The organism is Syntrophomonas curvata (assembly GCF_052976825.1).
The window spans coordinates 3112971-3170641 of the sequence record NZ_CM129641.1 but is presented as its reverse complement, the minus strand read 5'-3'; the positions used below and the strand labels follow the sequence as shown (position 1 = coordinate 3170641).

Annotated in this window: 54 protein-coding genes, 2 tRNA genes and 1 pseudogene (2 of these 57 cut by a window edge); 40 read left to right on the top strand and 17 right to left on the bottom strand. The window is 49.1% G+C overall.

Going from position 1 to position 57671, the window contains the following annotated elements:
* The 6 genes from ACU70B_RS14740 to ACU70B_RS14715 form a co-directional block, all read left to right on the top strand.
* A protein-coding gene (locus ACU70B_RS14740; protein WP_447184269.1) for a phage tail protein crosses the window boundary here: on the top strand, window positions 1-1308 show its 3' portion. 144 nt of this gene lie to the left of the window's left edge; only the last 1308 of its 1452 coding nucleotides appear in the window; its start codon lies off the left edge, out of view; it ends in the stop codon at window positions 1306-1308.
* On the top strand, window positions 1305-2954 hold the full coding sequence (locus tag ACU70B_RS14735) for a phage tail family protein (protein ID WP_447184268.1): 1650 nt from the start codon (window positions 1305-1307) through the stop codon (window positions 2952-2954). The genes ACU70B_RS14740 and ACU70B_RS14735 overlap by 4 nt, the downstream gene beginning before the upstream one ends.
* Window positions 2955-2958: 4 nt before the next feature.
* Window positions 2959-3411 carry a hypothetical protein gene (locus ACU70B_RS14730; protein WP_447184267.1) on the top strand — a complete coding sequence of 151 codons (453 nt, stop codon included), beginning with the start codon at window positions 2959-2961 and terminating at the stop codon, window positions 3409-3411.
* Between the two features lie 11 nt (window positions 3412-3422).
* Window positions 3423-4157 carry a hypothetical protein gene (locus tag ACU70B_RS14725; protein WP_447184266.1) on the top strand — a complete coding sequence of 245 codons (735 nt, stop codon included), beginning with the start codon at window positions 3423-3425 and terminating at the stop codon, window positions 4155-4157.
* Window positions 4157-4588, top strand: coding sequence for a hypothetical protein (locus ACU70B_RS14720; protein ID WP_447184265.1), 432 nt, complete (start codon window positions 4157-4159; stop codon window positions 4586-4588). The genes ACU70B_RS14725 and ACU70B_RS14720 overlap by 1 nt, the downstream gene beginning before the upstream one ends.
* 208 nt (window positions 4589-4796) lie before the next feature.
* Complete coding sequence (locus ACU70B_RS14715) at window positions 4797-5210, top strand: phage holin family protein (protein WP_447184264.1); 414 nt, start codon at window positions 4797-4799, stop codon at window positions 5208-5210.
* Window positions 5211-5334: 124 nt separating this feature from the next.
* Here the strand turns inward: ACU70B_RS14715 and clpB are convergent, their stop codons facing one another.
* Genes clpB through dnaK form a run of 4 tightly spaced genes read right to left on the bottom strand, consistent with a single transcriptional unit; the run spans window position 5335 to window position 11097 of the window.
* The gene (clpB, locus tag ACU70B_RS14710; protein WP_447184263.1) at window positions 5335-7938 is read right to left on the bottom strand and encodes an ATP-dependent chaperone ClpB; all 2604 of its coding nucleotides are present in this window, start codon (window positions 7936-7938) and stop codon (window positions 5335-5337) included.
* A 5-nt stretch (window positions 7939-7943) separates the two neighbouring features.
* Window positions 7944-8225: a chaperone modulator CbpM gene (locus ACU70B_RS14705; RefSeq protein ID WP_447184262.1), complete on the bottom strand. Its 282-nt coding sequence runs from the start codon at window positions 8223-8225 to the stop codon at window positions 7944-7946.
* A complete protein-coding gene (locus ACU70B_RS14700) occupies window positions 8222-9223 on the bottom strand; it encodes a DnaJ C-terminal domain-containing protein (RefSeq protein ID WP_447184261.1) in 1002 nt (333 codons plus the stop codon). The genes ACU70B_RS14705 and ACU70B_RS14700 overlap by 4 nt, the downstream gene beginning before the upstream one ends.
* A 23-nt stretch (window positions 9224-9246) precedes the next feature.
* A complete protein-coding gene (gene dnaK / locus ACU70B_RS14695; RefSeq protein WP_447184260.1) occupies window positions 9247-11097 on the bottom strand; it encodes a molecular chaperone DnaK in 1851 nt (616 codons plus the stop codon).
* Between the two features lie 327 nt (window positions 11098-11424).
* Here dnaK and ACU70B_RS14690 point away from each other — a divergent pair.
* Window positions 11425-11501, top strand: a tRNA-Asp gene (locus ACU70B_RS14690).
* 69 nt (window positions 11502-11570) lie between these two features.
* Here the strand turns inward: ACU70B_RS14690 and ACU70B_RS14685 are convergent.
* Window positions 11571-12797 carry an AIPR family protein gene (locus ACU70B_RS14685; RefSeq protein ID WP_447184259.1) on the bottom strand — a complete coding sequence of 409 codons (1227 nt, stop codon included), beginning with the start codon at window positions 12795-12797 and terminating at the stop codon, window positions 11571-11573.
* Between the two features lie 115 nt (window positions 12798-12912).
* Here ACU70B_RS14685 and ACU70B_RS14680 point away from each other — a divergent pair, with 115 nt between their 5' ends.
* From ACU70B_RS14680 to ACU70B_RS14630, 11 genes are all read left to right on the top strand, one after another.
* Window positions 12913-13230 (top strand): XRE family transcriptional regulator, encoded by a 318-nt coding sequence (locus ACU70B_RS14680; protein WP_447184258.1) that lies wholly within the window; start codon window positions 12913-12915, stop codon window positions 13228-13230.
* A gap of 273 nt (window positions 13231-13503) precedes the next feature.
* Window positions 13504-13578 (top strand) — tRNA-Gly (locus tag ACU70B_RS14675).
* A 242-nt stretch (window positions 13579-13820) separates the two neighbouring features.
* Window positions 13821-14033 carry an acyl-CoA carboxylase biotin carboxyl carrier protein subunit gene (locus tag ACU70B_RS14670; RefSeq protein ID WP_447184257.1) on the top strand — a complete coding sequence of 71 codons (213 nt, stop codon included), beginning with the start codon at window positions 13821-13823 and terminating at the stop codon, window positions 14031-14033.
* Window positions 14034-14264: 231 nt separating this feature from the next.
* Window positions 14265-15146 (top strand): biotin--[acetyl-CoA-carboxylase] ligase, encoded by an 882-nt coding sequence (locus ACU70B_RS14665; RefSeq protein WP_447184256.1) that lies wholly within the window; start codon window positions 14265-14267, stop codon window positions 15144-15146.
* A 311-nt stretch (window positions 15147-15457) separates the two neighbouring features.
* Window positions 15458-15598 (top strand): six-cysteine ranthipeptide SCIFF, encoded by a 141-nt coding sequence (gene scfA, locus ACU70B_RS14660; protein WP_447184255.1) that lies wholly within the window; start codon window positions 15458-15460, stop codon window positions 15596-15598.
* A 70-nt stretch (window positions 15599-15668) separates the two neighbouring features.
* Window positions 15669-17063, top strand: a complete 1395-nt coding sequence (scfB, locus tag ACU70B_RS14655) for a thioether cross-link-forming SCIFF peptide maturase (protein ID WP_447184254.1) — start codon at window positions 15669-15671, stop codon at window positions 17061-17063.
* Between the two features lie 71 nt (window positions 17064-17134).
* Entirely contained in the window at window positions 17135-18478 is a 1344-nt protein-coding gene (locus ACU70B_RS14650; protein WP_447184253.1) for a peptidoglycan DD-metalloendopeptidase family protein, read from the top strand.
* Window positions 18479-18547: 69 nt separating this feature from the next.
* Complete coding sequence (gene trxB, locus ACU70B_RS14645) at window positions 18548-19453, top strand: thioredoxin-disulfide reductase (RefSeq protein ID WP_447184252.1); 906 nt, start codon at window positions 18548-18550, stop codon at window positions 19451-19453.
* Window positions 19454-19524: 71 nt separating this feature from the next.
* Window positions 19525-20367, top strand: a complete 843-nt coding sequence (locus ACU70B_RS14640; RefSeq protein WP_447184251.1) for a gluzincin family metallopeptidase — start codon at window positions 19525-19527, stop codon at window positions 20365-20367.
* An 18-nt stretch (window positions 20368-20385) separates the two neighbouring features.
* Window positions 20386-21639: a UDP-N-acetylglucosamine 1-carboxyvinyltransferase gene (gene murA / locus ACU70B_RS14635; RefSeq protein WP_447184250.1), complete on the top strand. Its 1254-nt coding sequence runs from the start codon at window positions 20386-20388 to the stop codon at window positions 21637-21639.
* Between the two features lie 183 nt (window positions 21640-21822).
* Entirely contained in the window at window positions 21823-22896 is a 1074-nt protein-coding gene (locus ACU70B_RS14630; RefSeq protein ID WP_447184249.1) for a S1C family serine protease, read from the top strand.
* Between the two features lie 99 nt (window positions 22897-22995).
* Here the strand turns inward: ACU70B_RS14630 and ACU70B_RS14625 are convergent, their stop codons facing one another.
* Both ACU70B_RS14625 and ACU70B_RS14620 read right to left on the bottom strand, forming a co-directional pair.
* Entirely contained in the window at window positions 22996-23538 is a 543-nt protein-coding gene (locus tag ACU70B_RS14625; RefSeq protein ID WP_447184248.1) for a hypothetical protein, read from the bottom strand.
* A 279-nt stretch (window positions 23539-23817) separates the two neighbouring features.
* A complete protein-coding gene (locus tag ACU70B_RS14620) occupies window positions 23818-24201 on the bottom strand; it encodes an Ig-like domain-containing domain (protein ID WP_447184247.1) in 384 nt (127 codons plus the stop codon).
* A 226-nt stretch (window positions 24202-24427) separates the two neighbouring features.
* On the opposite strand from ACU70B_RS14620, the gene rlmH reads away from it, so the two are divergent.
* From rlmH to asnS, 4 genes are all read left to right on the top strand, one after another.
* Entirely contained in the window at window positions 24428-24907 is a 480-nt protein-coding gene (rlmH, locus tag ACU70B_RS14615; protein WP_447184246.1) for a 23S rRNA (pseudouridine(1915)-N(3))-methyltransferase RlmH, read from the top strand.
* 393 nt (window positions 24908-25300) lie between these two features.
* Window positions 25301-26131 carry a methyl-accepting chemotaxis protein gene (locus ACU70B_RS14610; RefSeq protein ID WP_447184245.1) on the top strand — a complete coding sequence of 277 codons (831 nt, stop codon included), beginning with the start codon at window positions 25301-25303 and terminating at the stop codon, window positions 26129-26131.
* A gap of 226 nt (window positions 26132-26357) precedes the next feature.
* Complete coding sequence (locus tag ACU70B_RS14605; protein WP_447184244.1) at window positions 26358-26825, top strand: GNAT family N-acetyltransferase; 468 nt, start codon at window positions 26358-26360, stop codon at window positions 26823-26825.
* A 156-nt stretch (window positions 26826-26981) separates the two neighbouring features.
* Complete coding sequence (asnS, locus tag ACU70B_RS14600) at window positions 26982-28376, top strand: asparagine--tRNA ligase (RefSeq protein ID WP_447184243.1); 1395 nt, start codon at window positions 26982-26984, stop codon at window positions 28374-28376.
* Window positions 28377-28435: 59 nt separating this feature from the next.
* Here asnS and ACU70B_RS14595 read toward each other — a convergent pair whose 3' ends face one another.
* The gene (locus tag ACU70B_RS14595; protein WP_447184242.1) at window positions 28436-28717 is read right to left on the bottom strand and encodes a hypothetical protein; all 282 of its coding nucleotides are present in this window, start codon (window positions 28715-28717) and stop codon (window positions 28436-28438) included.
* Window positions 28717-28923: a CDGSH iron-sulfur domain-containing protein gene (locus tag ACU70B_RS14590; RefSeq protein WP_447184241.1), complete on the bottom strand. Its 207-nt coding sequence runs from the start codon at window positions 28921-28923 to the stop codon at window positions 28717-28719. Before ACU70B_RS14590 ends, ACU70B_RS14595 begins: the two co-directional genes overlap by 1 nt.
* Window positions 28924-29193: 270 nt before the next feature.
* Between ACU70B_RS14590 and ACU70B_RS14585 the strand changes: the two genes are divergently transcribed.
* The 12 genes and pseudogenes from ACU70B_RS14585 to ACU70B_RS14525 all read left to right on the top strand — a co-directional run bounded on the left by ACU70B_RS14585 (window position 29194) and on the right by ACU70B_RS14525 (window position 42243).
* The gene (locus tag ACU70B_RS14585; protein ID WP_447184240.1) at window positions 29194-31014 is read left to right on the top strand and encodes a sigma 54-interacting transcriptional regulator; all 1821 of its coding nucleotides are present in this window, start codon (window positions 29194-29196) and stop codon (window positions 31012-31014) included.
* Between the two features lie 296 nt (window positions 31015-31310).
* A complete protein-coding gene (locus ACU70B_RS14580; RefSeq protein WP_447184239.1) occupies window positions 31311-31865 on the top strand; it encodes a 4Fe-4S dicluster domain-containing protein in 555 nt (184 codons plus the stop codon).
* Window positions 31866-31895: 30 nt separating this feature from the next.
* On the top strand, window positions 31896-32849 hold the full coding sequence (locus ACU70B_RS14575) for a CoB--CoM heterodisulfide reductase iron-sulfur subunit B family protein (protein ID WP_447184238.1): 954 nt from the start codon (window positions 31896-31898) through the stop codon (window positions 32847-32849).
* The gene (locus ACU70B_RS14570; protein ID WP_447184237.1) at window positions 32849-33880 is read left to right on the top strand and encodes an FAD-dependent oxidoreductase; all 1032 of its coding nucleotides are present in this window, start codon (window positions 32849-32851) and stop codon (window positions 33878-33880) included. The genes ACU70B_RS14575 and ACU70B_RS14570 overlap by 1 nt, the downstream gene beginning before the upstream one ends.
* Before the next feature lie 8 nt (window positions 33881-33888).
* Window positions 33889-34491, top strand: coding sequence for a 4Fe-4S dicluster domain-containing protein (locus ACU70B_RS14565; RefSeq protein ID WP_447184236.1), 603 nt, complete (start codon window positions 33889-33891; stop codon window positions 34489-34491).
* Window positions 34488-35360 (top strand): CoB--CoM heterodisulfide reductase iron-sulfur subunit B family protein, encoded by an 873-nt coding sequence (locus ACU70B_RS14560; RefSeq protein ID WP_447184235.1) that lies wholly within the window; start codon window positions 34488-34490, stop codon window positions 35358-35360. Before ACU70B_RS14565 ends, ACU70B_RS14560 begins: the two co-directional genes overlap by 4 nt.
* Window positions 35361-35530: 170 nt before the next feature.
* Complete coding sequence (locus tag ACU70B_RS14555; RefSeq protein ID WP_447184234.1) at window positions 35531-36514, top strand: CoA transferase subunit A; 984 nt, start codon at window positions 35531-35533, stop codon at window positions 36512-36514.
* Between the two features lie 4 nt (window positions 36515-36518).
* Window positions 36519-37313 carry a CoA-transferase subunit beta gene (locus ACU70B_RS14550; protein ID WP_447184233.1) on the top strand — a complete coding sequence of 265 codons (795 nt, stop codon included), beginning with the start codon at window positions 36519-36521 and terminating at the stop codon, window positions 37311-37313.
* 160 nt (window positions 37314-37473) lie between these two features.
* Window positions 37474-38772, top strand: coding sequence for an MFS transporter (locus tag ACU70B_RS14545; protein ID WP_447184232.1), 1299 nt, complete (start codon window positions 37474-37476; stop codon window positions 38770-38772).
* A 149-nt stretch (window positions 38773-38921) separates the two neighbouring features.
* Window positions 38922-39743 (top strand): annotated as a pseudogene (locus tag ACU70B_RS15075) (CoA transferase subunit A).
* A 2-nt stretch (window positions 39744-39745) separates the two neighbouring features.
* On the top strand, window positions 39746-40495 hold the full coding sequence (locus tag ACU70B_RS14530) for a CoA-transferase subunit beta (protein WP_447184230.1): 750 nt from the start codon (window positions 39746-39748) through the stop codon (window positions 40493-40495).
* 104 nt (window positions 40496-40599) lie between these two features.
* The gene (locus ACU70B_RS14525; RefSeq protein WP_447184229.1) at window positions 40600-42243 is read left to right on the top strand and encodes an FAD-dependent oxidoreductase; all 1644 of its coding nucleotides are present in this window, start codon (window positions 40600-40602) and stop codon (window positions 42241-42243) included.
* Between the two features lie 84 nt (window positions 42244-42327).
* On the opposite strand, the gene ACU70B_RS14520 is transcribed toward ACU70B_RS14525, so the two are convergent.
* A complete protein-coding gene (locus ACU70B_RS14520; RefSeq protein ID WP_447184228.1) occupies window positions 42328-43026 on the bottom strand; it encodes a M15 family metallopeptidase in 699 nt (232 codons plus the stop codon).
* Window positions 43027-43202: 176 nt separating this feature from the next.
* On the opposite strand from ACU70B_RS14520, the gene ACU70B_RS14515 reads away from it, so the two are divergent.
* Together ACU70B_RS14515 and ACU70B_RS14510 are read left to right on the top strand one after the other, a co-directional pair.
* A complete protein-coding gene (locus ACU70B_RS14515; protein WP_447184227.1) occupies window positions 43203-44666 on the top strand; it encodes an HD-GYP domain-containing protein in 1464 nt (487 codons plus the stop codon).
* 135 nt (window positions 44667-44801) lie between these two features.
* Window positions 44802-46550: a glutamine--tRNA ligase/YqeY domain fusion protein gene (locus ACU70B_RS14510; protein WP_447184226.1), complete on the top strand. Its 1749-nt coding sequence runs from the start codon at window positions 44802-44804 to the stop codon at window positions 46548-46550.
* Window positions 46551-46586: 36 nt separating this feature from the next.
* On the opposite strand, the gene ACU70B_RS14505 is transcribed toward ACU70B_RS14510, so the two are convergent.
* From ACU70B_RS14505 to ACU70B_RS14490, 4 genes are all read right to left on the bottom strand, one after another.
* Window positions 46587-47372, bottom strand: a complete 786-nt coding sequence (locus tag ACU70B_RS14505; protein WP_447184225.1) for an MBL fold metallo-hydrolase — start codon at window positions 47370-47372, stop codon at window positions 46587-46589.
* A 35-nt stretch (window positions 47373-47407) separates the two neighbouring features.
* Window positions 47408-47809, bottom strand: coding sequence for a chemotaxis protein CheX (locus ACU70B_RS14500; protein WP_447184224.1), 402 nt, complete (start codon window positions 47807-47809; stop codon window positions 47408-47410).
* Window positions 47810-47919: 110 nt separating this feature from the next.
* Window positions 47920-50622, bottom strand: a complete 2703-nt coding sequence (locus tag ACU70B_RS14495) for a histidine kinase N-terminal 7TM domain-containing protein (RefSeq protein ID WP_447184223.1) — start codon at window positions 50620-50622, stop codon at window positions 47920-47922.
* A gap of 149 nt (window positions 50623-50771) precedes the next feature.
* Entirely contained in the window at window positions 50772-51749 is a 978-nt protein-coding gene (locus ACU70B_RS14490) for a substrate-binding domain-containing protein (protein WP_447184222.1), read from the bottom strand.
* Window positions 51750-52028: 279 nt separating this feature from the next.
* On the opposite strand from ACU70B_RS14490, the gene modA reads away from it, so the two are divergent.
* From modA to ACU70B_RS14475, 3 genes are read left to right on the top strand one after another with little or no spacing between them, the layout of a single operon-like run.
* The gene (gene modA / locus ACU70B_RS14485) at window positions 52029-52850 is read left to right on the top strand and encodes a molybdate ABC transporter substrate-binding protein (RefSeq protein ID WP_447184221.1); all 822 of its coding nucleotides are present in this window, start codon (window positions 52029-52031) and stop codon (window positions 52848-52850) included.
* A 48-nt stretch (window positions 52851-52898) separates the two neighbouring features.
* On the top strand, window positions 52899-53603 hold the full coding sequence (modB, locus tag ACU70B_RS14480; RefSeq protein ID WP_447184220.1) for a molybdate ABC transporter permease subunit: 705 nt from the start codon (window positions 52899-52901) through the stop codon (window positions 53601-53603).
* Entirely contained in the window at window positions 53596-54675 is a 1080-nt protein-coding gene (locus tag ACU70B_RS14475; protein ID WP_447184219.1) for a sulfate/molybdate ABC transporter ATP-binding protein, read from the top strand. Before modB ends, ACU70B_RS14475 begins: the two co-directional genes overlap by 8 nt.
* 182 nt (window positions 54676-54857) lie before the next feature.
* Here the strand turns inward: ACU70B_RS14475 and ACU70B_RS14470 are convergent, their stop codons facing one another.
* A complete protein-coding gene (locus tag ACU70B_RS14470; protein ID WP_447184218.1) occupies window positions 54858-55724 on the bottom strand; it encodes a YihY/virulence factor BrkB family protein in 867 nt (288 codons plus the stop codon).
* 413 nt (window positions 55725-56137) lie between these two features.
* Between ACU70B_RS14470 and ACU70B_RS14465 the strand changes: the two genes are divergently transcribed.
* On the top strand, window positions 56138-57136 hold the full coding sequence (locus tag ACU70B_RS14465; protein ID WP_447184217.1) for a YhdH/YhfP family quinone oxidoreductase: 999 nt from the start codon (window positions 56138-56140) through the stop codon (window positions 57134-57136).
* 105 nt (window positions 57137-57241) lie between these two features.
* On the opposite strand, the gene ACU70B_RS14460 is transcribed toward ACU70B_RS14465, so the two are convergent.
* Complete coding sequence (locus tag ACU70B_RS14460) at window positions 57242-57550, bottom strand: hypothetical protein (RefSeq protein WP_447184216.1); 309 nt, start codon at window positions 57548-57550, stop codon at window positions 57242-57244.
* A gap of 11 nt (window positions 57551-57561) precedes the next feature.
* Window positions 57562-57671: the end of a TOBE domain-containing protein gene (locus ACU70B_RS14455; RefSeq protein WP_447184215.1), read on the bottom strand. Its footprint extends 178 nt past the window's final position; 110 of the gene's 288 nt are visible here — the last part of the coding sequence; its start codon lies beyond the right edge, outside the window; its stop codon occupies window positions 57562-57564.

The window sequence follows — 57671 nt, the reverse complement described above, 5'->3', positions numbered from 1 at the left end:
GAAATCGAAAAGTCCGTATCTGCGATGGAGGAGGCCTGTACAACTTATACTCAACTAGGGGATAAAATGGCCAAAGCTGTCACTCTGCCGCCTGGTTCTTCAGATGGAGGCTTGAACGACAAAGGGGCGGCTATTGATACAGTACAGGGAAAATTTGCTTCTTTAAGCTCTTCATTAAACGAGACCGGGATAGCCCTTGCCGGGATTGGCGGCCTTTTAGGCGTGTTGGAGCCAATCGGTGAACAGTTCAATATTGAAGGATTAGCTGGTATGGGCAGTACCTTGGTTGGTATGGGGGAAACACTGGCCCTGGTTTCTGAAGGGGTTTCCGGTTTGGGAACGGCTTTCGCCATTCTCAGTGGGCCGGTGGGACTTATTATCGCAGCTTTGGCTGTTTTAGCTTTAGCTATTTATGAGCTGTGGAATAATAATGAGGTTTTCCGAGAAGGCGTACTAACTGCTTGGGCCAGCATCCAAGCTTCTATTCAATCGGCAATCACTAACATTACTGCATTTTGGCAGCAATGGGGCCCTATGATTATAGGAATAATAACCCCGATCTGGGAAGGTATCAAAACGATAATTTCTACTGCTATCCAAGTAATCATGGGCATTATTTCTCTGTTGCTTAATGTAATGACTGGAAACTGGGAAGGCGCCAAAGAAAGTGTTTTGGGTATTGTCCAAGCTCTTCATGATGGAGTTGCTGGTATTGTCCAATCGCTGGTTGATTTCTTGGGAGGCCTGTGGATCTTAATTAGCGAGGCGGCCAGTGCTGCTTGGAACGGTATCAAAGACGCAGCCCTAATTGCTTGGGACAATCTCAAAAAGGATACAACAACCAAGTTAACTGAACTGGAAACCTTTTTAACTGTTACCTGGAATAGAATTATCACCTGGGCAACCACTAAATGGACTGAATTCAAGGATTCTTTCCTGAATATATGGGCAGCGGTTGTAAGCGGAGTTAAAGGCTATGTAAATGGGATCATCGGCATGATAAACAGGCTTATTGACGCCTTTAACAGCATACAGGTGGAAATCCCGGATTGGATACCGGGACCTTTTGCGGGACAGAAGTTTGGCATTAACCTGCCGCATGTTCCGCAACTGGCAGAAGGAGGTATCGTTACCCGGGCCACTCTGGCCTTGATTGGTGAAACCGGTCCTGAAGCCGTTATACCTCTGAATGACATTTTTACGGGGTATGGAGGAAGTGTTACATTCAATATCAGTGGTCCGGATCCTGAAGAAGTAGTGAATCTCATACAGAGGAAACTGCTCAGAGTGGGGGTTAGAGAGTTATGATGGACATTAATTTCACCATAGCAGGCTTTGACCGTACGGGAGATGTCAGCGTTGACTGGTCCATCGAACAGGTATTGACCCATGAAGAAGACGCTTGTTCATTGTTGATCATCTCCGGGGAGAAGCCGGCAGCGGGCGAAGAACTTGTTATCACTTATGGTACGGATAAGCTTTTTGCGGGCATTATTGATACGGTGAAAGAAGATTATAAAACCGGTAAGATTACTTTTTATAAATGTTCAGCCAGGGATTACTCTTATTTGATCGATAAACGGCTGGTGGTGGAAACGTACCAGAACCAGAGTGCAGATAATATTTTTAAAGATATTGCCGCCAAGTATGCATGGGGTTTCTCTGACAGCCATGTGGAACCTGGAGCACCGCAGGTAGAAAGAATATCCTTTAACTATAAGCGGCCGTCGGATTGTTTTAAAGAGCTGTGTGAATACGTAGGCTGGGATTGGTTTGTGGATTACAATAAGGATCTGCATTTTTTCAACCCGGCCAAATTAGCGGAACAAGCTCCGATAGTCGTTGATAATGGGTCGAAAGTTAGAAAAATAAAACACGATATTGATACCGCTACACTTCGTAACAGGGTATATGTCCTTGGCAGTACGATGCTGTCTGATCCGCAGACGGTGCAATGGAAAGCGGATGGCGTGGCCAGAATATGGACTCTGCCCTGGAATCCACATGAAATGAGCCTGACCGTAGGAGAAATCACCAAGACGGTAGGAATTGAAAATGTCCATGAAGAAGCTGACTATGACTACCTTTTGAATTCCAAGGAAAAATACCTGCGCTGTTCCGAACAGACGACGACTCCTGTTGAAGGTACAACCATGAGCCTGATCGCTAAGCAGGACATTGATGTGATAACGATGGTGGAAGACCTGGAATCACAGGCTGCTATAGCGCTGGTACAGGGAGGAGATGGAGTATATGAGCACTCCGTCGCAGATGATTCACTGACTACGATAGAGGCGGCAGAGGCTGCAGGAATGGCGGACCTGCGCCAACATGCCAATCCCCGGGTAAAGGGCAGTTTTGAGACAGAGGTCTCGGGTTGGCAGCCAGGGCAATTGGTTGACATCCGTATTCCTGATAAAAACCTATATGGAACTTATCTGGTGCAAAAGGTAACTATTTCTCCGGTGGCCTCGGATATGTTGTCGTATAAGGTGGAGTACGGCGGGCGACTGTTGGGGATAGCGGATTTTTTGAAAGCCTTAGTCAGCTCGCAGCAGAATAAGAAAATGAGTGAGACGACTATACTGCATAAATTTGCGTATGGTACTGATCAAGCATTAGCAAGGGATGAACTGGAAACCAATCTGAGGACGCCGCCATGGGAAGTGGAGGGGAGCCAGGAATTTAAGATGGATGGAAGCCAATACGAATTTACTACCATTGGTTCCCTGCTTTCTTTATCTTACCCCGGGTTCTGGTCTAACTCGGAATATCAAACCAGCATGGATAGTCTAAGCTGGACAGATTGGAAGACAATATCAGACATTAAGGCAATTCAAATCCCTTACCCGGGATATGTCCGCCTCAAGGCAGGCGGGCAAACCCAAATCTATAATTGGAAAAGACCGCTTGCGGAAACAGACGCCGTATGTGGCTTTGTGTTTGTGGGGTGATTTAATGCAGACAAATATTGAAAAAATGCAGGTGAAAGGGGAGTGGTTGTTCTTTCTTGACCGGCAACTCGTTTATCAAGGTGACAACCTTATTACTCAGGCGGGGCTGAACTTCTTGGCTGGAATTTTAGCTGGGAATAATGCCGACGTGCCGATCCACCTGGCGCTAGGAACAGGCACGGGCGCGCCAGCTTTAACCGACACAAAGTTAAAGACCGAAGGGCTGCGGAAAATTATAGCATCCAACGCGCAGCAGAACAATATAGTACGGCTTCGGACGTTCTTTTTGCCTGCAGAGGCGAATGGTGATTGGAAAGAGTTTGGCCTATTTTTATCCGGTACCGACATGCCGAATAGCGGAACATTATTTAACCGCATTACGCCTCCGGGCGGCGTATCAAAGGTAGCGAACCAAGTGTTATCTGTTGAAGTCAGAGTAACATTTACAGCGGGTTAGGGGGTGATATTTTGAGTTTATATGCATTTAAAGCAGGTACAACCGTATTAGATGAAGCAACGATGAATAGTTTGATTTCCCTGCAACCATTTCAGCTTATCTATGAGGGACTTCAGAGTGCCTCAAAAATAGGATCAGGGGTGGTAGAGAATAGTATCGCCGATTATTCTTACTGTACCCGGTTCACGTTGACCGGAAGCACTGAAATAGGCCGTGTGGAGCTGGAGATTGACCGGGACGGTTCCGGATCCGATCTGATAGTGCAGATCAGGAGCGGTATGGACCCGGCCAATGGGGTGGACGGTACCCTGCTCAAGCAGGTGGTCGTGCCGAAGGAATTTCTTCCCGATCCAAAAGCCTACTGGTCCGTACCTATCGGCCTATCCGGGCTGACTTCGGGAGGAATTTACTGGCTGGTGGTGCTTAGGGCCGGGGATGCAACCAACCGCTTGGATTGGATGGGAGAGTCCAGTCAGGATGGCAATTATCCGGCTTATCGGAGAGCAGGAGATACCGGCGCCTGGTCGGCAGCCTACGCCCTGCATTTTCGGGTGTATTCCGGGGAATCTGGCGAACTGATACACTGCATCTATGCTGGGACGGGCTACACAACCATACTTTATAGCGGAGAAATCATATCAAAAGTTTACCGATATCTACCGCCCTCAGATGAACCAGACGGAGGTATTAGAGACGTTATCACTTTTGCTTGGTTTGGAGAGTATTTGAAGGGAGGGATGATGTAATGTTCGGACTAAACGAAGCCCTAATGTCTTTTATCAGGCGGCAGGTGGGGTTGAGGACAGATGCCGCAAGTGCAAGCGGAAGCCTGCACGCTAAAGTAAAAGAGGCAAGAGATAATATACTAGCTGATACTTTGGCAATTAGAAACCTAATAGGCTCACCTTCACATTCACGGGCAAATAACACTGTAATGGGATGGCTGGCAAGTCCCATTAAATCTATCCAGCGAGGGGTAATTAATATAAGTACCAGCGGATACTCCGCAACCGCTACAATATCTTCAGTGAATCCGGCAAAAAGCATTATTAATTATTTGGGTTACACTGGAAATGAAGAAGTCCGGCTAGAGTTAACAAATAGTACAACTGTGACAGCTTACAGGGGTGGTTCGAATATTGTTACGGTTGGTTATGAGGTAATCGAATTTTATTAAAGGAGTGATTTGTAGTGATAGCCTACGATGCTTAACTTGATGAGAAAGGTATTGTTTGCGCCGTTACACAGGCAGATGGGAAAATGATTGAGATTGAATTGTTGTATACCTCGTTGCTTGGCAAAAGGTACAACCCGGAAATTAGGCAATTTTAAGACGTAGAACAGCCGCCCGAATAGGGGCGGCTGTTCTATTTGGAGGTGGAATAATGGATTGGACGCAATTAAAGACTGCGGTGGGGCTGATGTCGGCTGTTGTAACCGGTGCAATCGCACAGGTGTTAGGGGGGTGGGATATGTGGTTGCAGGCCTTGGTACTCTTTGTAGTCCTGGACTATATTACCGGGCTGATGGCAGCCGCTATAGAAAAGAAACTCCGTAGTGAGGTAGGGTTCCGGGGCGTGATGAAAAAGGTCTTTATATTCTGTCTGGTGGCCGTGGCTTTCCAGGCAGATATGCTGCTGGGAACTGAAATCATCCGAGTGGCCGTGATAGGCTTCTACCTGGGCACGGAGGGGCTCTCCATCCTGGAGAATGCCGGCCGGGCAGGATTGCCTTTACCGGAAGCTTTACGGAACGCCTTAATCCAGGTCAAGGGGAGTGGAAAGAAGGTGGGAGCATGAGAATTGGAACGACCCCCCGGGCATGGTGGACGCGATTTCGAACGATAGGGCCAACCAGGCTGTAAGAAAAAGAGGTGGCCTTTTTTGACGCTCTGAGGCGGAGCATAAACTCCGCCTTACTTTGTTACACTTTTTTCTCTACCTTAACCAACAGCTGCTCTGCTTCCGCACTCAGGGTCACGGTATCGCCCGGCTCAATTTCTCCCTTTATGATATGCCTGGACAGCATGGTTTCGATTTCGTGTTGAACCAGCCGCTTCAGCGGGCGGGCTCCGTATGCCGGGTCATAGCCTTTTTGGGCCATGTATTCCAGGGCTTCATTATCCCAGCGCAGGTTGGCCCCGATATTTTTACGAAAGCGTAAGGCCAGATTTTTCAGCAGTATCTCGGCGATGGCTTTTATCTGCTCTTTGTCCAGGGCGTGAAATACGATGATTTCATCGATCCGGTTCAGGAATTCGGGGCGGAAATAACCTTTTAACATTTCGCTTACCCGCGTTTTCATCTGGTCAAAGTCGCCGCCCTGGTGCTGGAATTCCAGTATTTGATGACTGCCGATGTTGGAAGTCATAATGATAATGGTATTGCGAAAGTCCACGGTTCGCCCTTTACCGTCAGTCAAACGGCCGTCGTCCAGAATCTGCAGCAACAAGTTAAACACATCGTTATGCGCTTTTTCGATTTCATCAAACAGGATTACGGTGTAAGGCTTGCGCCGCACGGCTTCTGTAAGCTGGCCGCCTTCATCATAACCCACATAGCCGGGAGGAGCGCCTATCAAACGGGCAATACTGTGTTTTTCCATGTACTCGGACATGTCAATTCTGATCATGCTGCGTTCATCATCGAAGAGAGCCTCGGCCAGGGCTTTGCCAAGTTCGGTTTTTCCCACTCCGGTCGGGCCCAGGAAAATAAAACTGCCTACCGGGCGATGCGGGTCTTTAAGTCCGGACCGCGACCTCAATACTGCGTCAACTACTGCTTCCACCGCTTCATCTTGCCCGACTACCCGCTGATGCAGGATTTCACTTAAGTTAAGCAGTTTTTCCCGCTCTCCGGCCAGCAAACGGCTGACCTGTATCCCGGTCCAGCGGCTGACTACCCGGGCAATATCCTCTTCATCCACTTCTTCTTTTAAGAGCAGATTCCCCTTCTGTTTGTCGGCCAGGTGTTCTTCCTCCGCTTTCAGCTTGCGTTCCAGGTCGTTTAAACGTCCATATTTCAGTTCGGCGATGCGATTCAGGTCGTATTCCCGTTCAGCCCTTTCCATCTCGGTGCGGCATTCATCCATTTCCTTTTTGATGTTTTGCATCCTTAATATGGATTGTTTCTCTGCCTGCCACCGGGCCTGCATGGCGGCTGATTCACTCTTTAAATCCTGCAGTTCTTTAAGCAGGTTATTCAGCCGTTCCCGGGAGGCGTTATCTTTCTCCTTTTCCAGGGCGGCGGCTTCTATCTCCAGCTGCATTATCCGTCGGGTAATCTCATCCAGCTCGGCCGGCATGCTGTCAATTTCAGTTCTCAGTTTGGCGCCTGCTTCATCAACCAGGTCAATGGCCTTGTCCGGCAAAAAGCGGTCGGAGATGTAGCGGTCAGACAGTACGGCGGCAGCTACCAGGGCTGCATCCTGAATCCTTACGCCGTGATGGACTTCATAGCGTTCTTTTAATCCCCGCAGGATGGATATGGTGTCCTCCACCGAGGGCTGGTCAACCATTACCGGCTGGAACCGCCTCTCCAGGGCCGGGTCTTTCTCTATATGTTTGCGATACTCATCCAGGGTAGTGGCGCCAATGGCCCGCAACTCTCCCCGGGCCAGCATTGGTTTCAGGAGGTTGCTGGCATCCATAGCCCCTTCGGCTGCTCCTGCTCCCACCACCGTATGCAATTCATCGATAAAAAGGATAATACGGCCATTTGATTCTTCGACTTCTTTCAGTACCGCTTTTAAGCGTTCCTCAAATTCGCCCCGGTATTTAGCGCCGGCAACCAGTGCGCCCATGTCCAGGGCAATACATTGCTTGCCCTTTAAGCCTTCCGGCACATCACCGGCAGTAATACGGCGGGCCAGGCCTTCGACAATAGCGGTTTTGCCTACCCCGGGTTCGCCGATTAAGACCGGATTATTCTTGGTACGACGGGATAATATCTCCATCACCCGGCGGATTTCCTCATCCCGTCCGATAACCGGGTCCAGCTTGCCTTCGGCGGCCATGCGGGTCAAGTCGCGGCCATATTTCTGCAGAGCTTCATAACTGTCTTCCGGGTTGTCGCTGGTTACCCGTTGGGAACCGCGCACGCTGCGCATGGCATTTAACAGGTGTTCCCGGGTCAAACCCAGGCGGGTCAGAAGATCGCGCAGATCATTTTCCCCTTCGGCCATTACAGCCAGCATAAGGTGTTCGACACTTACGAAATCGTCTTTCAAGCTCTGGGCTTCTCTTTCCGCCCGGGCTATAACCCGGGAAACGGTTCCGCTCATATATACGGAACCTTCATAGCCATAAACGCCAGGGATTTTATCGATTAATTTAATTAACCCGTCGCGCAAAGAAGAAATGTCAATCCCGGATTGTTCTAAAAAACGACCGGCAACTCCGCCTTCCTGGTCCAGTAAAGCCAGCAGCAGGTGTTTTCCGCCCACCTCCTGATGATGTTTTTCCGCTGCCAGCTGCTGCGCTTCCGCCAAAGCCTGACGGGATTTTTGAGTTAGTCTTTCTATATTCATGCTTTTCACCTCATTTCTTTTAAGCGGCGGACTTCATCCTCCAGTTCTGCCACCCGATCCAATAAATCAGTAATTAAAATCGCCCCGTTAAGATTGATTCCCAGCGCCTCCCGCAGGCGAATAATCTTGTTCAGGCGCTGCAGGGATTTTTGTTCCACCTGTTCATTGGCTACCTCTATTACTCCCAGTTCTTCCAGCATATCCAGGATTCCGGGGTGAATGGAGAGCCGGGATACGGGCAGCCAATTTTCATCGACGGGATGAATAATTTTAACCAATTTCATCATACGTCCCCCTGCCTTTCATGGATTGCCCTTATCTGGCGATACAGCTTTTTTTCTTCTTCACTAATAACAGGCGAAATATTGATATTTATCTTTATATACTGATCGCCGTTATTTCCTCCGCGGCCCGGCAGGCCTTTGCCTTTAAGCCGGAGTTTTCTGCCATCAGGGGTTCCCGGCGGAATCGTAACATTCAGCGAACGATCCAGGGTGGGAACCGTGATTTTATCCCCCAAAACCGCCTGGTCGGGGCGCAGGGTCAAGATATACTCGATATCTTGACCCTGTACCGTGAACAAATGGTGGGGCAGCAGCTTTACCTTAAGATACAAGTCTCCCTGCGGGCCGCCGCCCATACCCTCTCCTCCCTGTCCTTTAAGGCGGATAGAGCTCCCCTCGGTAACTCCGGCCGGTATTTTTACCTCTATATTACGCAGGGCGGATATGGAACCGGTGCCTCCGCATTGAGTACAGATAGCGCGTCCCCATCTTCCCTGACCATGACACTTGCCGCAGACCTCTCCGGCGGATAGCCGCAGAGATTTATTGCCGCCATGATACGCTTCCTCCAGAGTCAGTTCAATTGCACTCTCCACATCCTGCCCCCGGATGGGCCCATCATAGTAACTGGCCTGCTGGCGATTCCCCGGCTGGCTGCTGAAAACGCTGGCGAAGAAATCGCTGAACCCCTGAAAATCAGCGGGATTAAAATCAGTGCTGTAGTAATAGGTGCTGCCCATATCACCCGGGTCAAATTGGTCGCCATTTCTCCAGTTGCTGCCCAGAGTGTCGTACTTGGCCCGTTTCTCGGCATCACTTAATACCTCGTAAGCTTCGTTGATCTCCTTGAATTTTTCCTCCGCCTGCTCCTTGGCTTTACCGGAGTGGAGGTCAGGATGCCATTTGCGAGCCAGTTTCCGGTACGCCGCTTTTATTTTCTTTTCATCCGCATCACGAGGCACACCCAGGGTCTCGTAATAATCACGAAAGGTTACTGCCATAGCTTCCTGACCCCCTTTTGGTTTTAGTTTTCGTCAAATTCGGCATCAATAACCTCGGAATCACTTGCCGTCGGGCCGCTTTCAGCAGCACTGGCATTTCCCAGTCCCGCCAGAATTTCCTCCAGTTCCTGCACCATAGTCTCAAGCTGGGAGGCAGGCGCTTTTTCTTCCAAGGCCTGGCGCAGATTTTTAATGGCTGCCTCGGCTTTTTCCTTTTCAGCCGATGATACTGCTGCTCCCATGGCTTCCACTTGACGGCTGGCATTATAGCATACCCCGTCAGCGTGATTACGGACTTCAGCTTCCTGCCGTTTTCTGCGGTCTTCCTTACTATACTGCTTGGCATCTTCTATCATACGGTCAATTTCCGCTTTATCCAGATTGGAAGAATTACTGATAGTAACGCTTTGTTCCTTACCGCTGGATTTATCCCGGGCACTGACGGTTAAAATGCCGTTGGCATCAATATCAAAAGTCACTTCAATTTGCGGAACCCCCCTCATAGCGGCAGGAATTCCATCCAGTTTAAACTGCCCCAGGGAACGGTTATCCCGGGCCAACTCTCTTTCTCCCTGCAGGACATGTATATCTACGGCGGGCTGATTATCTTCAGCAGTGGAAAGCACCTCGCTTCTGCGTGCCGGGATAGTGGTATTTCTTTCGATAATCCTGGTCATTATACCCCCCATGGTCTCTACCCCCAGGGAGAGGGGGGTGACATCCAGCAGGACGACATCCTTCACCTGGCCGGACAGAACTCCGGCTTGAATAGCAGCGCCTACCGCTACCACTTCATCCGGGTTTACCCCCATGTTCGGTTCTTTACCGGTTAAATCCTGCACCAGTTTTTGCACCGCCGGAACCCGGGTGGAACCACCCACCAGGATGACCTCCTCAATATCCTGTTTAGTCAGGCGGGCATCTTTTAGAGCGTTTTCCACTGGCAGTCTCAGTTCTTCAACCAAATCATGGATTAAGTCCTCAAACTTGGCCCGGGTCAATTTCATATCCAGGTGTTTGGGACCCTCGGCATCGGCAGTAATAAAGGGCAGGCTTATCTGCGTCTCCATCACACTGGATAATTCAACCTTGGCCTTCTCGGCCGCCTCGGTCAGCCTTTGCAGAGACTGCTTATCCTTGCGCAGGTCGATCCCGTAGTCTTTTTTAAACTCATCGGCCAGCCAGTCTACCACCCGTTTATCAAAATTGTCTCCTCCCAGGTGGGTGTTGCCGTTAGTGGATTTTACCTCAAAAACGCCGTCGCCTACTTCCAGAATAGATACGTCAAAGGTTCCTCCCCCCAGGTCGAAGACCAGGATAGTCTGGTTGTTCTTACTATCCAGGCCATAAGCCAGGGCGGCTGCGGTAGGCTCGTTGATAATGCGCAATACATTTAATCCCGCAATTCTCCCCGCATCCTTGGTAGCCTGGCGCTGGGCGTCATTAAAGTAGGCTGGTACGGTAATTACCACATCAGTAATCTTTTCCCCCATATAACGGGAAGCATCCTCTACCAGCTTGGTCAGCACCATAGCAGATATTTCCTCGGGCGAAACCAGATTGTTATTAACCTTGAAACGAACCGCGTCATCATTACCGGCCGCTACCTTATAAGGAACCAGGGTTCTCTCATCGGCAACCTCCTTAAACCTCCTGCCCATGAATCTTTTCACGGAATAGAAGGTGTTCTCCGGATTAAGTGCCGCCTGCCGTTTGGCGATCTGTCCTACTAACCGATCTTCACCTTTAAAAGCTACTACCGAAGGCGTAGTCCGGGCTCCTTCGGCATTGGCAATAACCTCCGGACTGCCATTATCCATAATTGCAACGGCTGAATTAGTCGTGCCTAAATCAATACCTAAAGCTTTTGTCATTTTAACAACCTCCCTTAATTAAGCCCATTAAAAAAACATTGGTCAAATATGGTCAGATAATCTCTTGTAAGGGTAAAAATTTATATGTCCTGCTGTCTCTGAGTATAATATCTTGATGCTTAATAGTCAATAATAGTCAAAGAATTTTTGATTAAATATCTCACTTCAGCAAGAGAAATAGATATGGGAAAAGAGGTGATATGCCGGTGTAAGGGCCATAGCAGGCCCGGATTTTCCATGGTTAAATAGATTGCAGAGCACTTCTCCTGGCAGGTGTTGAAGAATATCACGACAGCAGTTAGAATAATAGTGGATACTTTAATTCGCGGAGCCGTGGTGCAGCGGTTTAGCATATCGGCCTGTCAAGCCGAAGATCGCGGGTTCAAATCCCGTCGGCTCCGCCATTACGAATGACCCTTAAGTGGTCATAAGGACAAAAACAGGTTGGTACAATACCAACCTGTTTTTTTGTGTTATTTTTTACTTTTTTGCTTTAGTAGCTTTCTAAGACTTTGTGTTTCAACAATGCGATAGTTTGATAGCCATAGAGGCTTGTCCTTTCCTGCGAGCTGGGGATTTGAAAAAGATTCAAACGTGTTTTGAGCTAAGCTCACTCCAACGTCATTCCATATTTCAATGGGATTAAAGAGCCACGATACCTCTCCGGTTTCACTATCAAACTGCAGCAGACTCCTAAAAGCTCCAAAAATCGGGTAGATATATCCCGTAGAAGTCTTGTATTGCATCTCGTTCTTCAGAAAAAAAGAATTGAAGGATTGACTCTCTCCATTTTCTTTTTCACTAGGCTCTATGCCGCGAACCCGCCCAAATCTAGGAATTGCAACACCCTGAGCTATTTTGTACTCCTTGTATTTTTCTGAGATTTCTCGCTCAATCGTATCATATAATAATACCAAATCAGGGATATGTTTCACTAATGACAAATAAAGTGGAGAATCGCAAGCGGCTTTATAACGTTTAAATACCTGCGCCTTTCCTGAATAACTCTGAATCGGAGCAGATGAGTCATCGGGAAAACTTTCAATATCAAAAGCATACATTAAACGAAGTAGCTCTGCTATGCCGATTTCCTTGTTTTCATTATCCTTGTATGCAATCATATTTGCATATGGCTGATTTTGAATAGATTTTTTAATATTCTCAAACTTATCGTCCAAGTTAAAAAGCGCAATATCCGTTACCTGTACAGACGTATTTCTTGCATCTGACAATCGTGTGACATTCTGAACATTGGTGATTACTTCCATACGCACATATTTTTCAATATCATTTGGAATTTTACTCCGCTGATCAATGATGGCTTTGTATGTATGCCCACCATCAAGGATGCCGAACAGACTCCTGTCGCTATCTTCGGATTGATCCCCTAAATCAACAGTAACAATTGAACTTGCGGAGTCGAATGCAAGTGATTTGGCTGAAATAACAATACCGCGATTGTTTAGATAAAAGTCCGTTTCAGGCTCCACGACCGCAGCCCTAAGGTTCTTAGCTGGATTGGTGGTCATTTTGGGAACACGAGGGTTCACATCCATAGGAATGTTAACAGGTAAATCCTTCATGTTTACCAGAAGGTAATAGATTGTTTCGAATGTGCTTTCGTCTTCATCATCTTTACTATAAGGTGAAGCAAGTGTACGTAGCGCTCGAACTCGAAATTTTAATGTGTCTTTTTTCATAGGTTGTCCTCCTAAGTAGTTTTTTTACACGAAAGCTATTGCTTTGTGTTTGATTTTATATTATCATGGATACAACATATTTCAATGCACCATGGTGCATATTAAGGACTGGGAAATGGCAGAGAAAAAAGAGTATAGTCGCCTATTGGTTGATATCGGAACAATGTTAGCAGAAAAGCGCAAATTACTTGGAAAGCCTTATCACAGTAGAGAAAGCTTTATTGAGAAACGAAGTGCAGAAATTTTCAACAACGTTCCTTGGATTTCTCAAAGACACTTGGCAAACCTTGAGCGAGGGAAAAACTGGATTAGTGTTGAATTGCTTATACATCATGCTTACGCTTTGGAAATGGATCCTATGGATTTATTTAGGGAAATATTAGAGGTATACAATTCGTCGGCCACTAACCTTCCACTAACTATGGAAGGTTAGTGGCCGTATTTAGCTTTGTAATATTCATCTGTTTACTGCCGGTTTTCCTTATTTCATGCGGGTTTGAGAGTTTGTCCTTATGAACGCTCGCACTAGCAGGCTGCGCCTGCATGCAATTCGCGCTCCTCACAATGTGGGGAGCCGTTTTGTTTATGCCCGCGCCGAGGTCTGCATCTAAATCGAGCAAATAACACATTTGTTTTATGCCTCCAGTAATTGCTTTCAAGGGGGCAGGTTGACTCCGGTCTTCATCTGTTATAAAATAACTTTGGTGCGGGAGTAGCTCAGTGGTAGAGCACCGGCTTCCCAAGCCGGGTGTCGAGGGTTCGAACCCCTTTTCCCGCTCCATTATTATGTGTGAAGCACATATCGTTGTCCTTGTGAGGGGTCCATTATTAGTGAGTCTTAGTTCACAGCTGTGTTCCCGAGAAAATTATAAGTAATATGCCAAAAGCCATAAACGTTGTTTATGGCTTTTGGCATATGTATGCGTGGATGGGTAGCAATATGGGCTGGGGATAATCAGACTATGAGGATTTTTTACCGGATTTGGGGAAAGATATTTCAAAAATTAATGGAGGTTAAAAGCAATGGCAAACTTTGAGAGCCCTTTATCCGGAAAAATATTGGAGCTTAATCTAAAAGCAGGCCAAAAAGTTAATGAAGATGATGAAGTAATCGTTATCGAAGCTATGAAGATGGAAAACCCTATCTATTGTCCGTTCTCTGGTACAGTCAAAGAAATCAGGGTTAAAGTCGGAGACCAAGTAAGCGAAGGGGATGTATTGGCCATAATTGAGTAGGCGGCTTTTCAGCCCGCAGCATTTATGGCCGATACTATTATTTATAGCGGTAGTTACCGCTACCGCTATCGCACTGGCTAAACTGATTATTAATGTAGTAGCGGATTAATTTCCTTTAAAGCTGGTTTGGCTTATAATTGCTACAGAGTACATCACCTTATATTTAAAAGGAAGTGTTATGAGAAAGGTTTCTCTCTTTCTATGGGTGATGTTGAAGCAGGGGTGGTTAATTTGCCAGACAAGTTTAATAATAACCAAAATTTTAACTCCCCAATCCGCTGCTGGGTGCGAAGCGCTGCTGCTGATGCTTTTAAAATCCGATTCTACCAGGGGCGGGTCATACAATTGGCAGGAAAGACTATCTACCATTATGACCAGCTATCTTCTACCAACTCGATTGCCCGGCTAATGACCGCCAGTGGCGCCGGTGAAGGGACTATGGTAATGAGCGAATCCCAGAGCAGAGGCAAAGGCAGGCGCAGTCGCTATTGGGAGTGCCCGCCGGGTAGGGGGATTCTGGTGTCGATAATTTTGCGGCCCTCCATTGCCATTAGGGAGATACCGCACCTTACCTTGCTGGCCGGGGTATCGGTGGCAGAAAGCCTGTGCAGAATAAGTGGGTGTAACGCAGGCATCAAATGGCCTAATGATATCATTATAGACGGGCAAAAGGTTTGCGGTATCCTGGCGGAGAGCATGACTTCCAAGAGCTATGGACCGGCGGTTATTATTGGCGTAGGTATAAATGTGAATCAGGAGCAGTCCGAACTGCCCCCGGATTGCCGTAAAACGAGCACTTCGTTAAAGATCAAGACCGGTAATGATCTGCCCCGGCTTAGAATTCTCCGGGAGTTTATCAACAGTTGGGATGAACATTACCGATGTTTTTTAGATTCGGGGTCCCAATACGTGAAAGATAAATGGTTAACGTACAACCATACATTGGGGCGAAGGGTAACTGTCAATCGGGGTTCAGATTCGGTTTCGGGTCAGGCGGTAGCTATAAGTGACAATGGCGGTCTGCTGGTTCGATTAGCAGATGGTGAAATAAGGGAATTTATGGCTGATGATGTCACCTTGGGGAGAAGCTTTTATAGTATTGCCGACCTTTAAGAACCGGTGTCTTAAACCTGGCTTGAAACGGGATACCAGAATAATCCAGGCATAGCACCCAGCGAGTCCTTGGCAGCAAGAGCGTCTTATGAAGAGCTTATCTGCAGATAACGCACCGGAACAGGCCTTTACAATAAGGAAAGAAATAAGATATAATGCAGGGGACGGAAATAAAAGCCATTTTAAAGGCTATTTAACCGCCTTGGTTCATTAAATTGTTACATTCGGCATATCTTTTAATAATTTAATAGAAAGTTGGCAGAACGGGTGCTTACAGCCTGCACCCGGCTATTTAAATGGGAGGTTGGATAATGAAAAAACACATCGTTACGGTGGTAAAAGCAAACCTTAAACGTGATGGGGAAATCAATTGTCGTGAATGTGCCACTTCTTGCCAGTCAGCCTGCAAGACTTCCTGTACGGTTGGCAATCAGGTATGCCGTAAGCAGTAATTCACATGAGGATGGGGGCAGAGCCCCTTTTTTTATGCACTGATACTGATACAGGGAGAGGAGAAAAAAGGTGTACCGACTGGCCAGCTATGATTTTGCCGCCCATATTCATTTATATCGCTGGAAAGAACTCAATATTTTATTGGACGTAAATAGCGGCGCCATTCATGTTATCGATGAAACGGCCTGCGAATTTATAAATAGCCTCATTCACCATCAGGGGGATTTTTATCTGGCCACGGAGGACTGCAGCGCACGTCATCCTTCTTCAGAGGTTATGGAAGTTGCCGGTGAAATAATGGCTCTATATGAAGAGGGAGAAATTTTTACCGCGGAAGAAAAAATAGCCCTGGATCTTTCAGTTCTGCCGTTAAAGGCATTATGCCTTAACGTAGCTCATGCCTGTAATATGAAATGCAGCTATTGTTTCGCCCGGCAGGGTGACTTTGGAATGAAACCGGCTCTGATGAGCTTTGATGTGGGTAAAAAGGCTTTTGATTTTCTTATACGGAGCAGTGGTCAGGTCAAAAACCTGGAGATTGATTTCTTTGGGGGTGAGCCGCTGCTAAATTTCGAAGTAGTCAAGGGTCTGGTTCTGTATGGACGCAGGCTGGAAGAGGAAGCCGGCAAGCATTTTAATTTTACCCTGACCACTAATTCACTGCTGCTGGACGAAAGAATAAGGAATTTTATAATCGAACATGATGTTGCTGTAATTTTAAGCCTGGATGGAAGACCTGAGACCAATGACCGTCACCGTATCCTTAATAATGGTGAGGGAAGTTATGCCATGGTGCTGCCCCACATCAGGCAAATGGTAGCCTGCAACCCGGCAAGCTATTATATCCGAGGCACGTTTACCCGGCACAATCTTGACTTTGTCGAAGATTTGCGCCACATCGTTGATCTTGGTTTTAATAACCTTTCTTTGGAACCCGCCATTGGAGCCGACAGCCCTTACGCCATACAGGAGCAGGATCTGCCCCGGGTGCTTAAGGAATATGAGAACCTGACCGAAACCCTGCTGGAGTATCATCGCAGTGGCAGGGATATTCATTTTTTCCATTATAATCTGAATCTGCAGCAGGGTCCCTGTCTGGCCAAACGCCGCAGCGGATGCGGGGCCGGGGTGGACTATCTGGCTGTTACCCCGGAGGGTGATATTTACCCCTGCCACCAGTTTATCGGGGAAAAGCAATTTTATATGGGCAATGTCGGCAGCGGCTTGCTTGACCGTAATGTCCGGCGCAGCTTTCAAACTAATCATCTGGAAAATAAAGCCCGGTGCAGGCAGTGCTGGGCTCGAAACTTTTGCGGCGGGGGCTGCCACGCCAATAATTTTTTCAGCAATGGCAGTATTGCCGTTCCGGCGGAAATTTCCTGCACTATGCATAAGAAACGAATAGAGGGCGCTATCTACCAGGATTTACACAAAAGGGTAGATGAGAACCAAAATTTTAGGTGATGAAGGAGGATTTATGTAGAAACAAATAGAAAATAAATGCGAAGTAAAAAAATAAAACATGGAGCAGAATTATGATAGATTATATACGACAGAATAAGACTTGTTTGCCGGCAGTGGCTGTAATTACGGTTTTGCTTGTAGGTCTGATCTGGTTGTTGGGGATAAGAACGCCGGGTTACACGGTGTACATAAACGGTAAAAATGAATTTGCCATCAAGCACAAGGCTGATTTGGCAAAGGCGATAAATGGGATTGAAAGAGTTAAAGAAAAAATTTGTTCTCAGGATCTGGAGTTGGCAACCCAGGTGGAATGCAAAAAGGGTTTGGTCAGTCGCGCAGGGCTTTTGTCTCCCGATGAGGCTCAAAAGAAGCTGGCCGCAGTGCTGGAGTTTAAGGTTCCTGGCGCCGCCATTATGGTCAATGGCAAGGCTGTTGCCTATGTGGAAAGCAAGGCTTCAGCCAACAGCCTGCTGGAAAAGCTGAAAAAGGAATACGGTCAACCGGAAGCAGGGGAAAAGGTGGTAGATGTTTCTTTTGCCGAGAAGGTTAGCGTTAAAGAAGAAAAAATACCGGCTAAAAGGCTGATGTCGGCGGATAAGGCCTTCGATCTTATTTGTACCGGAACCAGCAACCCGGAAAAGTATATAGTCAAGGAAGGCGATAACCTTTGGCTTATTGCCCGGCGTAATGATATGTATGTGGCGGACATAGTTAAAGCCAACCGCCTGACCACGGAGAATCTGCAATTAGAGCAGGAGTTAATCCTGGTTAAAAGCAAACCGTACATAAATGTTGTCACCCAGGTGGAAGGGGAGAAGATAGAGCAGATACCATTTCAGACCGAAGTGCTGGTGGACAAGAACTTTCCCCGCAGTATCCGGGTGAAAACCGAGGGGCAAAACGGAGAAAAACACATAGTATATAAAGCGAGCAAACGCAACGGCTTAATCGAAAAAACCGATATAATCGAAGAAAAGATATTGAAACAGGCGGTTAACAAGGTTATAGTCAAGGGAACCCAGGTAACCATGGTGGCTTCCCGTGGCGGCGGCGGTTCAGGCTCACTGGATTGGCCTACTTACGGCCCCATCACCCAGTATTTTAAGGGCAGTGCCCATACCGGGGTCGATATCGGGGGCAAAACCGGTCAGGCAATCAGGGCTGCCGATTCCGGTTATGTCAGCTTTGCCGGCTATCAGGGTGGATATGGCAAATTTGTCATAGTTAATCACGGCAATGGAATTGTTACCCGTTATGCCCATTGTAGCTCCATAAACGTATCTACCGGACAGAAGGTAGGTAAAGGCGAGACTATTGCCGCCTTGGGCTCAACCGGTAGAAGTTCCGGTCCTCATTTGCATTTCGAGGTGCTGGTTAACGGCTCTTTCACTAACCCGCTTAATAGCTTGCGCTAATGATGTTAAACCCTGGCCGGCAGTGTCAGGGTTTTTCTAATTATTTTTGGTATGAAAGGAGGAAGGTCTGTGTATGATGTAATAATTATTGGTGGTGGACCAGCCGGTCTTACCGCCGCTATTTATACCGGCAGGGCCAAGCTCAAGACCCTGGTGCTGGAATCCGCCATGCTGGGTGGAAATGCCGGGCAGACCGATCAGATTGATAATTATCCGGGTTTCCCCTTTGGCATAAATGGCGCTGATTTGATGGAAAACTTCTTAAAGCAGGCGCAGCGCTTTGGAGCTGAGTGGAGGTTGGAGGAAGTAACCGGTATCGAGGAATCGCCTGGGGGCAAAAGGGTCGTCACCAGTCAGGGTGAATACCTGGCACGCGCCATTATTATTACGGTAGGGGCCAGGCGTCGGGAACTGGAAGTCGAAGGGGAAAAGGAATTTCTGGGCCGCGGTGTGTCTTACTGCGCTACCTGTGACGGAGCCTTTTTTCATAATGCTCCGGTCGCAGTGGTAGGGGGGGGGGACTCGGCGGTGAAAGAAGCGCTCTATCTGGCAGATTTAGCTTCCCGGGTTTACTTGATTCACCGCCGGGAGAGCTTTAGGGCTAACCAGACCGCAGTTGATAAAATGCTTGCCAGTGACAAGATTGAACTGAAGTTAAACCAGGTGGTTAAACAGGTTACCGGTGATGGCATGATGCAGAACGTTATCCTGCAGGATGTAAACAGCGGGGCCGAAGAGAGCCTGCAGGTAGAAGGGCTGTTTGTCAGCATCGGGCTGGTGGCGGCGGCTGATTTTATTGAAGAACTGCTGGCAACTGAAAACGGTTACATAGTCACAGACGAGATTATGGCTACATCAGTGCCCGGGATATTTGCGGCCGGAGACATCAGGGCCAAAACCGCCAGACAGGTAGCTACTGCTGTCGGTGACGGGGCTTTGGCAGGAATAGCCGTTACTGAATATTTGAAGGAATAGAGCCACTATTTGCTTTCCCCTCCGAAATCTCACCCATAGTATAATGGGGGACAGAGGGGAGAGAGATATATATGTTGGGGATTAAAACAGCGGTTTCAGCTAAAAACCTGGGGCTGGTTCTTATCCTGATCCTGGTGGTAATATTGCTGGTAAGCAGGAACAGCCAGTCTTTGATGCGTTTTATGGTGGGACAGGAAATAAATTTAAAGACCGCTGATTTCGACCACTATCAGAGTGAACATTATGATATTAAGTATACCTCCATAGACCAGCCCTATGTGAAACTTATAGCTGCTGCGGCTGAAGGGGCCTATGATTCGGTAAGCGCCGCCTTTGGCATCGAACCGGCCCGCCGGACAGTGATTGTGGTTTATCCGGACAGCAGCAGTCTGTCCAAGAGCTTCGGCTGGGATAAAGATGCCAATGCCATGGGTGTATACTGGGCAGGCTCCATTCGGATTCTATCACCCCGGGAGTGGTTGCCGGAGGATGATATGCAGCTTTACTTTGCCCGGGAGGGGCCCATGGTTCACGAATTTGCCCATCTCATGGTTGACGAAATGAGCCGGGGCAATTATAATCGCTGGTGGACAGAAGGTATGGCTCAGTATGTTGAAAAAAAGATAACCGGTTTTGAGTTTTCCAGCCCTTTTGCGGATGGCAAAGACTTTGAGTACTACCAGCTGAAACAATTAGGCAAACACTTTGATGAGTTGGATCAGTCCATTGCCTATTGGGAATCATTGCAGGCAGCAGAGTATATCGCCCATCAGTACGGTGAGAAGAGCCTGTTTGCAATTACGCAGCAATTGGGACACGGTAAAAGCCTGGAACAGGCCATTGAAAATGTTTTGGCCGTATCCTATACCGAATGGGAAGATAAATTTTACCGGCACATAGCCCATAACGCTTAACAAGAGGTGTAAATCTTAATGGATACATTGATAATTGACGGGGGGAACCCCCTTTACGGACGGGTACGGGCCAGCGGTGCGAAAAATGCCGGGCTGGTTATAATGGCCGCGAGTATTATGGCTGACGGCGAAACTATACTGGATAATCTGCCCCGGATTCGTGATGTTGAGGTAATGATAGAGATACTGAACGGCATAAATGTTGATACACGTTGGAACGAGGACGGCAGTCTGTCTATTTGCTCATCACCAGGCGGAATTAAGAATCACACTTGCTATGAGCTGAGTAAATTGCTGCGTGCCTCTAACCTTTTTCTGGGGGCTATGCTGGGACGTTTAAAAGAGGCTACGGTCTCTCTGCCCGGTGGTTGTGATATTGGTTCACGGCCTATGGATCTGCATATCAAAGGAATTCAGGCCCTGGGGACGGAAGTGATTATTGAGCACGGGTATATATTCGCCCGGGCCGTAAATTCAAAGGGAGCCCGGATTTATCTGGATTTTCCCAGTGTGGGTGCTACTGAAAACATAATGATGATGGCAGCTAAAACCCCAGGCTTAAGCATAATTGAAAATGCGGCTAAAGAGCCTGAAATAGTCGACCTGGCAAACTTTTTGAACTCCATGGGGGGAAGAATCAGGGGGGCCGGAACCGATGTCATCAAGATTGAAGGGGTAGAACGGCTCAGGGCTTGCCGCTACGCTATTATACCGGATCGGATCGAAGCCGGTACCTACATGGTAGGGGCAGCTATTTCCGGTGGTGAAGTATTGGTGGAGAATGTAATCCCCACCCATTTGCACCCTATTGTTGCCAAACTCCAGGAAACCGGAGCCCATGTCAGCGAAATGGATGGGGGCATTCTGGTTAGGGCTGGCGAAAAAGTGCTGCCGGTTGATATTAAAACCCTGCCCTATCCGGGTTTTCCCACGGACATGCAGTCCCAAATGATGGCCTTGTTATCATTGAGTCAGGGCTCCAGTGTAATTGTGGAGAACGTCTTTGAAAACCGTTTTCAGATAGTTGATGAACTGAAGCGCATGGGCGCCAATATAAAAGTAGAGGGTCATACCGCCGTGGTAGAGGGGGTTCGTACCCTTTATGGAGCCCGGGTGAAGGCTACTGACTTGCGGGCCGGAGCGGCACTGGTACTGGCCGGTCTGGTAGCCCGGGGCGAGACCATAATAGAGGATGCTATTCATATTTTTCGGGGTTATGAAAACATAGCCAGTAAACTGCGTGACCTTGGCGCCAGGGTTAAAGAACAATAAAGAACAATATAATATGGAACTTAGAGGGCACTGGTTTTGAGAAAAGGGCAAAAGCCCATTCCCTAAAACCGGCGTCCTTTTGTTTTATTTGGAAGATATTTAACCGTATAATAAAGGACCGGGCGATAGAAAATATGACTGCTTCCTAATCATTTTAAAAATAAAGGGTCAAGGAGGAATTATGTGAACAGGCAGGCAGTCAGGGGCATTTTATGCTTTTTGCTTTTCTTCGGCATTGGTTTAAGCGCCATAGCCGTATTCGACTATAAGCCGCCTTCCAGTAAACCTATGGCCGGGGAGGAAAAAGCGGCGGTAAATGGCACGATAAGTAAAGTGGCCGCGGCAGTCAGCCCATCAGTGGTGGGGATAACCAACCTGAGCCGGGATGGCGACCTGTTCAATCAACGCAGTATCGAGAAAACCGGCTCGGGAGTAATTATTGATTATGAGGGCTACATTGTCAGCAATAACCATGTGGTTAAAGACGCCCAGCGCCTGATAGTAACCCTGGCTGATGGGACGGAAAAAGAAGCGGAGCTTATCGGAACCGACCCCCGTACTGATCTGGCCCTGATTAAAATACAGGTAAACCGGAAGGTTACGCCGGTACGGTTTGGTGATTCCGACCAACTGGTAGTTGGGCAGGAGGTCGTAGCTATCGGTAACCCGTTGGGGTTAAGATTTGCCCGTTCGGTTACGGCTGGCATAGTAAGCGGTTTGAACCGTTTGCTGACTACTGAAGAGGGTTTTACCTTCCGCCTCATTCAGACTGATGCCGCAATTAACCCGGGCAACAGCGGAGGCGCCCTGGTAAATCTGGACGGCCAACTGATAGGCATCAATACGGTCAAGATAGCAGCCGAAGGCTTTGAAGGCATGGGATTTTCTATTCCTTCCAACCAGGTGAAAATGGTGATAGAGGATATTAAAAAACACGGCAAGGTTTTACGGCCTTTGTTGGGGATAAAGATAATTGGTGAGATCAGCCAGGATGAGGCGCGCTACTTCAATCTTCCGGCCAGGAGCGGGGTGGTGGTGGAGCCGACGAAAGGCGGTCCGGCTGATAAAACAGGCATCAAGCCCTATGATATAATAACCCGTTTGGATGGAGTAAAAATCGAAACCGCATCCCAACTGCAGGAGTTAATCTTCAGCAAGAAAATCGGACAGACGGTTAAGCTGGAATTGTTGAGATTACCCCGAAACCAGGCGGGCCAAGCTGAGATTAAGACTTTCAAGGTCAAGCTGGATAAATAAAGAAGGGGCAGTTGACAAGAAAAGTCCGGATAGCATGCGGGCTACAGCCTATCCGGACCTGGGGATGGAGTTGTTGGTTATAAAGTCTTGGCACCGGAGTTACTCTTCGATGGGGACAAATATCCTTCTTCTTCTGCCGGTTCTGAACTTAATGATAACGGTTCTGCACAGCTTTTCGCATGACCGGGACATCAGATGGGGATAAACAGCTACGGTAATTTCGGTGTTGGCAGCCAGTCGTCCTATTGGTTTAATAAATATCTTACGGCAGTCGGAAAAAGATCTGACCAGTCGGTAATCCCTACCCGGCACCAGACGTTGCATACCCTCCCATACCTGTATTTGTCTGCGGTTATGCATCCATACTGAGTGGTCAACTACATTCTTATCAAAAACCAGAGTAATAGTTCTGATCAAGGGCGAAACATGTCTTGAACCATCAGCAGGTATAGAACGGATAAAATTGAGGGGTTTTTCTCTGCGGCGTTTTTCCCAATGGTGCTTTTCCCAGTGGTAATCTTCCCCGTGGCAATTTTCCCAGTGGGGTTTTTCCCAATGGTGCTTTTCCCCGTGGCAATTTTCCCAGTGGGGTTTTTCCCAATGGTGCTTTTCCCCGTAGCAATTTTCTCTGTGGGGCATCATCACATTATACCTCCTTTACTTAACTTGGTGTATACTATGCGCGCGAACAATACCCGGTTACTCTGCATAACAGGTATATTATGGCAACAGAGCCACTGCGGTTAGGAGAAAGGTATAGCTAATGGTCCCACAGTATACATATCTATTAAATGGTGGTGGCAAATCTCAAAAAAATGTTTATGGAATAGACTGGGATATAGACATTCCTGTTACTTTCATTGGCATAATATTTGCAATGCAAAATTGTATTGAACAGCAGCCCGGGGAATCAATTGTCTCCTATTCCACAGGAATAATACCATTGCGGCCGGTTGTAAAGGATACCCGTACGGTTTCGCCCAATCTATGCCCTGCCCTGGATTTAAGATTGGGGCCGATGACGATGGTATATCTGGTATTGGCACGTAACCGGTTTACCGGTCTGACAAATATTTTACGGCGCTGGCTGAAATCGACCGTATCGCGAATCCTTGTAACCCGGACGGCTACTTGATTGGAGCCCCGAAACATTCTGATTTGGCTTTGGTTATTGGCCCAGACGGCATCATTGACCACGTTTCGGTTAAAAAACAGGGTGATCACTCTGAGCCCGGGGGACACATTATGTGATCCACGGGCAGGAATCGAACGTACAAATCTTAAGTCTCTTAAACCATTTGGCATTTTTATACCTCCTTTAATAGATTTGCTGTATACTATGCAAATAGGTAGCGCAAGGCTACTATATAATAAGGTAAATAATGGTTAACAGAAGGCGGAATGAAACTAAACCGTTGCCAGATTTGTCATAAATAAGGCAAAGCGAGCCTTTTTGATAATGGAATTGATTGGAACAACAACACTTTTATCCAGACAGGATGGTATACGATTTGCATAAGGTGGGACAGCTATGCGGTACCGCATTATATCGGTAGGAAAAATTAAAGAAGCCTTCTATTTAAATGGCGTCAAGGAATACCTGAAGAGAACGGAACCCTATGCCGGCATCGAATTGATTGATGGCCTGGAGGAAAAGACCAGTCCCCGGGCGGGGGAAAGCGAAATAAAAAAGATTCTTGCTAAAGAGGGGGAGCGAGTTTTAAAGCTGGTAGGCGAAGCTGATATCCTGGTAGCCCTAGATATCAGGGGCAGGAGCGTCAGCTCGGAAGCGTGGGCAAACCTGCTGCAGCAGTGCAACCTCTCGGGCAGGCCCCGGGTTGACCTGGTAATAGGGGGTTCCCATGGTCTGTCCCCGGAGGTAAGAAAAAGGGCCGACCACCGCATCTCCTTCTCCCCCATGACCTTCCCCCACCAGATGGCTGTCCTCATCCTCAGCGAACAGATCTATCGGGGGTTCAAGATACTCAATGGTGAGCCTTATCATAAGTGATTTTTCAGGGGGACGGGTTGGTGACAATATTTACCCTAATCCTCCTTTCATAGGTTTAATTGTTATATGCTCCAACTCTTAAAAAGGTTCGGTAAATCAGGGGTATGAATAAAAACAAATCATTGGCATGAAGACCCTGGATACAAAGGGTTTCCTTCTGCCACAATTTGTTACTTATTATAATATCTGCGCTCTTTTTTATTAAGGGTGCTGTCTAAGCCAAAACTCCTGCTGCCGGGGGAGGTGCCACTGTGATTAAGATGGTGTTTTAAAGTGGCATAAAAAATGCATACTGAATAGCTATCCAGGAATGAACTGAAATTTTATAGCTATAGAAAAACAACTGCCTGGTTTTGCTCGACAATGCAAATAAACATAATTGGAGTTGGTTTCATGGCAAGCAGGTTTCTCGATGCTATTCCATCTGTTGCCCGTACCCTGGTAGATATATTCCCGGGCGGTTTGGCGGTATTTGTTACCGATATGGAAAAAGTAACGGTTTCGGAAATTAACGGGTTTAAAAACGCGCTTCTCGAGGTTGGTCAGGTAGTGCGTAAAGGCTCGCCTTCGCATATGGTTTTTCAAAGCGGAAAACCGGTCGACTTTGAGATAGGCGATGACAGTCCATATGGGGAGGCTCTCCGGGTAATTGCCATTCCTTTGTTTGATGATGACCAGCCCGGCGAGTTGGCTGGATCTTTTGGCATTGCCATACCCCGCTACAGTGCGCATGAGCTCAGGCGCATTGCCCAAGCCTTTACCGGAGCTCTGACCGAAGTCTCCGCTGCCATTCAACAAACGGCTGCTGCCGCTGCCAACATAAGTGCGGTCGAGAAGAAGCTAAACGATAGTATAGTCAGCATCGGAGAATTGTCGGCCAGTATTGTTACAGTGCTTGACTCCATCAAGAGCATTGCCGGCCAGACCAAAATGCTGGGATTAAATGCTGCTATAGAGGCCGCCCGGGCAGGCGATGCCGGACGGGGTTTTGGGGTGGTGGCGGAGGAGATTCGCAAGCTATCCGAAGAATCCAAGACTACCGCTGAACAAATCCGCTTAATGACCCGCAATATCGAGCAGCGTATCGAAGAAGCAAATCAAGGTTCAGTATCGGCTCTGCGGGCAGCCGAAGAGCAGGGGGCAGCTACCGAGGAAATTGCTGCCAGTATTGAAGAGATGGTTACCCGATCTGAACAACTGACTAAGATAGCCCAGGCCCTTTAAGTTAAAAGTGCCAATACGGCGGTGGCTTTGGGGGAGCAAGACTACAGCGCATTAGCAGAATAGCGTGCAAATATCGAACATAGTCCCATTGCAAGGTTGTAAACTCTGGATGGGACTTTTGTATTTTGCCTGATCCTGACCGGAAGACCAGACCCTGATTAAATTGAATTGGGTTAGGCGGTCATAGGAGCTATAATTGGATAAGAGTACAAAAAGGGGGTGGGTTGTGACTGGACAAGTACGTTTACTAAACCAAGGTGAACTGGAAGGACTGCTGCACCTGTACAGATATTTGAATCCGGATGATCCGCTGCTTACAATGGATGAAGGGCTTCGGCAGTATGGGGACGCAATACTGGCAGATCCCGATTATTATTACTTCGTGATAGATGAAGACGGAATATTGGTTTCATCCTGTAATTTGACCATAATCAAGAACCTGACGCGGTCAGCGCGGTCTTACGCCTTGATTGAAAACGTTGTAACCCACCCGGCTTACCGTCAAAGGGGCTATGGAACGGCGGTATTAAAAAAAGCGGTTCAAACCGCCAAGGAACGGAATTGTTATAAAGTAATGCTCATGACCGGCAGGAAAGATGAAAACACATTAAGCTTTTATGAAAAAGCGGGATTTGATAAGGATGAGAAAACGGCATTTATAATCCGATGGGGCAACCTTAACCAGGATCAATAGCGGGCATCAAGTGCCCGTGGGTAAGCGCAGCATACTGGTTATTGCAGGCAGACATTAATATTAAAATTATATGGTACTTATTTTTAATAAAGCTGCAGATTTGCCATAATAAAACATAGACTACCTCATCATCCCAATGGACAAGGGGGGACTCATATGGAGAAAACCGTGGTGCGGCAGCTGGTAAGAGATACCGGACGCTATAGGGGACAGGAGATTGAAATCAGCGGATGGGTCAGAAGCAACCGGGATCAAAAATCCTTCGGATTCATAGCGCTTAATGACGGCACCCATTTCAATACCGTCCAGGTGGTATATGAAAAGGGGGCTTTGGGCAATTATGAGGAAATAGCCAGGTTCAGAGCCGGATCTGCAATAACGGTCAGAGGAATCCTGGTCGAGACTCCCCGGGCGAAACAGGCCTTTGAGATAAAGGCCCGGGAAGTAATCCTGGAAGGGGATGCTCCTGAAGATTACCCCATCCAGCCCAAGCGCCATACCCGTGAATTCTTGCGTGAAGTGGCACATTTGCGCCCCCGCACCAATTTATTCGCCGCCGTTTTCCGGGTGCGCTCACTGGCAGCCTTCGCTATCCACAAATTTTTCCAGGAGCGGGGATTCGTCTATGTCCATACCCCGATCATCACTGCCGGTGATGCCGAAGGCGCCGGGGAGATGTTCCGCATAACCACTCTGGACCCGCAAAAACCGCCGCTTAACGATACCGGAGAAGTTGACTTTAGGGAGGACTTCTTCGGCCGTCGTACCAATCTCACCGTCAGCGGGCAGTTGGAAGCGGAAGCTTTTGCCCTGGCCCTCAGGGATGTATATACTTTCGGGCCTACCTTCCGGGCTGAGAATTCCAATACTGTCCGCCATGCGGCGGAATTCTGGATGATTGAACCGGAAATTGCCTTTGCCGATCTGGCAGACGATATGCGGCTGGCGGAAGCCATGGTCAAATATGTAATCAGCTATATACTGGAGAAAGCCGGCGAAGAGGTCAAATTCTGCCATGATTTTGTTGATAAGGGACTGCAGGAGCGCCTGCAGAGCATTGTCAACCAGGAATTCGCCCGGGTAAACTACACCCGGGCAGTGGAAATCCTGCAAGAATCAGGAGAACGATTTGATTACCCGGCGGAGTGGGGCAGCGACCTGCAGACCGAGCATGAACGCTATTTAACAGAAAAAATATTTAAGCGTCCGGTATTTGTTACCGATTATCCCCAAGATATCAAGGCTTTCTATATGCGCTCGAATGATGACGGCAAAACAGTTGCTGCCATGGATCTACTGGTTCCGGGAGTGGGGGAATTAATCGGCGGCAGCCAAAGAGAGGAGCGGCTGGAGCTGCTGGAAAAAAGAATGGAAAATCTCCGGATGGATAAGGAAGAGCTCTGGTGGTATCTTGAGCTTAGAAAATATGGCGGAGTAAAGCACGCCGGCTTCGGACTGGGCTTTGAAAGGCTTATCATGTATTTGACCGGGGTGGGCAACATAAGAGATGTAATGCCATTTCCCCGCACCGTTAAATCCTGCGAGTTTTAGGAAATAAAGCGGGCTGAGGGCATGGTGCCCCACCCCCTCCCTTGACCTTGTGCTTCCGGTCACACCAGCGGGTCCATGACTTTGTTGTCACCTGGCACTTCCGAATGGGGCTTGCGGTTTGATTCCTGCAGCGCATATTCCTGTACGCTGCGAGGCAGGGAACTAAAGTCAACCGAGTGGCCCAACTTATCCCCGTCATAGTCGTCTACCAGTATCCAGCGGGCAAAACCCTGGTCTTTCCCAGGGCGTTCGGACAGAGCCATGGCTTCTCCGGTATTAAAAATTATGGTGTAGCGGTCGCGAAGATCAGGATTATCGTACACCCAGGCAATAGTTCGCATTAAAGGACACCTTCTGCTCGGCTGCAGGTCTTCATATGCCCTTTACTAATACCATCACAAAAGGGCATGTTTTCCGATTGGCCGCAACGGCACAACGCCACCGGTTCCTGGTGTGCGATGGTACTGCCTTCATCATCCACCAAGGCTGCATGCCCGGCGACGATGATGGGGCCCCGGTTAAGTATCTGAATCCTCACATCAGTCATGTCTGTCTCATCCTTTCGATGGTTTTTCTTAGCATATCCACCCTAATCTTAAAGCATGCAGGTGGATTGCTGAATCCAATTAATTTCCTCTGCATGCCAGAGTTTGGTAGCATGCAGGTGGCAGAAAAAGACATAAATATACATTAATACTTTGTGCTATAATTAACAAGTGAGAATATCCACAGCTGGAGGTGGCCTGAGTCCTTATTCGGCCGGTTGCGCCAAAATCTGGAGATGACGGTAGGCAATCGATATGAAAGGGGATTAGCGATGACTAATATGTGTATGACCAACCTGAGGGTTGCTGAAGCCATGAGCCGGAATTTCGGTACTGTTTGTCAGGATACGCCCGTTCATATAGTAGCTGACTTAATGCTCCAAAACCACTGGGGCGAAGCTTTAATTGTTAACCGTGATGGTATCCTGCAAGGGATTATTACCCAGGAGCATTTGGTTAAGAGTATTGCCAGGGGCGTATCTCAAGATATGCCTATAGAGGAAATCGGCTACGGCGATGTGATTACCACCAGTGACGAAGAAGAACTGGTGGATGCACGTGATGTTATGCGTCGATATCGGATAGGGCGCTTACCGGTGTTGGACAAATCCGGGGCAGTTATAGGCATGTTGACCGCCCGGGACGTCTGTAATGGGTTTTCCAGCAAACTGGAGATGCTGGGGGAACATATGTATGCGGTTATGGAGAACATTGCCGAGGCCATTCAGGTTATTACCTGTGAGGGGATAGTGTGTTTTTGGAATCAAGAGGCAGAAAGGCTGTTCGGAATTAAAGCGGATGAAATTGCCGGCCGAAAGCTGGCTGATTTTTTCCCGGATGACCTTTTGCTCAAGGTGATACACACCCTTGACACCTATCATAATGTTCCATGTGAGTTAAAAGAAGGTCAGTATGTGATGCGCAATGCTGTGCCCGTAATCCTTCCCAGCGGTGAAATTGTGGGGGCGGTCTGCACCACCCAGGACGTAACCCACTACCGTACCCTTATGGACCGACTGGATAAAGCTAATTCCAGGGTTAGAAACCTGGAGCGGATAATCGGTCTGAAGGAAGAGGAAAAGGAGAAATCGTTTTACACGGCGAACCCCAGGACCAGGCGGGTCTTGCTTCAGGCTCAAAAAGTGGCTCGTACCGATGCTACCGTTTTAATCCAGGGTGAAAGCGGAACCGGGAAGGAACTTATGGCCCGGGTTTTATACGAAAACAGTAAAAGAAACCGGCAGCCATTTATCGAGGTAAACTGCAGTGCCATTCCGGAAACCCTGTTTGAGAGTGAAATGTTTGGTTATGAATCCGGGACATTCACCGGAGCGCAGAAGAACGGCAAAAAGGGCAAATTTGAACTGGCTCAGGGGGGAACCATTTTTCTTGACGAAATTGGAGAATTGCCTCTGGAAATGCAGGCCAAACTGCTGCGGGTTCTACAGGAAAGGCGGTTTTACCGGGTGGGAGGTACCACTCCTATTAACTGTGACGTAAGGGTGGTAGCGGCTACCAATCAAAACCTTTATCAACTGGTTGAAAAAGGAAAATTCCGAAGCGATTTATACTATCGCCTTAATGTGGTAATCCTGGAGATACCTCCGCTTAGGCACAGAAAAGATGACATACCGGGGCTGGCCCGGCGTTTTCTAAAACAACTGGCCTTAGAATATGAACGGGCGATTGAGAAACTGGAAGAGGAAGTCATAGATATATTCATCAGTTATTCCTGGCCCGGTAATGTGCGACAGCTGCATAATCTACTGGAAAGCGTGGTCATTTTGGCCGAAGGAAGCAGGATCAGCAAAAAATCTCTGGAGGAGGCCGGAGTTCTGGAATTATTGCTTGATGGAACAGCAAGCCGTGATTCGAGAGAATCGGTTGAGGCGGCAGGCAATGGTTTGGAAGCATTGCCTGCCAGCCTGGATGATATGGTGGTAAAGCACGAGAAGGAAATGATCGTCAAGGCTCTGGAAAAATGCCGTAATAATAAGGCGGAAACCGCAAAGATGCTGGGAATACCACGCAGCACCCTTTATTACAAGTTAAAATCCCTGGGTATAACCCCAGGCAGGAACCTGGATCATTGAAATGACAAACCCGAACTCCATATTAATGATAGTGTCAGTTTCTTAAACAGTTTTTTAGGAAACTGACATTTTTTTATAATATTATGTACATTTCGTCACAACCTCCTGCCGACTATGATTCGCATAACCATTGTTGCCGTTCTGCTGACATATGTTAATAAGCCCGCTGATTAGGCATCCTAACTATAATATTGCCGATTTATTTTTCATCCCCGCCCTCCTGGCATACCGTTTGCAATGTATAAAAACAGAATATTTCCGATCCGACAGGATTTCAATACAAGGGAGTGTGTTATGTGCCCAGAGAAAGGGATAGGGATTGGAACGACAATCTATATACTGCAATAGACCGTTATAAGCTGGTGGATAATCTGGAGCAGTGTCTGCAGTGTGGCAAATGCACCGGCAATTGCCCGGTCGCTGCCCTGACCCCCTCATACAATCCCCGGGCCGTAGTCAATGACATTCTGGCGGGAAGCCCGGTGCGTCTGCTGGACAGTGAAGAGATCTGGAGATGTTTATGGTGCGGTAATTGTTACCGGATTTGTCCGGTCGATATCCAGTACCCGCTCTTAATGATGCAGATCAGGTATATGGCTCTGGAAAACGGTTATGGACTGCAGTATGTGGTTCCGATTAATAAATTTGCCTTCCGGGCCATGGAAAAGGGGTTAACCTTCGTTCCGGGCCGTAAAGGAATTGAAAAAATAATGCGCCTGCGTACCTCCATCGGCGTAGAACCCTGGCCGGAGGTTTCCCCAAAGGCAATTCAGGAATACCGGGAGATTTTTGAACAGACCGGAGTCAAAGAGTGGATGCAGAACCTGGAAACAGGGCGGAGAAACCGATGAGATTAAGCTATTCAAAGGGGAGACTTGCTAATGAATAAGCAACGGGTGATAACACCCCGTGAACGGATAGGCGAACCGCCGGAGAAGCTATTCCTGTTCCGCAGCTGTACGGGCAGCATGGAATACCCCGGCACCGAAAATGCGGTTAAGGAGGTTCTGAAGCTCCTGGGGGTTGAGGTGGTAATGGATCCGGATCAGACTTGTTGTTCGGGCTACATACTTACCTGTTCCGGGTATACCCCGGAGCCCTCGCTGGCCATTACGGCCCGTAACCTGGCCATGGTTGAGCAAAAATATAATCTGGATACCTATGTGTTTTGTAATGGCTGTTTTGGTTATAATACCGAGCTGGCCCATATTCTGAACAATAATCCGGATTATAAAGATAAGGCCAACCAGCTTATCGCTCAATGGGGCTACAACTATCGGGGCAAGACCAGGATCTTCCACGTTCAGGAACTGTACTATCTCCTCATTGATAAGATACGGGAGATGGTGGTGCATCCCTTGCATGGGCTGAGGGTGGCATCCCATTATGGCTGCCATTACCTGGGCCAGCAATACGGTGTTTTGGACGATGGTGACCTGCCCACTTTTCACGAGGAGATCATTACTGCCCTGGGCGGAACCCCGGTGTTCTACAAAGAACGCAGGATGTGCTGCGGCTATGCGGTAGGAAGGGGCTTTACCCATAAAGAAAGTGTGGTGCAGCCCCACTTGGCCCGCAAATTTGACAGCGCCAAGGAAGAGGGAGTGGAACTAATAACTACGGTATGTCCGGGCTGTAATGTAGCCCTGGACCGGGAGCAGCCCAACCTGGCTGAAAGGGGATTCGGACCCTACGCTATTCCGGTTATTGACCTGGGGCAGCTCATCGGCCTGGCCCTGGGAGTGCCGATTTGGAAGCTGGGATTTAATGCGAATACGGTTCCGGTCAACGGGGTATTAAACCAACTGGGTTTTGGGAAAGGGGATTTAGCTTGATGAGTGCAGTGAAAACAGCTCTGGTAATCGGTGCAGGACCGGCAGGTATGGAGGCCGCAGTAAAAATAGGGCAGTCAGGTCACCGGGTGATGCTGGTAGATATGGCCGATTCCCTGGGAGGGACCCTGGGCCAGCTGTGCAGCAGCTTCCCGCGCTGGGAAGACCCGGCTGACCTGGTTTCCTATAAGACGGAACAGATTAACCGATGTTCGCTTATTACCGTAAAAAACAAAACCACCGTGGCAGGGGCCGAAAAAAATGAAAATGGTTATCTGGTCACTCTCAGTACCAGTGGCCAAACCGGTGCAGTCCAGGTGGATGCGGTCATAATAGCTACCGGGTTTGAACTCTTTGACCCATCCGTTTATGGAGAATATGGCTATGGCAGCTTTGACAATGTAGTCAACTCCCTGGAATTTGAGGCGCTGTTAAAAGAGTGGAAAGCCGGCAAGGGTAGAACTACTCCTCCTAAAACCATTGCTTTCTTCAAATGTGTCGGCTCCCGGGACCGCTCCAAGGGCCTGCCCTATTGTTCCAAGATATGCTGCATGTACACGGCCAAGCAGGCTGGGCTGGTGAAGGAGCTTTTCCCGGACTGCAAATGCTATGTATTCTACATGGACTACCGGGCTGCCGGCCGGGAGTATGAGGAGTTCGTCCGTTCCGTTATTGAACAGAAGCACGTTCGCTACGTCAGAGGCCGCCCGGCCAAAGTTTTGCCGGAAAATGGCCGCCTCCTCATCCGGGCGGAAGACACCTTGATGGGGATACCGGTAGAAATAACGGCCGATATGGTGGTGCTGGCGGCGGCGATTGTCCCCGGCCCGGGAACCCGGCAGATGGCTGATCTGTTCCAGGTTAAGAGCGATGCCTATGGATTTATTGACTATAACCGCAATGAACCGGCTAGGGCCGGGGACAGGGTCTTTTTTGCCGGCGCCTGCGGCTTTGCCGTGGAAACCCTGGGGGCTATGCAGCAGGGTGCGGCGGCGGCGGCAGAGGTAACAGCTCTGTTTAACCGGCAGGATTAGGAGGGAAGATGATGCCTGATACAAGCGGGATAGAGACCCGGGCCTTTTTCAAGGCGGTAAAACTGGATGCCATAGACGACTCGCTACAAAAGGAAATAAAGATGGCCTGTGGGGTGGATGTGGAAACCTGCCTGGAATGCGGCAAGTGCTCAGGGGGTTGCTCCAATACCCATATATTCGATATCACCGCCCGCCAGATAGTCAAGCTGATAAAAATGGGACAGGAAGAGCCGCTGCTGAGCATGGATGCCCTCTGGACCTGCGTATCCTGCCAGCTATGTGGGGAGCGCTGTCCTTCCGGGATAGATATAGCCCGAATTATGGACTGCCTGAGGGAGAAGGCTTATAAAAAGGGAATCAAGGCCACTCGATACCAGGTACAGCTGTTCCACGAGCTTATGCTTGATGCGATTAAAAAAACCGGCCGGGTAGCGGAGGGTCAATTAATGATTAAGTTTAACCTGAAAACGGGCCGATATTTCAAGGATGCCGACCTGGGACGACGGTTGTTTTTGAAAGGTAAAATTAAACCCTTTAGCTCCAAAATCAGGAACCGGGAAGACCTGTGCCGGATATTCCAAGAGTCCATAGGGAGGGGGAGGGACCAATGAATGTTGCTTACTTCCCGGGGTGTTCACTGCATGGCCTGGCATCGGAATATGATAGGTCTACCCGTCTGGTCTGCAGGCACCTGGGCATTAATTTGGAGGAGATTGAAGACTGGAACTGCTGCGGGGCTACCGCCGCCCACAGTCTGGATCACAAATTAACCGTAAGCTTGGGGGCGCGCAACCTTAACCTGGTCAAGAAAATGAATCTGCAAATGGTTACAGCGCCCTGTGCAGGCTGTTTTAACCGGTTGAAAACGGCTTCCTATGAGCTCCGTCATAATCCGCATATGGCGGAGGAAGTAGCCCGTATCATCAAAGCTCCGGCTCCGGTCGAAACTGAGGTCAGCAACCTCCTGCAGCTCTTTGTGGAGCAGACAGGTATTCCGGCTATTGCCCAAAAAATAGTGAGACCGTTGACCGGACTTAAATTAGCCGCCTACTATGGTTGTCTATTAACCCGGCCCCAGCGGATAACCCGGTTTGATGCTTCGGAACAGCCGGTTTCCCTGGATCAGCTTTTACAGGCACTGGGAGCGGAGACCGTAATCTGGTCCCACAAGGCCGAGTGCTGCGGCGGGGGTTATGCCGCCTCGGAAACGGATATAGTAGTTGACCTGGGGGGGCAGGTTCTGGAGGCTGCCCGTCAGGCCGGGGCTCAGGCCGTAGTAGTAGCCTGCCCCATGTGTCAGGCCAATCTTGATACCCGGCAGAGGGCCATCGAAGTGAATCGGGAGCAAAAATATAATCTGCCCATTATCTACTTTACCCAGTTGATGGGGCTGGCCTTTGGTTACTCCCCTCGGCAGTTAGGCCTTAACAAGCAATTAAACAGTGCCATTACCCTGTTGAAACAACGGGGATGGGGATAGAAAACCTGGTGGCAGGTTATTGCAAAAAAGTCCATCAGAGGAGGTGAAAAAGAGGCTGACTGCAACCAGGGCAGCCAGCCGCACATAAAAAACTTACCACTACCATTTTAAATTATAATCCTGAGGTTAGGAAACGGAGATTGGAGATTTGTTTAAAAGGAGGTATTGTCTTGAGTAACAAGCTTATTACGATGCAAGAGGCTGTTTCCAAGTATACGTGGGAAGGCATGACATTTGCCCATGGCGGAGCGTTACCGGTCGGATCCGACTGTATAGCCTTTTTCCGGGAAATGGTGCGCCAAGGCGTTAAAGGCATAAACTGCATTTCCAACTGTAATACCCAGGGAACCAACTTGCTGGCTGCAGCAGGCGGCATAGCCCGCATGGAGGTCGGATTCTCCGGCCTGGAAGTCTACGGTTTTGCCAACGGCTTAAAGAGAGCAGTGGAAAGCGGTAAAACCATCCTGGAAGACTATTCCAACGGCGGCATTCCGATTAGAGTTATGGGCGGTGCTCTGGGATGGCCCTTTGTACCCACCTTTATAAACTATGGCTGTGACCAGGCCTGGTGTTCAGCCGATGAACCCGATATATATCCCAACCCCAATAAAATACGTGAAGTTACCGACCCCTTTACCGGAAAAACCATGGGGGCCTTCAAGAGCATTACCCCTGATGTGGCTGTAATCCATGTAACTATGGCGGATGAAAAAGGTAATGCCATTATGCTGGGTACCGAGTGGAGCCGGTTTGAATTATCCCGGGCGGCCAAAAAAGTAGTTTTGCAGGCCGACTATATTGTCGACACCGACTGCATGCGGCAGTTTCCCAATCTGGTTCGTATTCCCGACCTGGTGGTAGATGCGGTAGTATACTGGCCTCTGGGAGTCTGGCCGGCATGCTCCACCGGCTGTTACGACAGTGATGAAGAGCACTTCTTTGCCATGAACAAAATGCTTAAGACCGAAGAGGGTACCCGGGAATATATTGAAAAATATGTGAAGAGCTATAGCAATAACAAAGAGTTCCGGGAAGTAATAGGCAAGGATAAGCTTGCCAAGCTGACCGATACGGCTACTGCCTTCTTGATGGATCCCTATAGAAAATGGATTAAGAGTGACGCCGAAGTACAAGATCTCATGGGAGGGAGGTAAGATCATGGATTATTCAAAGAATGAAATGATGGCTATAGCTACCGGCAGAGAATTCCAGGATGGGGAGCTTGCCATATTCGGAGTGGGGCTCAGCATGCTGGCGGGATTCTTCGCCCAGAAGAACCATGCCCCCAATCTGATTGCCTTCACCGAAGGCGGCGTTTATGGGTCCACTCCGGTGGGAGGACTGCCCTGGGGTATTGAAGACAATCGTATTTCAGCCAATGCCACCAGCTTCACCAATGGTATCGATGCGTTGTGTATGCTGGTTGCTGCCGGCAAAGTCGATAACGCCGTTATCGGGGCGGCCCAGATTGATAAATTCGGTAATGTCAACACCACCGGCATCTGGGAACCCGGCACCCAGCCGTGGAAAGTGGGAAAATATACCCTGCCCAAGGTAAGGCTTAACGGCAGCGGCGGGGCCAACGAAATAGCCGTAGGAGCCAAGAAGTATTTGATCATGGCGGCCCATGAAAAGAAAAGGTTTGCCGAAAAAGTGGATTATGTTTCTTCTCCGGGATACCTTAACGGCGGCAATGACCGTGAAAAATACGGTTTCCCCGGAGGCGGGCCGGCAGCCATTATCACCAATCTGGGCATTTTAAGACCGGACCCGGTAACCAAGGAATTTATTTTGGATGCTTATTTCAGCTTTTCTTCCGTGGAAGAAATCCTGGAAAATACGGGCTGGGAACTCAAAGTTTCTCCCCAGGTCAAAATGGTGCCCGAACCTACCGAAAAAGAACTGGAAAATCTGAGAGCGGTAGATGAAACGGGCTCTTTACGCAAAAAATAATGGGTAATACCGGGCGGGTTGCAACCGGTCGATGTTACAGGGCAAACGGTTGTAGGAGCTGGCAGGGGCTGCAAGGCTGCCCGGTTGGCTCCCGGGGGCTGCGGCCTCCGGCCTCCTGTCTCGGATTACCGGACTCAATAACTGGAGAGGAGTGGCTTTATTGAGCAAAATTCCTGCAATATCCGAGGCGGCAATTAAAAAGACCATGTCTTACCGCTATGCCATTTATTTGGTGGTTGCCCTGGCATACTTCTTTGTCTATTTTCACCGGGTATCCCCATCAGTGATGGCTCCCGAGCTTACAACAGCCTTTGGCATCAGTGCTTCCGGTCTGGGTTTGTTCAGTTCCATGTATTTCTGGGCGTATGCCATCGGCCAGCTGCCGTCAGGAATTATGGCTGACCGCCTGGGGGTGCGGACCACAATCAGCATATTTGTTGGCGTAGCCGGTCTTGGTGCTCTTATATTCGGCATGGCCGGCAGTTTCAACATGGCTCTGGCGGGTCGTTTCCTGGTAGGCTTCGGGGTAGGTTTTGTCTATGTACCTGCCATGCGTTTTTTGGCGGATTGGTTTAAATCCACTGAGTTTGCCACCTATTCCGGTATTCTGCTGGGTATAGGCAATGCCGGAGCTCTCGCTGCTGCCGCACCCCTGGTTGTCCTGATGGGAGCCATAGGCTGGAGAAGCTCCATGACCTCGGTTGGCATTGCATCAATAGTTATAGCGGTGCTTTGTTTCCTGATTATCAGGAACAAGCCGGGCGATGTCGGCGGAGCCAGCCCGGCCCAAATGGAAGGCCGTCCCGAGACCAAGGCTTCAACCTCCTTTACTATTGGTGAGGCCATTGGTATGACGGCCAAGAGCTGGAATGTCTGGACCATAATCATACTATTCTTCGTATGGTATGGTACCATAATGGCTTTCCAGGGACTTTGGGCCAGCCCCTGGCTGATGAATGTCTATGGCATGACCAAGGCCGAAGCCGGCAAGTTTATAACCCTTATTCCCGTTGGCATGATCGTGGGCTGTCCCCTGTCCGGGGTAATAGCTGACAAGATTCTGAAATCCAAATATAAAGTTGTGGTAATGGGCGCAGTCGGAGCGATTGCCGTTTGGATTCCCATGGTGTTCATGATTGATAAGCTGTCTCCCGGGATGCTGTCGGTACTGATGTTCCTATATGGCTATTTCAACGGTCACTTTGTAGTGATGTACGCCAACCTTAAGGAGAATGTAGAACCCGCCGTACAGGGGACAGCTACCGGATTTTTAAATACCTTTGTTTTTGTGGGCGGCGCTTTGTTCCAACAGATTACTGCCGCTATTGTGGCCCAAGCGCCGGTGGTTGATAAAGTTATAGCCACCTCCGGTTTCAAATCGGCCTTTGTATTTTGTCTGGTGGCTTTACTGGCGGCCCTGGCTATATTCTTTACCCAGAAAAAATCTGTTTCAGCTTAATAGTATGCGTTAAATTGCAAAAAAATAGGCTATAGCCTGTAGAGGGGACAATCTTCCCCTCTACCCTTAAAGCAATCTGACCTCGGGTTTACTACGAAATGGTTGGTATGGAAGCTATTCAATGAAACTCACAAAGGAGGATATACAGCATGCGAGAAAAATTAATGTCACTGGCACAGGCAACCGACCTGATTAAGGACGGAATGCTGTTGGGGATAGGCGGAAACGGTATGCACCGCAATCCGGTACTATTCTCCCTGGCCCTGACGCAGAAACCTCTTGAAGAATTAAAGATATGTGGCGCCGCACCCGGTATCGGCGCCGACATCCTGCTGTCCACTTTCCAGGCCGATACCGCCTACTTCGGATTCTTTGGCCTGGAAAATGAAGCCGGTCTGGCTCCCGGAATGCGTAAAGCCATGGAGGGACCGGAGCCTAAAGCCAAGGCTATGGAAGGCTCCTGAACGGCTCAGATTCACGCTCTCCGTGCGGGAGCATATGGAGTCCCCTTCCTTCCGGTCGGGGGTATGTGGGGCAGCGACCTGGTGGCGCAACGGCCCGAATTCTTCCAGGTGGTAAAAAGCCCGTTTGACGGTACGGAAGTGGTATGTGTCAAAGCCCTGGTTCCCGATTATGCCATAGTCCATGTTCAGGAAGCGGATATCTACGGCAACTGCCGTATACTGGGACCCAGCTATCAGGATGCCCTGCTGGCCCGGGCAGCCAAAAAGACCATAGTAACAACGGAAAGAATAGTAGGCACCTACCGCATGCAGGAAGAACCCAAACTGACGGCAATCCCCCATATGCTGGTGGAAGCCGTGGTGGAACTTCCGGGCGGAGCCCGGCCGGGCATCTGTTACCCCGAATATCAGGCTGTAACCTGGGATGACCACAAGGCCTATCAAAAGGCGGTTAAAGCTGGCGAGGTACCGCAGTTTGCGGCCAAAATGCTGGAAGGGAGGCTATAAGCATGGAATATGGTAAAGATTACGGCAAAGCGGAAATGATGGCAGCAGCCATTATTCGTGAAATCAGAGAAGGCGATGTAGTGTTCCACGGCCTGGCCTCATCTACTCCCATGGTGGCCATGAAGGCCGCCAAAGCCTTGGGTAAAGACTTTACCTATGTTACGCTGAGTGATGGCCTGGACCACGATTGGAGCAATCCTCCTACGGTAGCTTCCACCCTGACTGCCAACACCTATGAAGGCTCGGTAGCTACCTTCGGCCTGGATGAAATATTTGACCTCTATGCTTCGGGCAAAGGAGATATTGCCTTCCTGTCCTGCCTGCAGATGGACAAATCAGGCCGTATCGCCATGTCCTATCTGGGCGGCGATTATGACCATCCCAAACTCAGAGGACCAGGCGGAGCCGGCAGTGCAACCCTGACCCCGGTTACCCCCAGAACTACCATCTGGAAAACGGCTCATGACAAAAGAACCTTTGTTGAGCATGTGGACTTTGCTACTACCGCCCCGGATGTCAACAAGGATTTTACCTTGATAACGCCTCTGTGCATATTCCGTAAACCGGCGGGCGAAAAGGCGCTCAAGCTGGATTGCATCTTCCCCTACACCACCATAGAAGAGGTGAAAGAAAACACCGGCTGGACAATTGATGAGACCGAAGTACCGGTAATGGAGCCTCCCACCGGGGAGGAAATGGCAGCATTAAAGCGAGTTGACCCTCATAATATTCTGGCTTTTGAATTTAAATAAAGCATAGAGTAAAGGTGTATGGGCGGGATATGGCGCCGGTTGAGCCAGCCCGCCCTTACCGTTCAAGCATTAAGAATCAGGGAAGGGTGGGTGAATAAAACAACATGAGTAAAGTCATTATTGTCGGAGGGGTAGCGGCAGGCGCCAGTACTGCAGCCAGGTTGCGGCGTCTGGACGAGGATGCCCAAATCATAATGCTGGAGCGGGGCGAAGATATATCCTTTGCCAATTGCGGCCTGCCTTACTATATCGGCGGCTCTATTGCCAAGAGAAACCGCCTGCTGGTGCAGACGCCCCGTTCCATGTCAAACCGGTTTAACATTGACGTTCGTACCAAGAGTGAAGTCAGGCGCATTTTAAGAGAAGAAAAACAGGTTGAAATAATCCGGCTGGAAAGCGGGGAAAGCTACCGGGAAAGCTATGATTTTCTGGTCCTGTGCCCGGGAGCCCGGCCATCTGCGCCTCCCATCGCGGGAATAGGGCAGGACAATGTTTTTAAAGTAAGAAATATACCGGACAGCGACCGGATAAAACTGTATATTGAAAAGATGGATGTGACCAGGGCCGCCGTGCTGGGGGCCGGGTTTATTGGTCTGGAGATGGCCGATGTCCTTGCCCGGAGAGGGATAGAGACCACCCTTATAGAAGCCGGACCTCAGGTAATTAATGCCCTGGACCCTGAAATGGCAGCCATAGTTCAGGCCTATTTAACAAAGCAGAAGATTGATCTTATCCTGAACGATAAGCCGGTTTCCCTGGAAGGTGAGGGGCGGGTAGAGCAAATAATCCTCAATAGCGGTACCGCCATACCTGTCGATATGGTCATTTTAGGTACGGGGGTAGAACCCGAGGTGTGGCTGGCTGAAGAGGCCGGGCTTGCTCTGGGCTCTACTGGAGGCATCCTGGTCAACGAGTACCTTCAGACCTCGGATCCCAGTATTTATGCGGCCGGAGATGCCATACAGGTAAAAGATTTCGTCAGCGGCCAGGAAGTTCTGGTTCCTCTGGCCGGTCCCGCTAATCGCCAGGGCTGGACAGCAGCCAACAATATTGCCGGGCGCCGGGTCAGATATCCCGGCAGCCAGGGGACGGGCATAATCAAAATAATGGACATGACCGTGGCTTTTACCGGTAAAAATGAAAAACAGCTTCAGGCACTGGGCTTAGAATACCTGGCCTGCCATGCCCATCCGAACTCCCATGCCACTTACTATCCCGGCTCCAGCCAGATGACGGTGAAACTTCTTTTCACTCCCGGGGAAGGGAAGGTTCTGGGGGCCCAAATCGTCGGCTATGACGGGGTAGACAAGCGTATAGACGTACTGGCCACCGCTATCCGGGCTTCCATGACCGTATTTGATCTGCAGGAATTGGAGCTGGCCTATGCCCCGCCGTTCTCTTCGGCCAAGGACCCGGTCAACATGGTTGCCTATATAGCCGGGAACATGGTCAACAAAGACGTTCAGGCGGTCCACTGGTCTGAGGTACCGGTCCTGATCGCTGCCGGGGCCTGCCTGATTGACGTCCGCACCCCGGGTGAAGCCGAAAGGGGCATGGTACCCGGAGCCTGCAATATCTCCGTGGATGAGATACGCCACCGGCTGGATGAGATTCCGAAAGATAAAGAAATACTGGTTTACTGCCAGGTGGGATTACGCAGCTATATAGCCAGCCGGATACTGTGCCAGAAAGGCTTTAAGGTCAAAAACATCAGCGGAGGCTATAACAGTTACCTGGCTTTAGCTTAAGGGTGATTAATTAAAAAGTAGACGCGGTTTCCGCGTCAAAAAACATTTACGGGTCCGCTTTTGCTTCGCCGCGATGGCAGTGGTTCATTTACGGTATGGGGTTTTGGCTGGGTCAATAACCGAATACCGGTCTTTATCACTATCGATAAAATGCCACCATTCATAGTGAATGCTCTGAAAACCGTGCTTAAGCATTATTTGTTCCAGCAGGCGGGCGTTTCGGGCCCTTTCTTCATCTATGTCGCCATAATCCCGGTCAGCCTTGGCCGTAAAATCATCAAATCCGGTCGGCATCGGTAATTCCCGTCCCTCTTTATCCACCAGGGTAATATCCACTGCCACTCCCCGCGAATGATAAGAATAGCCTTGATGGGGATTTATTACAAACCGGGCATCAGGGCACTTATTCCAAAGCTTAAATTGGGCGGTGGGAGGCCGGTAGGCATCCCAGACCTTTATGCCATATCCGCTGGCGGTAAAATCAGCCTGAGCCGCCTTTAGCTTTTCTGCGGTTCCTCTTCTGAGGTAAGCGGTATCATCGTCATAGATTTTGGTTCTGGTAAAATTATCAGTCGTAGCGTAGCGCAGATCTACCATGATTTCGGGGATATGCTCATCCAGGGCGATCATATCCTGGGCGGTAGCCTTAAAATCGGCATTGCGCACCACCTTTTCTTTCGATGGCAGGAAGTGCAGAGCCAGGGATAGGGCGGATATAAAAAATACAAATATAATGATTGATTTATATTGCCGGGATTTCCGGTACCGATTTCCTGCTTTCACTGTGAGAGCCTCCTGTTATAGCTTTATAAGTAATATAGGTTCGGGCTTTATGAATTATACGGACCGGGTCTTTTTTCCCAGAAATTATAATGGTCCTAAATAAATTGTCATGGTTTTGCGATATAATTATTAAATATTTGGCATTACCGGCAAGCTACTGGCGGGGAGAGATACCGATGACGGAACAATGGCGGAAGGAGCTAAAAGCCCTAAAACAGGAGAACATGGATTTAAAAGCGCGCCTGCATTTACTGGAAAGCAAAGAAGCGGTTTATAAAGATATACTCGATTCCCTGTATGAGGTAGTTTTCGAATTTGACCCCAACGGCAATCTGTTATTTTATAATCAACGGGCGTTCGACTTTTTTGGCTATGCCTATGACGATACCCCGCCGGTTAATATCATCAATTCAGTTATTCCCGAAGACCGGGAGCGGCTGCAGGAGAACATGAGGAAGGTCATGCAGGGGGCAAAGAACAACTTCACCGAATACACACTGGTAAAGAAAGACGGGACCCGCTTTCCGGTTATAATTCATTCCATTCCTTTCAGCGATAACGGGCAGCCTGCAGGGATAAGAGGAATAATAATAGATGTCAGCGAGCGTAAACAGATGGATGAGCGGTTAAAATTCCTCAGTCTGCACGACTCGCTTACCGGATTGTATAATCGCGCCTATTTTGAGCAGGAATTGCGGCGCCTGTGTGATGAACGCCAGTATCCACTGGGGATGGCCATCTGTGACGTAGACGGCCTTAAATTGATAAATGACATTATGGGACATGACGTTGGCGACACCCTTATAAAAGCGGCAGCAGAAATAATAAAGGTATGCTTAAAGGGTATCGCCGCCCGTATCGGAGGAGACGAATTCGCAGTTGTAATGCCTAATTGCTCGCTGGAAAAAATAGCTCAGCAATCCCATCTGCTGCAAACGGCTATTGCAGAATATAACAGTACCCACCCGGAATTGCTGCTTAATATATCAGCAGGTTTTGCCTTGAGCAATGAACCCGATGGCAATCCGGGCGAACTGTTTCGACAGGCTGACAACAATATGTACCGGCAGAAATTGCAGCACCATCTGAGCTCAGATAACTATACGATTAAATTGCTGCTCTGGGTGCTGCACAAACGTGAAATAATAGAAGAAGCGCATACTGAACGGCTGGAGCATCTGGTCGCGGGACTGGCACGGGAAATTGGTTTGTCCCCTAAAAGAATAGATAGGCTGCTTCTATTCGCTCGTTTCCATGATATTGGCAAGGTCAGTATCCCCGATGCCATTTTATTGAAGCCTGACAGGTTAACCCCGCAGGAATGGATAGAAATGCAGCGCCATAGTGAAATAGGACATCGCATAGCCTTATCCGCTCCTGATCTGGTTCCCATTTCCGATTGGATTCTTAAACATCATGAATATTGGAATGGGAGCGGCTATCCTTTAGGCTTGAGTAATAAAGACATTCCGCTGGAATGCAGGATTGTGGCGATTGCTGATGCCTATGAGGCGATGACCAGCCAGCGCCCCTATCGTCAGGCGCTATCCCCGCAGGAGGCGATAACAGAGCTGGAACGTTGTGCGGGAAGCCAATTCGACCCTTATCTGGTTCCCCTTTTTCTATCCATGCTGCAATAGCAGGCATAAGCTCGATCGGAGTAAAGGAAAAATTAATAAGTGCTAATCGACAGTCTCCTGCTTAAACCTTATCATATAAAGGATATAATATAATGTGAATCAGGCTAGCACTTGGCTAGAAGGAGGATATAAATAATGGAACCGGAATTGGGAAATGTAAATCTGGAAGCGGATGAAAATGGTAAAGGCTCGGCTTCAGGAAACTTTATTCAAAGCATTATCAGCGAGGATTTGCGTAACGGGAAGAATGGCGGGCGCGTGCACACCCGTTTCCCCCCCGAACCTAACGGGTATCTGCATATCGGCCATGCCAAGTCCATTTGTCTAAATTTCGGCTTGGCGGCAGCCAATGGCGGAATAACCAACCTGCGTTTTGATGATACCAACCCCAGCAAGGAAGAAGTGGAATATGTTGAATCCATCAAAACCGACGTTCGCTGGCTGGGATTCGACTGGGAAGAGCGAATGTTCTTCGCCTCGGATTATTTTGACCAGTTGTATAATTTCGCGGTTGGGCTGATAAAAGCGGGCAAGGCTTATGTATGTGACCTTAATGCCCAGGAAATAAAGGAATACCGGGGCACCCTTACCGAGCCCGGCAAAGAAAGCCCTTATCGCAATCGTTCGGTGGAGGAAAACCTGAGTTTATTCCAGCGTATGCGGGCGGGCGAATTTGAGGATGGTTCCCGGGTCTTGCGGGCCAAAATAGATATGGCGTCACCTAATCTTAACCTGCGCGATCCGGTATTGTACCGCATCTTGAGGGCTGCCCACCATCGTACCGGCGACAAATGGTGCATATATCCCATGTATGATTATGCCCACCCCCTTTCCGATGCTCTGGAAGATATCACTCATTCAATATGTACCCTGGAATTTGCCGATCACCGTCCCCTTTATGATTGGGCTATTGACAACGTTGACTACGATGCTGCAGCTCACGGACGTCCCCAGCAGATTGAGTTTGCCCGTTTGAACCTTAGCCATACCGTAATGAGCAAGCGTAAATTGCGGCAACTGGTAGAAGAAGGATATGTGAGAGGCTGGGACGACCCCCGCATGCCCACTATTTCGGGACTGCGGCGGCGGGGTTATACCCCGGCAGCAATCAGGGATTTCTGTGAACGCATCGGAGTAGCCAAACGGGACAGCATGGTGGATATCGCCCTTCTGGAGCATTGCATCAGGGAAGAATTAAACATGAAAGCCCCCAGGATTATGGCGGTCTTGCAGCCATTAAAGCTGATTATAGATAATTATCCGGAGGGTCAGGTGGAATGGCTGGAGGCTGAGAATAATCCCGAAGACCCGACGGCTGGGAGCAGGAAGATACCATTTTCCCGGGAGATATATATAGAACAGGAAGACTTTATGGAAAATCCGCCCAAAAAATTCTTCCGCCTGGTTCCGGGCGGAGAAATCCGCTTAAAAAGCGCTTATATCATCAAGTGCCAGCAGGTGGTGAAAGATTCCGAGGGGAGAATTATTGAACTCCGCTGCAGCTACGACCCTGACTCTAAAAGCGGTGGCGCTACGGCGGGGCGCAAGGTCAAAGGCACCTCGCACTGGGTATCGGCACAGCATGCCCTGCCGGCTGAAGTCAGGCTGTATGACCACCTTTTCCCGGATGAGAATCCGGAAGAGGATGAAGGGGTGAATTTCACCAGCAAGATTAACCCCCGGTCACTGGAAATACTGGAGAATTGCATGCTGGAACCGACCCTTGCCAAAGCGGTGGAAGGAAGCCGCTACCAGTTTATGCGCCAGGGTTATTTTTGCGTTGACCCGGATTCGACTTCTGGAAGGTTGGTGTTTAACCGTATCGTGTCCTTGAAAGACAGCTGGGCGCGAATGCAAAAAAGTAAGCCGGCAACCCGAAAGTAGCGCAGAGGCTAAAAATAAACAGCGTAATGGCAGGGCTTAAAGGCCCTGTCGTTTTATTTCCGGAGAGAAAACGGACAAGCGGCGTATTTTACGCATCAGCGGCGTAGGGGGCGCCTTGAGCTGTTCCTTCATGGCCAGGAATAGAGCCGATGCATTATCTGACTGTTCCACCCCGCCGTGAGCCATCAGGATAGTTGAGGAGTCAAGGGCAGCCAGCTTGTCATAGGATTGCTCCATCCTGACCGGGAAAAGGACCGGTAGCGGCAGGAACATTCTCCCGCGTACATTGCAAATCATATCGCCGATATACAACAGCCCTTCTTTTTGCTGATAAAGGGCGATATCATGCAGGGTATGACCTGGTATATGCAAAACCGCCCAATCTTCAAAGCCGGGAAGAACCTCTAAATCATGGAGCAGGTAATCAGGATGGATAATAGGTTTAAAAAGAATGCGTTCCAGGCTTCTTTTATTGCGCCGGGCTACTCCGGTAGCCATGTAACAATCCAGTTTATGCTGCAACGCTCCTCCCCAACCCGAATACCAGAGATCAACATCTTTATGGGCGGCTATGGCTATTCCGTATTTGCTTCTCAGGGTAGCTGCCCCGCCGGAGTGGTCGGGGTGCATGTGGGAGACTACGGCCAGTTTAATATCATGCGGAGAGCGCTGCAGGACTTTACGGCAATAGTCCTCGATACGTTTGACATCGTTAATACAGCCGCTGTCAAAGAGCAGCATACCTTTGCCATATTCCAGCAAAAAGATACTGGAGATGTAGCCTTCGATTATGTGCATAGTAAACGCTGAAAATATCATCATGCCTTCCTCACTTCACAAAGCTTTTAGACCGGCCTCTAAATATCAGCATCCCGGTCAAGGATTATGCCTTCCTCAACTAATTCCTCATCCATGGAAACCAGGCTGATAGTCAGAGTGTAACAGCCCTCCTCCAGTTCCCGGCACAAGATTTGAGAACGGGAATGTCTTAGGATCGAGCTTTTGCTGCACTCTATGACAGGAGTACTGACAGTCAGTTGGTCTTCCCATATTCCCAGACTTTTTAAAGAGTTGCCCACAATAATATTGGAAGCCTCAGCCAGCAGGTCGGCCTGCAGAGTATCCTTCTCTTCCGGGGCCATACTGCCGATAAGAAAACCTTGCAGCAATATGTCCAGCAATTCGTCGCTATAACTAAGGGCGATAATGCTGGAATTGATACCCTGGAGAATTACCAAAGCGGTTGACTTGTCAAACACAATTTCCGCCCTACGTTCCAAACCAGGAGTCTGTTGAAATAAAATCCCCGTCTGTCCGACTATAAAGCTGCAGGCACTGGCGGTAGCAGCTCCCAATATCTCTTCCAGCCCTATGGGGGGAAGACACCGCTGGAATTGGTTATCGGCAGGTCGAATACAAACTCGGTGCCCATTTCCGGGTAAGAGCTTACCCGCACCTGGCCTCCGATTTTCTCCAGCTCGGCTTTCACGGCCGATAATCCTACTCCCCGGCCGGATATTAAAGAAACTTCCACCTGGGTGGAAAACTCCTTGCAAAAGATTAGTTCGAGCAAGCGTTCCTCGGTGCAAGCGGCTGCTTCTGCGGGGCTGTAAATGCCGGTTTCTGCTGCGCGCTGGCGTAAACGCGCAAAATCTATCCCCTGACCGTCATCACCGATACTAATTAGTATGCGGCCATCCTCCTCCCGCATACTACAATGAATACTGCCAATTTCGTCCTTATCCTGAAGTGCCCTGGCTTCTGGATGCTCCAGGCCATGATCCACACAGTTGCGGAAAACGTGCACCAGAGAACGGGCAAATTGGTGGTAATAGTCACTATCTACCAGCAGGTCATCACCCTGGATAGTGAAGGGGTGAACCTGCTTGCCCAGGCGATGGGCCATTTTCTGCACGTATTCAGGGTAGGATTTCAACAACTCTTTAAATGGCCGGTAGCGCAGACTGCGCAGGAGGGGAAGCAGCATTTGGTATTCTGCTGCGGGCAAAACATTTTGCATGGTTTGTTCCAGGTTTAGCAACCGGTCTTTGCTTATGGTAAAGGTATCTTTGCCTGCAAAGAAGTCGGGCCCCAAAAAATTGACAATTACCTGCAAATCATGCTCCAGGCAGGGTATAAGCCGGGACTGCCCCAAGCTGTGCAGCAGGTATTTCCGGTCAAATCCTTTACCCAGGCCACGAGCTTCCAGCAGCACGGATTCCAGACGATGGAGTTCGCCCACTATGGAAGCGGCATCAAATTGACTGAAGTTGCCCTTGAAGGTGTGGAGGCTGCGCAGCAGCTCTGCCAGTATCTCATCAAATCCGTGCGGATTAAAGAGTATCTCCTTAAATTCACGGGTGCAGAAATGTCTGAAATCTTCTATGCATTCCACCAGGTCATCGCGATAGATAATGGCTTTAACTACCATGCTGAACATATCTTTTTCTTCCTGCATGCGAGCTTCCAACAGCCGCTTTTCGCTGATATCAGTCAGGATAACCAGGATATTGCGCCCGTTATCACCGCCGCTATCTTCAACCACCCGATATTCGATACTTATACACCGTTCCTGCAGGCTGATTTCATCAGGTAAAAGGGATAAGTAAAGCCCCAGCCGAACCGGGTCTGGCTCCCGTATGATTTTGCCCAGCAGGGTATCCAGAAATTCTTTTTGTTCCTGGTCTTCCGGGTAAAACAGGCTGGAGAGGCGCTTGCCGGCCGGATTTTGTCTGAATATGCCCAGACACTCGCGGCTGCTTTCGGGATGAATCGATAGATCCCTGGAAAAGCATAAAAAGCCCTGCCCTACATTGTTAAAGAGGTTTTCCAACTGGTTGTTTTTTTGCTCCAGGCTCCGATTGGCCTCGGCCAGACTGGCGGTCATGGCTTCCAGTTCGGCATTCTGGAACTCCAGTTTGCGGTTCTGTTCTTGCAGCCGGGCGGAATAGTCCTGGATTTGCAATACGGTTTCCTGCAGGGCCTGCTGAGCCCGTCGGCGCTCGCCGATTTCCCATTCCAGTTCTTTGGTGGGCCGCAGATCCTGAGCTACCAGAACCAGGCAGACCAGGTCATTATAATTGTCTTTAACAGCAGAAGCGGATATTTTTACGGGAATGGCAATGCCGGAACAGGTAACCCACTCCGACTCTTCTTGATAATAGCTGACATAACCGTTAACCAGGTCATGGGCTGAACCGCTGCCGGCATCCCAGGCTGAACATATCCGGGTAATCGGTTGCTTTACCAGCTCATCTTCTTTATAGCCCAGTACTTCCTCCACGGCCCGGTTAATCTTAAGAATTTTGCCGTTTAAATCCAACAACGCCATCATATCGGTAATGCTGCCTATAATGGCATTGGCTGCAATAGCGGGAGTAAAAATCATCAAACGGTAGCGGCTGATAGCGATCCACATGCCGTAAGCCCAAATCAGCCACAATACCACCGGTATTTTGGGGGTAGCGTTATAACCCAGTCCGGGCAGGAGGGTTTCATTGATAAAGGCCAACAGGGTACCTAGAAAGGTGGAATACACTACTATGCGGGCCTGCTTTTGCTGACGCCGCGAAACCGAATCTTGCCCCCATTTCCATACCAGCGCCATACTGCAAACGATACAAGCCAGGTAATAAGCGGCATAGGCCCAATAACGCGTCATATTACCGGCGTTAACCGGGCTCCAGCCGAAGTTCAGCGGTACCACATGGGATGCCGTTACTCCAACCGTCAGTCCCAGAACGGTGAAGATTAAGCCGGGCAGATAAATAAGATAGATCGACAGTTTGGGGTTGCCGGTTTGATCCCGTCCGGTCAGGGCCAGGGTAAAATGCAGCACCAAAGCAGGCCCCAGGCACCATCCCGGAGTGGAAAGGCGAAACCAGAACCAGGCTGTGTTTTTATCCGCAGCCGAAAACATAAAGGCGATGCAAAAAGCCCACAGGGCACAGGCCAGACAGAGGCAGAAAAAGATACGGTTCAAGCGGGAACGGGGATCAAGATGCAGGCCGAACAAAGCCAGGTAAATATAAATAATAAAAGCCGTAAAAGTAATCAGCGAAACCAGATTCATCTTGTGCCCCTCCCCCCACTTGTCAAGCAGCCCTAAACCAAGGTTGCCGGATTCCGGCAAATTCCCGGGGCTGCTATATCATTCCGCATTTTATTCTTTATTTCCTGCTTTGGGACAAATTAGGGCAAGGGCCATAAAGGAAAAAAGGATTATAGTTCAGCTACGATTTTTCCGGTTTCGGTCAGGTCATAGTCACCTAACCCCATCAATTCGGTTTTAAAGGCTTCGGAATTAAGGGTGGTGAGAACAGCCTGAAAAGGCGGAAGTTCAAAATCTTCTTTTTTAATGACCAATTCGTATCTTTCCTTGTGCAGCGGCACAAATTCAATATCCGGTACCTGGAGGGAAGCCTTCTTGTTGCCTACCCCGACATCAGCTATACCCCGGGATACTGTACTGGCCACTGCCAGATGGGAGAATTCGAGATTTTCATAGCCTTGAATAAGCCGACGTTCCATTCCCAGCAGGCGGAGGTGCTCATCAACCAGTACTCTGGTTCCTGCCCCGGCTTCCCGGTTGACGAAGCGGATTTCCGGCTTGGCCAGGTCTTCCCATTGCTTAATCTGGTGGGGATTGCCCCGGGCAACATAAAAACCGGCCATCCGGCAGGCCAAATGGACGATCACCGCCGGAATACCCGGCAGAAGGCGGCGTACGAAAGGAATATTGTAAGTATCACTGTCACCGTCCCAGAGGTGAACCGCGGTTATATCAGCCCGATCCTGATACATGGCCAGAAGTCCGGCGAAACTCCCGACATATTGCCGGTAAGCCCGAATCCCGAAAGGCTGGTACTCCAGGCGGCGTCCCAGAATGTCCAGGCAAATGTCCTGACCGCAGATAACCAGTCCTGGCACTTTAACCCCAGGCTCACCGGTTAAAAGAGGGGTTTCGGCGGTAAAAGCGGGGGGGGCGAAAGGCGAATAGCTTTGCCCCGGAGACGTTTGTTCCCTGGCCTTGCCCTGTCTGATATATCCTTCCAGGTCATTGATATCGATTCTAATCTTCTTGCCGACGCGATAAGCTGGCAAATCACCCCGCTTTACCATTTCGTAAACGGTATATTTGCTTATTTTAAGTATTTTGGCTACTTCTTCCGCCGTGAGGGAAGTATCTTCTTTGCTCATGATTAAAATCCTCCACATCTTGACATAATCAATATTTAAAATGGACAGTGCATGTTATTTTATGGTGAGTTATGTTATATTATGCTTAGATTTGGGGTGGCCCAACTTGGTTTATGTTAGTCGCAGTTTACATTAACCTTGATTTGTTTAGTTCAGCTGGTTAACTTTAATTTTAAACAAGAAAGCCTGAAAATGCTATGAATATATTAAGAATAAAGCAAAGGGGGGTAGTTTAAATCAGGTGTTTTATTAAAATTAACTGGATGAGGAGGATATAAGATGATAAAGTTTAAATCAGTGTCCAAGGTTTGGCTGGTTGCCAGCCTTATAATCGTTTTGCTGGCAGCGGGTATGGCAGGTTGCGGCCAACAGGCTGACAAAGAGAAGGAGCCGCCAAAGGCCGACGCCGAGCCGGTTACTCTGCTGGTATCAGTTGCTGCAAGTCTGACCGATGCCGCGGCTGATTTGGAAAAGCTATACCAAAAGGAACACTCCAATGTAAGCTTCACTTTCAACCCGGCTTCCTCCGGCAAGTTGCAGCAGCAGATTGAGCAGGGAGCCCCGGCGGATGTGTTTATTTCTGCGGCCGAAGACAAGATGGATGCTCTGGAAGAGAAGGATTTGATTATTAAAGAAACCCGCAAGGATATTCTGAAAAACAGCATAGTCTTGATAGTGGCCAAGGACAATACTGCAATCAAAGGATTTAATGACCTGAGCAATGTTAAAGGTAAAATTGCTCTGGGCGAACCGGAATCGGTTCCGGTAGGAAAGTATGCTCAGGAATCACTTGCCAGCATGAACTTATGGGACCAGGTGCAGGCCAAGGCGGTTTATGCCCAAGACGTTCGCCAGGTTTTGGCTTATGTTGAGAGCGGGGATGCTGAAGCGGGCATAGTTTATCAAACCGATGCCCAAATATCTGATAAAGTGAAAATAGCGGCCCAGGCCGAGGAAAATACCCATTCCTCTCTGGTTTACCCGGTAGCGGTAGTAAAAGACAGTAAGAACCAGGAGGCAGCCCGGGATTTTGTAGATTTCCTTTCCAGTGATGAAGCCCGGGCTGTTTTTGAAAAATACGGTTTTATCACCATAAAGTAATCGTATCTTCTGGCACTATTATGTAAAGAACTTTTAGGATTGGATAGTATGACGGTGATGGACTTAAATCCGCTATGGATATCATTAAAAACGGCATTGCTGGCAACTGCCATCACTTTTATCCTGGGTATTGCGGCGGCGCGCTGGATGGCCGGTCGGGACTTCGGGGGAAAAAGCCTGTTGGACGGTATTTTTATACTGCCCCTGGTTTTGCCCCCCACGGTAGTGGGATTTATCCTGCTTTATATTTTCGGGCGCAACGCGATACTGGGAGCACTATTTTTTGAACTGGGGCGGCCGATTGTTTTTTCCTGGTCCGCAACCGTTATTTCAGCTGTAGTTGTCGCTTTCCCTTTAATGTACCAGACCGCCCGAGGGGCTTTTGAACAAATTGACGCCAATATTGAGGATGCGGCCCGTACGCTGGGAGCATCCGAATGGACTGTTTTCTGGCATATTACCATACCCCTGGCCTGGCCGGGGATAGCTGCCGGCACTATTCTGGCATTTGCCCGTTCCCTGGGAGAATTCGGGGCAACCCTCATGCTGGCCGGCAATATTCCGGGAAAGACCCAGACTATACCGATAGCCATTTACTTCCTGGTGCAAGCGGGCAAATCGGAGCAGGCCATAACCTGGGTGCTGATAATACTGATAATTTCTCTGGCCAGTATTGTAGCCTTGAACTACTGGAGGAAATATCAGCAACGCCGCCTGAAGCCTGTCGCCAGGGAGGTGTATTCGGATGCTTGACATTGCCATCAGGAAAACCCTGCCTGAATTCAAATTGGATGTGGCCTTTAGGGTAGACCAGGAAATAATGGCTATCCTTGGGCCTTCCGGTTGCGGGAAAACCATGACCTTAAAGTGCATAGCGGGGTTGATGCTGCCCGACCAGGGCTCTATCAAGCTGAACCAGCGGGTTCTGTTTGACAGTGAACGGGGGATTAACCTTCCCGCCCGCGAGCGCAAAATCGGTTTCCTGTTCCAGAATTATGCCCTGTTTCCACATCTGACGGTCTTCGACAATATAGCGTTTGGTATACGCCACCTGCCGGCCTCGGAGCGCAGGGCCAGGGTGGAGCAGCTTTTGCCCCGAATGCGTTTGGAGCTTCTGGCGCACCGGTACCCGTCCGAATTATCGGGAGGGCAGCAGCAAAGGGTGGCTCTGGCCCGGGCATTGGCTGCAGAACCGGAAGTATTGCTGCTGGATGAACCCTTTTCCGCTCTGGATACGATAGTGAAGCAGCGGCTGGAAGAAGAATTGCTGGAAATTCAGGATTATTACCGGGGACATGTGCTTTTTGTGACCCATAACCTGGCCGAGGCTTATCGCTTAAGCAGCAAAATGGCAGTTTATGAGGCGGGTGCTATACTGCAGTGGGGAAACCGCCAAAGCGTTATCGAGTGTCCCGCAAGCAGGAAAGTAGCCCGTCTGACCGGGATGGAAAACATCTTTAACGCCCGGATAAGTCAAATCCAGGGAAACCGGGTGCAATTGACCATAGCCGGCGGAGATGTAACTGTATACCCAAAGGATCCGGGGAAAATAAAGCTGAATCAAACCGTGTCTGCAGCTATCCGTCCCGAGTATGTCAGGCTGGCTGCGGATGAAGGGGAAAATTGTTTATCAGCCCGGCTGATAGACTGTAAGGAAGAACTTTCCTTCTTCAGCTATCGCTTTGATCTCGAACTTACTGAAGAGCCGGTTATAATTAAAGCCTGGGTGCCGAAAACGGCCGGGCCCCCAATAACCCCCGGAAAAGCATATCGCCTCTATTTGCCTGCGGAAAAGCTGGTCTTGATTCCAGAGGGGAAATATTAGCCGCAGAGCGGTTCAGAAGTCTTGCGATAAGAGCCGGCGACGGAGGAATGCTCTGTAAGCCCGTTTGCATCTGGTTTTCCAGTGGGTGGAGCAGCGCATCCTAAAGATGCAGTCTAGCAGTACGGAGTTATGCAGCACCCTGCCCGAATCGCCTTCCCGCGGCACTGGGCTTGAACCCAGGCCTACCTCGGTCTTCTGATGGCTTTCCGACTTTTTTCAGTTCTCCTGCTTTTTCTACTAAATGAAAGGGCAGCGTTGATTTCGCCGCCGATAAGTATTACCATACTGCTCAGATAAAGCCACAGCAGCAAAATTATAATACCGCCTATACTGCCGTAGGTACGGGTGAAATTACCGAAATGGTCAACGTAAAAAGAAAAAGCCCAGGAGGTAACGACCCAGCCCAGGCTGGAGAACACGGCTCCGGGGATAGTATCCCGGAAGCGGATTTTCTTGTTGGGGGCATAACGGTAAAAAAAAGCGAAAACCGCCAGCATTACCAGCAGTGGTATGGTAAAACGGTAGAGCTGCCAGCTTTTCATAAATAGCATGCTATTGCCCGCGTAGGCAAATAGAGCCTGGCCCAGTTGCTTGCCTAACACCAGAAGCACGAAAGCCAAAATAATCACCAGCGCCAGGCCTATGGTAAAGATAATGGCCATTCCCCGCACTTTCCAGAAAGGACGAGTTTCTCTCTCGTCGTAAGCCTTATTTATCCCGTGAATAACGGCATTAATGCCATTGGAGGAGGCCCAGACGGTTAAGAGCGCCCCCAGGGAAAGCAGAGTTTGGCGGCTTGAGCCAAGCGTTTGCCGCACCACTTCTTTGACCACTTCAAAGGCTTCCGCCGGGAGTAAACGGGATAAATCGTCAAGAGCCTGTTCACTGGTTATAGGAGTATAGCTTAAAAGGGTCAAGAGGAAAATAAGAAAAGGGAAAAAAGCCAGCAAGAGGTAATAGGTTAACTGAGCTCCCAGGGCCGGTACCTCGTGTTCCTGAAACCGCAGGTAAAAATCCCGCATTAACTGATAACCTTTACTATTTTTCACATTGAACCCCCCGTAACGGATTTCTTAGAGCTATGCATCCTTCATTGCGGCCGGCAGGAGCATCAGCGCCCCGGAAGAGGGCGGTTGCATGACTGCCAAAGAAACACTATAAGTATTATATTTGCTGCTATTCTGAATACTTATGTATATGGTAGTCCAGTCTCGTTTAGTTTGATAGTTCAATGTACTTAAAATTGGCGGTTTTATTTCTCTGTTCCCATAATGCCGCCTGACGTAGACTTGGAAATATCGGCCGGGGGTGGGTGAGCATTGACGGCACCATGATCTTTTGATTTCTGCCGCATCAGAGCCCTATAAGGGGGTTCTTTTTTTACAAATAGACAAGCTGCCAGAGTTGTGTGACAATTAAAGCAACAAGCAATAAAAACAACTTATGGAGGGAGCGGTGAATAATGGTTGATACTTACAGGGCTTTGGTGGTTACAGAATTGGATGATGGGAAATTCTCCCGACAGATTAGCACCAAACGGATTAGCGACCTGCCTGCAGGAGAGGTCTTGATAAATGTTAAATATTCTTCCTTAAATTACAAAGATGCCTTATCTGCTACCGGCAACCGGGGCGTAACCAAAAAATATCCCCATACTCCGGGTATAGATGCTGCTGGCATAGTGACGGAAAGCTCGGTTCCTGACTTTGCACCCGGAGAGGAAGTCTTTGTAACCGGTTTTGACCTGGGTATGAATACCTCGGGAGGTTATCAGGAGTATATCCGGGTGCCCGCAGCCTGGGTGGCTAAACGATTGCCCGGCCTGAACCTGAAGGAAACCATGGTATATGGTACGGCCGGGCTTACGGCGCTGCTTTCGGTAGACAGTCTGGTGGGAGCGGGAGTAAAAGCAGGTGCCGGCGAAATCCTGGTAACCGGAACTACCGGCGGGGTAGGGAGCTTTGCCGCACGTACCCTGGTAAAACTAGGTTATGACGTGGTCGGGGTACAGCGCCGGCCTGAAGAAACAGCTTTTTTAAACAGCCTGGGATTAAAGCGTATCGTTCCGGTGGATGAAGTTGACGACCAGTCCGGTCGGCCTCTGGGCAAAACGCAATGGGCCGGGGTTATTGATACCGTAGGGGGAAATATTCTATCAACGGCCATCAAGACCACCTGCTACGGCGGCAGTGTAACCTGTTGCGGCAATGCCGCTTCCAATAACCTGCCGGGAACGGTACTGCCGTTTATTCTGCGCGGGGTAACTTTATATGGCATTGACTCAGTGGAATGCCCCATGGATTTTCGTCTGGGGGTTTGGAACAAGATTGCCGGTGCGTGGAAACTGGATAATGTGGAAGCCTTGGCGGAAGAGTGTTCTCTGGAGCAACTGAGCGGGAAAATTGATATGATTCTGCAGGGAAAGATATATGGCCGGGTAGTGGTTAACTTATCCTTATAAACCTGGCTTAAGCCGGAGGCGGTTCGTTTTAATCCACTTGGGACGAACCATACCTTTCCCGCGGGGATAAAACGAACCGCCTCCGGGGTATCCAAGTACTTTAATTTACTGCAGACTATCTGCTGATTCGGGGCCGTTCACCTCCCGGTACTGCACCTTTAACATCTGTTCCGCCTGTTCAAGATCCAACTGCTGCTGGGTTGACACGGCGGGGGCGGCATACTGCCGGGCTTGCTGTACCTGTCCTATGGCTTCCTCCAGTTTTTTCTGGGCATACTGAATATCCTGGGGGTTAAGGCTGGCTTCAGCCTGTTGCACTACCCTGCGTGCCTGCTGAGCCGAAAGAATGGCTTCTTGTACTGACTGGCGGGCCTGTTCCAGATTTTTTTCCTGCCGGTTTGATGGCGCCACCATAGCCACCTCCTTTATCTGATATAGTTTTCTTCCAGCACTGTGTCCATCCACCGGGGGATCCAGGATATGCTTTCATCTCGGTGCTCATTTTGGGTATCTTTAATTATGGTTATCACAGTGG

What these genes read in the sequence shown, in the direction of transcription:
- ACU70B_RS14495 (WP_447184223.1), bottom strand. Translation starts at nt 50,622, where the DNA reads ATGAATCTGGTTTCGCTGATTACTTTTACGGCTTTTATTATTTATATT.
- ACU70B_RS14670 (WP_447184257.1), top strand. Translation starts at nt 13,821, where the DNA reads ATGGCAAACTTTGAGAGCCCTTTATCCGGAAAAATATTGGAGCTTAAT.
- ACU70B_RS14625 (WP_447184248.1), bottom strand. Translation starts at nt 23,538, where the DNA reads ATGATGCCCCACAGAGAAAATTGCTACGGGGAAAAGCACCATTGGGAA.
- ACU70B_RS14505 (WP_447184225.1), bottom strand. Translation starts at nt 47,372, where the DNA reads ATGATGATATTTTCAGCGTTTACTATGCACATAATCGAAGGCTACATC.
- clpB (WP_447184263.1), bottom strand. Translation starts at nt 7,938, where the DNA reads ATGAATATAGAAAGACTAACTCAAAAATCCCGTCAGGCTTTGGCGGAA.
- ACU70B_RS14620 (WP_447184247.1), bottom strand. Translation starts at nt 24,201, where the DNA reads ATGCCAAATGGTTTAAGAGACTTAAGATTTGTACGTTCGATTCCTGCC.
- ACU70B_RS14715 (WP_447184264.1), top strand. Translation starts at nt 4,797, where the DNA reads ATGGATTGGACGCAATTAAAGACTGCGGTGGGGCTGATGTCGGCTGTT.
- ACU70B_RS14720 (WP_447184265.1), top strand. Translation starts at nt 4,157, where the DNA reads ATGTTCGGACTAAACGAAGCCCTAATGTCTTTTATCAGGCGGCAGGTG.
- scfA (WP_447184255.1), top strand. Translation starts at nt 15,458, where the DNA reads ATGAAAAAACACATCGTTACGGTGGTAAAAGCAAACCTTAAACGTGAT.
- ACU70B_RS14730 (WP_447184267.1), top strand. Translation starts at nt 2,959, where the DNA reads ATGCAGACAAATATTGAAAAAATGCAGGTGAAAGGGGAGTGGTTGTTC.
- ACU70B_RS14560 (WP_447184235.1), top strand. Translation starts at nt 34,488, where the DNA reads ATGAATGTTGCTTACTTCCCGGGGTGTTCACTGCATGGCCTGGCATCG.
- modB (WP_447184220.1), top strand. Translation starts at nt 52,899, where the DNA reads ATGACGGTGATGGACTTAAATCCGCTATGGATATCATTAAAAACGGCA.
- ACU70B_RS14650 (WP_447184253.1), top strand. Translation starts at nt 17,135, where the DNA reads ATGATAGATTATATACGACAGAATAAGACTTGTTTGCCGGCAGTGGCT.
- ACU70B_RS14465 (WP_447184217.1), top strand. Translation starts at nt 56,138, where the DNA reads ATGGTTGATACTTACAGGGCTTTGGTGGTTACAGAATTGGATGATGGG.
- ACU70B_RS14525 (WP_447184229.1), top strand. Translation starts at nt 40,600, where the DNA reads ATGAGTAAAGTCATTATTGTCGGAGGGGTAGCGGCAGGCGCCAGTACT.
- ACU70B_RS14490 (WP_447184222.1), bottom strand. Translation starts at nt 51,749, where the DNA reads ATGAGCAAAGAAGATACTTCCCTCACGGCGGAAGAAGTAGCCAAAATA.
- ACU70B_RS14590 (WP_447184241.1), bottom strand. Translation starts at nt 28,923, where the DNA reads ATGACTGATGTGAGGATTCAGATACTTAACCGGGGCCCCATCATCGTC.
- ACU70B_RS14685 (WP_447184259.1), bottom strand. Translation starts at nt 12,797, where the DNA reads ATGAAAAAAGACACATTAAAATTTCGAGTTCGAGCGCTACGTACACTT.
- ACU70B_RS14680 (WP_447184258.1), top strand. Translation starts at nt 12,913, where the DNA reads ATGGCAGAGAAAAAAGAGTATAGTCGCCTATTGGTTGATATCGGAACA.
- ACU70B_RS14585 (WP_447184240.1), top strand. Translation starts at nt 29,194, where the DNA reads ATGACTAATATGTGTATGACCAACCTGAGGGTTGCTGAAGCCATGAGC.
- ACU70B_RS14565 (WP_447184236.1), top strand. Translation starts at nt 33,889, where the DNA reads ATGATGCCTGATACAAGCGGGATAGAGACCCGGGCCTTTTTCAAGGCG.
- ACU70B_RS14515 (WP_447184227.1), top strand. Translation starts at nt 43,203, where the DNA reads ATGACGGAACAATGGCGGAAGGAGCTAAAAGCCCTAAAACAGGAGAAC.
- ACU70B_RS14595 (WP_447184242.1), bottom strand. Translation starts at nt 28,717, where the DNA reads ATGCGAACTATTGCCTGGGTGTACGATAATCCTGATCTTCGCGACCGC.
- ACU70B_RS14475 (WP_447184219.1), top strand. Translation starts at nt 53,596, where the DNA reads ATGCTTGACATTGCCATCAGGAAAACCCTGCCTGAATTCAAATTGGAT.
- murA (WP_447184250.1), top strand. Translation starts at nt 20,386, where the DNA reads ATGGATACATTGATAATTGACGGGGGGAACCCCCTTTACGGACGGGTA.
- ACU70B_RS14530 (WP_447184230.1), top strand. Translation starts at nt 39,746, where the DNA reads ATGGAATATGGTAAAGATTACGGCAAAGCGGAAATGATGGCAGCAGCC.
- asnS (WP_447184243.1), top strand. Translation starts at nt 26,982, where the DNA reads ATGGAGAAAACCGTGGTGCGGCAGCTGGTAAGAGATACCGGACGCTAT.
- ACU70B_RS14570 (WP_447184237.1), top strand. Translation starts at nt 32,849, where the DNA reads ATGAGTGCAGTGAAAACAGCTCTGGTAATCGGTGCAGGACCGGCAGGT.
- modA (WP_447184221.1), top strand. Translation starts at nt 52,029, where the DNA reads ATGATAAAGTTTAAATCAGTGTCCAAGGTTTGGCTGGTTGCCAGCCTT.
- ACU70B_RS14510 (WP_447184226.1), top strand. Translation starts at nt 44,802, where the DNA reads ATGGAACCGGAATTGGGAAATGTAAATCTGGAAGCGGATGAAAATGGT.
- ACU70B_RS14460 (WP_447184216.1), bottom strand. Translation starts at nt 57,550, where the DNA reads ATGGTGGCGCCATCAAACCGGCAGGAAAAAAATCTGGAACAGGCCCGC.
- ACU70B_RS14705 (WP_447184262.1), bottom strand. Translation starts at nt 8,225, where the DNA reads ATGATGAAATTGGTTAAAATTATTCATCCCGTCGATGAAAATTGGCTG.
- ACU70B_RS14575 (WP_447184238.1), top strand. Translation starts at nt 31,896, where the DNA reads ATGAATAAGCAACGGGTGATAACACCCCGTGAACGGATAGGCGAACCG.
- ACU70B_RS14610 (WP_447184245.1), top strand. Translation starts at nt 25,301, where the DNA reads ATGGCAAGCAGGTTTCTCGATGCTATTCCATCTGTTGCCCGTACCCTG.
- ACU70B_RS14700 (WP_447184261.1), bottom strand. Translation starts at nt 9,223, where the DNA reads ATGGCAGTAACCTTTCGTGATTATTACGAGACCCTGGGTGTGCCTCGT.
- ACU70B_RS14640 (WP_447184251.1), top strand. Translation starts at nt 19,525, where the DNA reads ATGTTGGGGATTAAAACAGCGGTTTCAGCTAAAAACCTGGGGCTGGTT.
- ACU70B_RS14735 (WP_447184268.1), top strand. Translation starts at nt 1,305, where the DNA reads ATGATGGACATTAATTTCACCATAGCAGGCTTTGACCGTACGGGAGAT.
- ACU70B_RS14550 (WP_447184233.1), top strand. Translation starts at nt 36,519, where the DNA reads ATGGATTATTCAAAGAATGAAATGATGGCTATAGCTACCGGCAGAGAA.
- rlmH (WP_447184246.1), top strand. Translation starts at nt 24,428, where the DNA reads ATGCGGTACCGCATTATATCGGTAGGAAAAATTAAAGAAGCCTTCTAT.
- dnaK (WP_447184260.1), bottom strand. Translation starts at nt 11,097, where the DNA reads ATGACAAAAGCTTTAGGTATTGATTTAGGCACGACTAATTCAGCCGTT.